38 protein-coding genes, 2 tRNA genes and 4 pseudogenes are annotated in these 45,228 nt (G+C 36.8%); 35 read left to right on the plus strand and 9 right to left on the minus strand.

All coding sequences use genetic code 11. The annotated features are described in order from the left end of the window. From Q0X59_RS04410 to Q0X59_RS04435, 6 genes and pseudogenes are all read left to right on the plus strand, one after another. Positions 1 to 308: pseudogene (locus Q0X59_RS04410) on the plus strand (hypothetical protein); the annotation flags it as partial. A 353-nt stretch (positions 309 to 661) separates the two neighbouring features. Further along, on the plus strand, positions 662 to 2,338 hold the full coding sequence (gene ettA / locus Q0X59_RS04415) for an energy-dependent translational throttle protein EttA (protein ID WP_297643422.1): 1,677 nt from the start codon (positions 662 to 664) through the stop codon (positions 2,336 to 2,338). Positions 2,339 to 2,492: 154 nt separating this feature from the next. After that, complete coding sequence (locus Q0X59_RS04420; RefSeq protein ID WP_075523563.1) at positions 2,493 to 3,491, plus strand: GNAT family N-acetyltransferase; 999 nt, start codon at positions 2,493 to 2,495, stop codon at positions 3,489 to 3,491. Between the two features lie 812 nt (positions 3,492 to 4,303). Continuing rightward, complete coding sequence (locus Q0X59_RS04425) at positions 4,304 to 5,176, plus strand: thymidylate synthase (RefSeq protein WP_075523998.1); 873 nt, start codon at positions 4,304 to 4,306, stop codon at positions 5,174 to 5,176. Between the two features lie 48 nt (positions 5,177 to 5,224). Further along, positions 5,225 to 5,833 carry a dihydrofolate reductase gene (locus tag Q0X59_RS04430; RefSeq protein ID WP_297643424.1) on the plus strand — a complete coding sequence of 203 codons (609 nt, stop codon included), beginning with the start codon at positions 5,225 to 5,227 and terminating at the stop codon, positions 5,831 to 5,833. A 12-nt stretch (positions 5,834 to 5,845) separates the two neighbouring features. Next, the gene (locus tag Q0X59_RS04435) at positions 5,846 to 6,391 is read left to right on the plus strand and encodes a low molecular weight protein-tyrosine-phosphatase (protein ID WP_103043500.1); all 546 of its coding nucleotides are present in this window, start codon (positions 5,846 to 5,848) and stop codon (positions 6,389 to 6,391) included. 177 nt (positions 6,392 to 6,568) lie between these two features. On the opposite strand, the gene Q0X59_RS04440 is transcribed toward Q0X59_RS04435, so the two are convergent. Then, a tRNA-Pro gene (locus tag Q0X59_RS04440) sits at positions 6,569 to 6,642 on the minus strand. Between the two features lie 113 nt (positions 6,643 to 6,755). On the opposite strand from Q0X59_RS04440, the gene lysS reads away from it, so the two are divergent. Together lysS and Q0X59_RS04450 are read left to right on the plus strand one after the other, a co-directional pair. Beyond that, entirely contained in the window at positions 6,756 to 8,429 is a 1,674-nt protein-coding gene (gene lysS, locus Q0X59_RS04445) for a lysine--tRNA ligase (protein ID WP_296158044.1), read from the plus strand. Positions 8,430 to 8,482: 53 nt separating this feature from the next. Continuing rightward, a complete protein-coding gene (locus Q0X59_RS04450; protein ID WP_297643427.1) occupies positions 8,483 to 9,223 on the plus strand; it encodes a phosphoglyceromutase in 741 nt (246 codons plus the stop codon). A gap of 97 nt (positions 9,224 to 9,320) precedes the next feature. Here Q0X59_RS04450 and phoU read toward each other — a convergent pair whose 3' ends face one another. After that, positions 9,321 to 10,001 carry a phosphate signaling complex protein PhoU gene (gene phoU, locus Q0X59_RS04455; protein WP_297643429.1) on the minus strand — a complete coding sequence of 227 codons (681 nt, stop codon included), beginning with the start codon at positions 9,999 to 10,001 and terminating at the stop codon, positions 9,321 to 9,323. A 202-nt stretch (positions 10,002 to 10,203) separates the two neighbouring features. Here phoU and Q0X59_RS04460 point away from each other — a divergent pair, with 202 nt between their 5' ends. The 3 genes from Q0X59_RS04460 (at position 10,204) to Q0X59_RS04470 (ending at position 15,216) form a co-directional block, all read left to right on the plus strand. Beyond that, positions 10,204 to 11,553: an ATP-binding protein gene (locus Q0X59_RS04460; protein ID WP_296158004.1), complete on the plus strand. Its 1,350-nt coding sequence runs from the start codon at positions 10,204 to 10,206 to the stop codon at positions 11,551 to 11,553. A gap of 65 nt (positions 11,554 to 11,618) precedes the next feature. Further along, complete coding sequence (locus Q0X59_RS04465) at positions 11,619 to 14,291, plus strand: prolyl oligopeptidase family serine peptidase (RefSeq protein WP_366517017.1); 2,673 nt, start codon at positions 11,619 to 11,621, stop codon at positions 14,289 to 14,291. A 202-nt stretch (positions 14,292 to 14,493) separates the two neighbouring features. Then, complete coding sequence (locus tag Q0X59_RS04470) at positions 14,494 to 15,216, plus strand: Crp/Fnr family transcriptional regulator (RefSeq protein WP_075523991.1); 723 nt, start codon at positions 14,494 to 14,496, stop codon at positions 15,214 to 15,216. A 209-nt stretch (positions 15,217 to 15,425) separates the two neighbouring features. Here Q0X59_RS04470 and Q0X59_RS04475 read toward each other — a convergent pair. Beyond that, a tRNA-Val gene (locus Q0X59_RS04475) sits at positions 15,426 to 15,499 on the minus strand. A 90-nt stretch (positions 15,500 to 15,589) separates the two neighbouring features. Further along, positions 15,590 to 16,426, minus strand: coding sequence for a S16 family serine protease (locus Q0X59_RS04480; protein ID WP_297643434.1), 837 nt, complete (start codon positions 16,424 to 16,426; stop codon positions 15,590 to 15,592). 150 nt (positions 16,427 to 16,576) lie between these two features. Here Q0X59_RS04480 and Q0X59_RS04485 point away from each other — a divergent pair, with 150 nt between their 5' ends. The 17 genes and pseudogenes from Q0X59_RS04485 to Q0X59_RS04565 all read left to right on the plus strand — a co-directional run bounded on the left by Q0X59_RS04485 (position 16,577) and on the right by Q0X59_RS04565 (position 33,875). Continuing rightward, on the plus strand, positions 16,577 to 17,878 hold the full coding sequence (locus tag Q0X59_RS04485; protein WP_297643436.1) for a DivIVA domain-containing protein: 1,302 nt from the start codon (positions 16,577 to 16,579) through the stop codon (positions 17,876 to 17,878). A 53-nt stretch (positions 17,879 to 17,931) separates the two neighbouring features. After that, positions 17,932 to 18,657, plus strand: coding sequence for a DNA repair protein RecO (gene recO / locus Q0X59_RS04490; protein ID WP_075523989.1), 726 nt, complete (start codon positions 17,932 to 17,934; stop codon positions 18,655 to 18,657). Between the two features lie 228 nt (positions 18,658 to 18,885). Continuing rightward, positions 18,886 to 20,229: a Yip1 family protein gene (locus tag Q0X59_RS04495; protein ID WP_297643439.1), complete on the plus strand. Its 1,344-nt coding sequence runs from the start codon at positions 18,886 to 18,888 to the stop codon at positions 20,227 to 20,229. Between the two features lie 139 nt (positions 20,230 to 20,368). Further along, positions 20,369 to 21,160: an isoprenyl transferase gene (locus Q0X59_RS04500; protein WP_075523987.1), complete on the plus strand. Its 792-nt coding sequence runs from the start codon at positions 20,369 to 20,371 to the stop codon at positions 21,158 to 21,160. Positions 21,161 to 21,193: 33 nt separating this feature from the next. Next, entirely contained in the window at positions 21,194 to 22,363 is a 1,170-nt protein-coding gene (locus Q0X59_RS04505) for a prephenate dehydrogenase/arogenate dehydrogenase family protein (RefSeq protein ID WP_297643441.1), read from the plus strand. 10 nt (positions 22,364 to 22,373) lie between these two features. After that, positions 22,374 to 22,679 (plus strand): DUF6725 family protein, encoded by a 306-nt coding sequence (locus Q0X59_RS04510; RefSeq protein WP_199172747.1) that lies wholly within the window; start codon positions 22,374 to 22,376, stop codon positions 22,677 to 22,679. Between the two features lie 65 nt (positions 22,680 to 22,744). Further along, positions 22,745 to 23,998, plus strand: a complete 1,254-nt coding sequence (locus Q0X59_RS04515; RefSeq protein ID WP_297643443.1) for a tyrosine recombinase XerC — start codon at positions 22,745 to 22,747, stop codon at positions 23,996 to 23,998. A gap of 160 nt (positions 23,999 to 24,158) precedes the next feature. Next, a complete protein-coding gene (locus tag Q0X59_RS04520; protein WP_297643445.1) occupies positions 24,159 to 25,034 on the plus strand; it encodes an exodeoxyribonuclease III in 876 nt (291 codons plus the stop codon). A 248-nt stretch (positions 25,035 to 25,282) separates the two neighbouring features. Continuing rightward, a complete protein-coding gene (locus Q0X59_RS04525; protein ID WP_297643484.1) occupies positions 25,283 to 26,266 on the plus strand; it encodes a DUF3710 domain-containing protein in 984 nt (327 codons plus the stop codon). Between the two features lie 283 nt (positions 26,267 to 26,549). Further along, positions 26,550 to 27,395 (plus strand): DUF3159 domain-containing protein, encoded by an 846-nt coding sequence (locus tag Q0X59_RS04530; protein ID WP_297643446.1) that lies wholly within the window; start codon positions 26,550 to 26,552, stop codon positions 27,393 to 27,395. 46 nt (positions 27,396 to 27,441) lie between these two features. Continuing rightward, complete coding sequence (locus Q0X59_RS04535) at positions 27,442 to 28,923, plus strand: TRAM domain-containing protein (protein WP_297643448.1); 1,482 nt, start codon at positions 27,442 to 27,444, stop codon at positions 28,921 to 28,923. Between the two features lie 401 nt (positions 28,924 to 29,324). Beyond that, entirely contained in the window at positions 29,325 to 29,795 is a 471-nt protein-coding gene (locus Q0X59_RS04540; RefSeq protein WP_004111719.1) for a GNAT family N-acetyltransferase, read from the plus strand. A gap of 195 nt (positions 29,796 to 29,990) precedes the next feature. Then, on the plus strand, positions 29,991 to 30,608 hold the full coding sequence (locus Q0X59_RS04545) for an SAP domain-containing protein (protein ID WP_004574894.1): 618 nt from the start codon (positions 29,991 to 29,993) through the stop codon (positions 30,606 to 30,608). Positions 30,609 to 30,786: 178 nt separating this feature from the next. Further along, positions 30,787 to 31,293 (plus strand): annotated as a pseudogene (locus tag Q0X59_RS04550) (conjugal transfer protein); the annotation flags it as partial. Between the two features lie 244 nt (positions 31,294 to 31,537). After that, positions 31,538 to 31,654, plus strand: a complete 117-nt coding sequence (locus Q0X59_RS04555; protein ID WP_001791010.1) for a tetracycline resistance determinant leader peptide — start codon at positions 31,538 to 31,540, stop codon at positions 31,652 to 31,654. Between the two features lie 15 nt (positions 31,655 to 31,669). Continuing rightward, on the plus strand, positions 31,670 to 33,589 hold the full coding sequence (tet(M), locus tag Q0X59_RS04560; RefSeq protein WP_000691736.1) for a tetracycline resistance ribosomal protection protein Tet(M): 1,920 nt from the start codon (positions 31,670 to 31,672) through the stop codon (positions 33,587 to 33,589). A 118-nt stretch (positions 33,590 to 33,707) separates the two neighbouring features. Next, positions 33,708 to 33,875 (plus strand): cysteine-rich KTR domain-containing protein, encoded by a 168-nt coding sequence (locus tag Q0X59_RS04565; protein WP_000336323.1) that lies wholly within the window; start codon positions 33,708 to 33,710, stop codon positions 33,873 to 33,875. Between the two features lie 59 nt (positions 33,876 to 33,934). On the opposite strand, the pseudogene Q0X59_RS04570 reads toward Q0X59_RS04565, so the two are convergent. Then, a pseudogene (locus Q0X59_RS04570) lies at positions 33,935 to 34,093 on the minus strand (XRE family transcriptional regulator); the annotation flags it as partial. Between the two features lie 76 nt (positions 34,094 to 34,169). Further along, positions 34,170 to 35,354, minus strand: a complete 1,185-nt coding sequence (locus tag Q0X59_RS04575; protein ID WP_297643463.1) for an IS256 family transposase — start codon at positions 35,352 to 35,354, stop codon at positions 34,170 to 34,172. Between the two features lie 51 nt (positions 35,355 to 35,405). Between Q0X59_RS04575 and Q0X59_RS04580 the strand changes: the two genes are divergently transcribed. Next, on the plus strand, positions 35,406 to 36,110 hold the full coding sequence (locus Q0X59_RS04580) for a hypothetical protein (protein ID WP_297643465.1): 705 nt from the start codon (positions 35,406 to 35,408) through the stop codon (positions 36,108 to 36,110). Between the two features lie 103 nt (positions 36,111 to 36,213). On the opposite strand, the pseudogene Q0X59_RS04585 reads toward Q0X59_RS04580, so the two are convergent. After that, positions 36,214 to 36,382 (minus strand): annotated as a pseudogene (locus Q0X59_RS04585) (helix-turn-helix transcriptional regulator). Positions 36,383 to 37,397: 1,015 nt separating this feature from the next. Between Q0X59_RS04585 and Q0X59_RS04590 the strand changes: the two are divergent. The 5 genes from Q0X59_RS04590 (at position 37,398) to Q0X59_RS04610 (ending at position 41,953) form a co-directional block, all read left to right on the plus strand. Next, positions 37,398 to 38,219, plus strand: coding sequence for a nucleotidyltransferase domain-containing protein (locus Q0X59_RS04590; protein ID WP_297643470.1), 822 nt, complete (start codon positions 37,398 to 37,400; stop codon positions 38,217 to 38,219). Between the two features lies 1 nt (position 38,220). Continuing rightward, complete coding sequence (locus Q0X59_RS04595) at positions 38,221 to 38,775, plus strand: SLATT domain-containing protein (RefSeq protein WP_297643472.1); 555 nt, start codon at positions 38,221 to 38,223, stop codon at positions 38,773 to 38,775. Positions 38,776 to 38,797: 22 nt separating this feature from the next. Next, on the plus strand, positions 38,798 to 40,240 hold the full coding sequence (locus Q0X59_RS04600; protein ID WP_297643475.1) for an RNA-binding domain-containing protein: 1,443 nt from the start codon (positions 38,798 to 38,800) through the stop codon (positions 40,238 to 40,240). A gap of 61 nt (positions 40,241 to 40,301) precedes the next feature. After that, a complete protein-coding gene (locus tag Q0X59_RS04605) occupies positions 40,302 to 40,529 on the plus strand; it encodes a winged helix-turn-helix transcriptional regulator (RefSeq protein ID WP_297643477.1) in 228 nt (75 codons plus the stop codon). Positions 40,530 to 40,819: 290 nt separating this feature from the next. Then, positions 40,820 to 41,953 (plus strand): zinc ribbon domain-containing protein, encoded by a 1,134-nt coding sequence (locus tag Q0X59_RS04610; RefSeq protein WP_297643479.1) that lies wholly within the window; start codon positions 40,820 to 40,822, stop codon positions 41,951 to 41,953. A 739-nt stretch (positions 41,954 to 42,692) separates the two neighbouring features. Here Q0X59_RS04610 and Q0X59_RS04615 read toward each other — a convergent pair. Further along, positions 42,693 to 43,142, minus strand: a complete 450-nt coding sequence (locus tag Q0X59_RS04615; protein WP_075523999.1) for a hypothetical protein — start codon at positions 43,140 to 43,142, stop codon at positions 42,693 to 42,695. Between the two features lies 1 nt (position 43,143). Further along, positions 43,144 to 43,344 carry a helix-turn-helix transcriptional regulator gene (locus Q0X59_RS04620; RefSeq protein WP_101889313.1) on the minus strand — a complete coding sequence of 67 codons (201 nt, stop codon included), beginning with the start codon at positions 43,342 to 43,344 and terminating at the stop codon, positions 43,144 to 43,146. 278 nt (positions 43,345 to 43,622) lie between these two features. Here Q0X59_RS04620 and Q0X59_RS04625 point away from each other — a divergent pair, with 278 nt between their 5' ends. After that, positions 43,623 to 44,609, plus strand: coding sequence for a recombinase family protein (locus Q0X59_RS04625; protein ID WP_366517018.1), 987 nt, complete (start codon positions 43,623 to 43,625; stop codon positions 44,607 to 44,609). The last annotated feature ends 619 nt before the right edge of the window (positions 44,610 to 45,228 follow it).

Below are 45,228 nucleotides of genomic sequence, written 5' to 3' on the forward strand. Positions count from 1 at the left end.
GCATAGCAATGTACCCTGTAGCATCAATCGAAAAGCCATTTTCTAGGCCGCAAGGAAGTGCTGGCGCTAGATCTTTTGCTCCAATAGGTTTTGCGCTTCTTGCTGCAGTATGCATGATTCCATCTATTGCTGCAGCAATGGCGTTTTTGGCTATTAACACGAATCTTTTGTGGATTGCAAGCATTATGTTCGTAGTGAACGGTGCAATCGTACTGGTTGTTGGCGTAATTCTTGGTGGCAAAGTAATGGATAAGCGCATGATTCGCATTGTAGAAAACTTACACAGATTCGACTCGATTACTGCGTAGGTTTATATAACTTGCTAAAAGCTAATAGATATCGCTTTGATTACAATCAGCTTTTAATAAGTATTGTTGATTTTGTTGATTGTTGATAGTTAATGCTTTTATGTACTAAATATTTGTGAGTGTTAATGTATCTATCGCATGAGATAATAGCCAACGGTACTTTTGTTGCTGCTTCTTGCGATTTTACTTATTTGCACGTAATTTACTTGTAAATTGTGGTGTTTGTTAGCGTAGATTTTGTAGTAGTTTGCGAACAATCAACCGTGAAGTTAGTACGCTTTCTTCAAAGCGATATTTTTCGTAAAGCTGTAGCAAACGCTGGAATTCCAACGTTTTAAGGATGGTATATTACTTTGGCTGAGTTTATTTATCAAATGATTAAAGCGCGTAAGTCTTATGGAGATCGCGTAATTCTTGACGATGTTACTTTAAGCTTCCTCCCAGGTGCAAAAATTGGTGTAGTTGGACCTAATGGCATGGGTAAATCTACTCTGCTTAAAATTATGGCTGGCTTAGAGAATGTTTCTAATGGTGAGGCTTATATTACTCCAGGTTACACTGTTGGAATTTTGCAACAGGAGCCGCCGCTGGATGAAACTAAAACAGTTGGCGAAAACATTAAAATGGCGTTTGGTGAGATTGCGCAAAAAGTGGCGCGCTTTAATCAAATTGGCGAAGAAATGGCTAATCCGGATGCTGATTTCGATGCTTTGATGGAAGAAATGGGAAAGTTGCAAACGGATATTGATGCTGCTAACGGTTGGGATTTGGATTCCCAGCTTGAGCAGGCAATGGATGCTTTGCAATGCCCTGATCCAGATTCTCCAGTATCTGTATGCTCTGGTGGCGAAAGACGTCGAGTTGCATTGTGTAAGCTTCTTCTTGAAGCTCCTGATTTATTGCTTTTAGATGAGCCTACGAATCACTTAGATGCTGAGTCTATTTTGTGGCTTGAACAGTTCTTGCATAACTATAAAGGTGCTGTTATTGCAGTTACGCACGATCGTTACTTTATGGATAACGTAGCAGAATGGATTTGCGAGGTGGATCGCGGTCAGCTTTACCCATACAAAGGTAACTACACTACTTATTTGGAAACAAAAGCTAAGCGTATGGAAATACAAGGCGCTAAGGATGCTAAGCTTGCTAAACGTTTGAAGAATGAGTTGGATTGGGTTCGTAGCTCGCCTAAGGCACGCCAAGCTAAGAACAAGGCTCGTTTGGAACGTTACGATCAGATGGAGCAAGAGGCACGTAATTCCAAGAAGCTTGACTTCTCTGAGATTCAGATTCCGGCAGGTCCACGTTTGGGTTCACAAGTTTTGGAAGCAAAGCATATTCACAAAGCTTTCGGCGAGAGAGTGCTTATTGACGACTTGTCATTTACTTTACCTCGTAACGGTATTGTTGGAGTGATTGGTCCAAACGGCGTTGGAAAGTCTACGCTTTTCAAAACGATTGTTGGCTTAGAACCACTTTCTGGAGGTGAGCTTACAGTTGGAGATACTGTGAAGATTTCTTACGTTGATCAGAATCGTGCAGGATTGGATCCTAATAAGAACTTGTGGGAAGCTGTTTCAGGCGGACTTGATTTTATTGAAGTTGCAGGCGTTGAAATTCCTACTCGTGCATACGTTGCAAGCTTTGGATTTAAAGGTTCGGATCAACAGAAGCTTACAGGTGTGCTTTCTGGTGGTGAACGTAATCGTTTGAACTTGGCTTTAACGCTTAAGCAGGGTGGAAACTTACTTCTTCTCGATGAGCCTACTAACGATTTGGATGTTGAAACTTTGGAAAGCTTAGAAAATGCTTTACTTGATTTCCCTGGTTGTGCAGTTGTTGTTTCTCACGATCGTTGGTTCTTAGACCGTGTTGCAACGCATATTCTTGCTTGGGAAGGCGATGACGATAATCCAGCTAAGTGGTATTGGTTTGAAGGTAACTTCCAAGCTTACGAAGAAAATAAGATTGCACGTTTGGGTGAGGAAGCTGCTCGTCCGCATCGCTTGCATAGGAAGCTTACTAGATAACTTTTTTGATTTTCAATCGTTATAATTTGTTTGATTTTTTCGTAAAATCTTAAGTTTTATGCGCTAGGCATTGTGAAATTAAATCATATTGCTTAGCGCTTAATTGATTCGATGTGTGTATTAAAATCACGTATTGAACTAAAAAGGAGAATAAATGCCAATACTTGATAAAAACGATTCTGCTAAAGTTCAAGAATATGAGGATTTTGTAAAAAACTCTCCATTTGGATATGCTACTCAAGATATGCAGTGGGCAAAAGTTAAAAGCAATTGGATTAGTGAGTATGTTTATCTTGAAGAGAATGGGAAAATTACAGCAGCTATGTCTGTTCTTGGCATTAAAGCTGTAGATAATAAAGTGTTTCTTTATGCTCCTAGAGGTCCGGTATCTGATTTTTATAATATTGAAACTACTAAAAAGCTTATTGATGAAGCAAAACCTCTGTTTGCAAAATATAATGCATTTCTTCTAAGAATGGATCCTTGTGTAAAAGACGATCAAGATCTTGTTAAAAAGTATAGGGATGAAGGTTTTACTTTTAGAAGTGAAGGTGAAAATCCTCATTCTTTCTCTAATCCTCGTTGCGATATGATTCTTAATATGGAAGGCAAGTCTGAAGAAGACTTAATGGCTGGCTTTAGCGCTATGACTAGAAGACATATACGTGCTTCAATAAAAGCTGGTGTTACTTCCAGGTGGGGAAGATCTCAAGAAGATATCGATACTTTTTATAAGCTTACAGAAATTATGGCAGATAGGCATGGTATTACGCACAGACCTAAAGAGTACTTTGAAAGGCTATTAGCTGCATATCCAGATATTAGAATTTATACTTCTGAGTATGAAGGAGAACCTATTTCTTGCATGATTGGTTTTCCTTACAAAGATATGATGTGGTATATTTACGGTGCCACTGAGAGTGTGAAGGGCAAAGTTAGCCCAGGGTATCTTTCTATTTGGGATTTAATTCTATGGGGTAAAGAACTCGGCATGAAGTATTTCAATATGGGTGCAGTTTACTCTTTTGATATTAGTGATGGGCTTTATTTCTTTAAGTATGGATTCTGCAAGTCTAATGAGCCTTCTATGTGGATCGGTGAATTGGATGTTGTGCTAGATGATGATGCTTACAGTAAATTCATAAGTAGATAGCAGAACTTGTTATTTATTTTATAGTTTGTTTTATAGAATTCTCTTATTTGTTGTGGCTGAGCTCTCGGAGTTTCTCTCATCGCAAGATTTTTACATTGCTCTAAGAGAAACTCCGAGAGCTCTTTGCATGTTTAGTCTTTTAATCTTCGGTTAATCACTGAGATTTTTCGATTTTTCTTCTTCATTCGATGAATCACCATCGGGCTGCGAATCGACCGAGATTAAAGCAGCATAGTGCGCTTTAAGCTCCCTCGATGAGTGAGCTGGCACAGAGAGGAAGTCCAGTGGACTTCCTCGCCAGCGAAGTGTCGAACTGTTAGTGCGTGCGCGATAAAAAATTGCACTAAAGATCTCATTCAGGGCGAAAAATCTTAAATCTCTGCCTAACTAATGGCAAAGCATACTTTGTAAATAATCCTATACAATTGTTGATAAAATTTACTGTTTTTTGACTGTGTTTGTGAGGTGTGGGAATTACTTACCTCACAGGAGCTTCAACTTTTTACGCATGTTTAAATGTTGTTGCTTGTAGTAGTAAAAGGTAGATTTTAGCTTACTTTAGTTTTGTGAAGAGTTTGGATTAGGTGTAACTTTTTTAAATACCGTTTCGCTTTTTATTGTTCGTTAAGTATTTTCCGCACCTCACTAGTACACAATCTATACTTAACTTTCTTTGTAAATAATCCTATACAATTGTTTACAATAAAATTTTTATGTTTATTAGAAATATTTTAGTAAATTTGATAGTGTCTTATTAAAATTTTGACAATTTTATCTTCTAAAATTTATTAGCATTTTGTTAAAATGGCATTATGGCTTTAACAAAAGATGAACTTGCAGCAATTCGTGCGCGTGTACCGCAAAAACCAATATCAGATGTACCTACTCCATATGAAGATTTAGTGCGAAAAATCTTGATGGAAGGGACGTTAAAATCAGATCGTACTGGTACAGGTACAATTTCGCTTTTTGGACAGCAAATTCGTTTTGATATAAGTGAATATTTTCCGCTTATTACTACGAAAACTGTGTTTTTCAAAGGTCTTGCTTACGAATTACTTTGGTTTCTTAAAGGCTCAAGTAATGTGCGATGGCTTCAAGAAAATGGAGTTCATATTTGGGATGAGTGGGCTGATGAAAATGGTGATTTAGGCCCTGTTTACGGTGTGCAGTGGAGGAGTTGGCCAGCTGCGACTAAAGAAAATCCTAATCGCACGATTGATCAGATTGCTAATGTTTTAGATCTTATGAAAAATCATCCTGATTCTCGTAGAATGATTGTTAGCGCTTGGAATCCTGCTGAAGTTGAGAATATGGCGTTGCCTCCGTGCCACTCGCTTTTCCAATTTTATGTTGCAGATGGAAAGCTTTCATGTCAGTTGTATCAACGTTCTTGTGACATGTTCCTTGGCGTTCCTTTTAATATAGCTTCATATTCTCTTTTAACTATGATGATGGCTCAGCAAGCAGGTTTGAAGCCTGGAGAATTTGTGTGGACTGGCGGTGATTGTCATATTTACGATAATCATGTTGAACAGGTTTTAGAACAACTTTCTCGCGTTCCATATCAATATCCGCATCTTGAAATTCATAAGGCTTCTTCGATTTTTGACTACGAATACAGTGATTTTAAGGTTGTTGATTATAAGCATCATCCTACTATTAAAGCGCCAGTTGCTGTTTGATTATTATTTTGTTGATTTTTAGCGAATTTGAGTCGCCTAGGAGTTTTTATGCTAAATGGTATTCCAGTACGTTTAATTTGGGGACAAGCTCTAGATTTAGAAGGCAACATTGGTGCAATGGGAGTAAATGGTGGTATGCCTTGGAGACTTTCTCCGGATTTGCGCTATTTTAAGGAGATGACAATTGGTTGCCCTGTGATTATGGGTCGTGGAACATGGGATTCTACGCCAGAAAAATTCCGTCCTCTTCCGGGACGTGAAAATATTATTGTGTCTAGAAATCCTGATTTTATGCCTGATGGAGCAAAAAGTTTTACGAGTATAAATGACGCTATTTCTTATGCTTATCAATGGATTGAAGATAAGAATCATCCAAATTGCATTGATTTACCTAAAGACGGTGTAGCGATTTGGATTATTGGAGGAGGGTCAATATTTAAGGAGATAATTAACTCTAATATTGTTGATGCTGCTTATGTAACACAAATTGATTTTAGAGTGAATGCTGATACTTTTGCTCCAAATATTATGCATCTCGTAGATGAAGGTTTGTGGAAGGTTGATCGCGAAGGCGAGTGGATTACTTCTGAAATGAAAGTCGATGGAAAGAAAGTTTTCGCAAAATATAAATTTATGGTTTATAAACCAGTTAGATAATGGGGCAGAATTATGAATTGTGATAATAAAATTCACGTAGATGCTAAGAATCCTTATGTTGTTATGACTGTTTGTACAGGTAATATTTGTCGTTCTCCTATGGCGGAGATTGTTTTGCGAAACGAGTTTCAGCTAAGAGGTTTGGGTGATGTTGTAGCTGTTAAATCGAGTGGTGTTAGCGATGAAGAATATGGTAATCCTATTGACAATCGCGCTAAAAGAGAGTTAATTAAGCGTGGTTACAATTTGCCTAGAACTCATTTTGCTCACCGTATTGATGCAAGTGAGATCGCGGAAACAAACCTATTCTTGCCAATGACAGCTTCGCATATGCGCTCGCTGATTAGATTATTGCCAGTTGAAAAGCGTTCTCTTGTGCATATGTATCGTTCTTTTGATCCATCTATTCAAAAGCCTGCCCCAGGGCGTGAAATGCTTCTTGATTTAGCTGATCCGTGGTACGGAGGTCCTCTAGAGTTTGAAGTAGCTATGAATCAAGTTGAACAATGCGCTCCTTATATTGTCGATTGGGTGGAGAGTCAAATTACTCGTCAATAAGTTTCGTAGTTAAATCGCTAGTTTTAAGTGTTGATTTGTTTTAGTTTATTTACATAAAGCAGAGTTCATTTATTTGTTGTGTAAATGTGAGTTATTTGCACATTAGTTGCATATTCGACCTATTTTTGAACGATAAAACAAGCCAAAAACGTTGATATACCAACTTTATGACAAAAGTCGGGCTGGCGGGATTTGAACCCGCGGCCTCTTCGTCCCGAACGAAGCGCGCTACCAAACTGCGCTACAGCCCGATGTTGAAAAATCATATGAATGTTTCAACAACGTCCGCAATGTTACAGGTTGGCACATACAATTTATTTCTATATTTTCATGCTGTATTCCCTTTTGACTACACTTAACGATTATGATTGACACGAATACTGCAATGCCTGCCGCACAAAACGCTGCAGAAGACGAAGAAACAGATAACACAAATGAAATGGGCACCGTTGAGCGCGCTGAGATGCTGCTTGCACAAGATGAAGCAATTGCTAAGCGAGTTGATGAAGGTGCAACGCTTGATGAAGCAATAGACCCAAGTAACAAGGAATTTGGTCCACTTGCTCATCCTGAGCAAGTGCAAATGCGTGTTGCTAAGCGTGCGATGATGCTTAAGGAAGGTGTGCAGCCTTATCCAGTTCATCTTAATGTTACGGACACTATTGATGATGTTCGTAAGCAGTTTGACGGTAAGCTTCAAGCTGGCGAAGAAACTGATACCGAGGTTGGTATTGCAGGTCGTGTTCTTTTCTTGCGTAATGCAGGTGGATTGTGTTTCGTGAAACTTTCTGCTGGAGATGGAACTACGATTCAGGCTATGGTTTCTAAGAAGGAAATTGGCGATGAATCCATTAAAAGCTTCAAGCAGATAGTTGATTTAGGCGATCACTTGTATGTGCGTGGTCGTGTGATTTCTTCAAAAACAGGCGAGTTGTCAGTATTTGTAACCGAATGGGCGATTGCTGCTAAGGCTTTACAACCTCTTCCTGCTTTGCATAAGGAATTGAGTGATGATACTCGCACGCGTAAGCCTTATATTGGCATGATTGCAGATGAGAAGATTCGCGATATGGTTCGCAAGCGTTCTCGCGCTGTTGCTTCTCTTCGCCGAACCTTCGACAGTCATGACTTCTTGGAAGTTGAAACTCCAATGTTGCAAACTGTTCATGGTGGCGCTGCAGCTCGACCATTTACTACTCATATGAACGCTTTTGATATTGATCTTTATTTGAGAATTGCTCCTGAGCTTTTCTTGAAGCGTTGCTTGGTTGGTGGCATTGAGCGAGTGTTCGAAATCAATCGTGATTTTAGAAATGAAGGTGTGGATGCAACTCACGCTCCAGAGTTTACAATGCTTGAGGCTTATCAAGCTTATGGAACATACGATACGATTGCAGATCTTACTAAAGAATTGATTCAAAAATCTGCAATTGACGCTTTCGGATCTACTAAAGTTACTTTGCTTAACGGCGAAGAATATGATTTCGGTGGCGAGTGGAAGCAAATTACAATGTATGGTTCGCTTAGCGAGGCTTTGGGTGAAGAGATTACTCCTGAAACTTCTGTTGAGCATTTAGGCATACTAGCAGATAAACTCGGCGTTGAGCGCGATGAAGTTGAGAATCACGGCAAGTTGGTTGAGCACTTGTGGGAGCATTTCTACGAGGATAAGCTTTATGAGCCAACATTTGTGCGCGACTTCCCAGTTGAAACAAGCCCGCTTGTTAAGGGTCATCGTACGAAGCCTGGAATGGTTGAGAAGTGGGATTTGTATGTTCGTGGATTCGAACTTGCAACCGGCTATTCAGAGCTTAATGATCCTGTTGTTCAGCGAGAACGTTTTGTTGCTCAAGCTAAGGATGCTTTGGCTGGAGATGTTGAAGCAATGGATATTGACGAGGACTTCATTGAAGCTCTTGGTGTTGGTATGCCTCCTGCAGGCGGAATGGGCATGGGTATTGATCGTTTGCTTATTGCGCTTACTGGTGCAACTATTCGCGAAACTATTACATTCCCACTTGTAAAGCCATTGCGCTAGTTGATGCAAAATTTAATGCAAGTAGTCGTACGAAACGAATAGACTAGGTAATTATGACATATAAATTAGTATTGCTCCGACATGGTCAGAGCGCATGGAATAAAACCAATCAGTTTACTGGTTGGGTTGATGTACCGCTGACTGAGCAAGGTGTTGAGGAAGCTAAGCATGGTGGCGAGCTTCTTAAAGAGAAGAATGTTCTTCCAGACATCGTGTTCACTTCTTTGCTTCGTAGAGCTATCAATACAGCAAATTATGCTCTTGATGCAGCAGATCGCCTTTGGATTCCAGTTCGCAGGAGCTGGCGTTTGAATGAGCGTCACTATGGTGCTTTGCAAGGTAAGAACAAGTCTGCAATTCGTCAAGAATATGGCGATGAGAAGTTTATGATTTGGCGTCGTTCTTACGCAACTCCACCTCCTGAGATTGATCCAAACGATCAATATTCTCAATCTAATGATCCTCGTTATGCAGGGGAGCCAGTCCCAGAAACTGAGGCTTTGGCAAATGTTGTAACTCGAGTGACACCTTATTGGGAGTCCGATATTATTCCAGAACTTAAGTCAGGCAAGACTGTAATGATTGCAGCTCATGGCAATAGCTTGCGCGCTATTGTTAAGATGCTTGATGGCTTGAGCGAGGAAGAGATTTCAAAGGTTAATATTCCTACAGCTATTCCTTTGCTTTACGAGTTGGATGAAAACTTTAAGCCAATTAAGCCTCGTGGCGAATACTTGGATCCAGAAGCTGCTGCTGCTGGCGCTGCTGCTGTTGCTGCTCAAGGTCAAAAGTAATAGTCTGTTATTATTTTAAAAAAGTAGGTCTGTAACTTGATTGCAGACCTACTTTTTTGTATTTTGCTTGTATTTTAGTTATTTAGTAATTAACTCTTTATTCAACAATCGTGTCTTTATCTGGCTCTGGCTTCTTAGACGGATCGAAACCTGAAACAATAAACACTACTTGCCTTGCTGCAGCTACGCAATGATCTCCAATACGCTCAATAAACCTGCTTAGTAAAACTAAATCAATAAGTTGTTTACGTGTTCCATGCCAAGAATCACTTTCAACAGTTGAGAAAATCTTCTCGTGCAACTTATCAAGTGTATCGTCACTATCTATTATTGCATTTGCAATTTCGACATCATGCTTTGAAAGCATATCTATTAGTCGTCCAGAAAGCACTTGTAGAAAATCGATCATCGAAGTGATAGTATCTTTAGCTTCTTCAGGTATTGCTGAATCAGGCCAAGTTCGTCTTGTAATTTGTGCTACGTGGCTTGTTAGATCTCCCATGCGTTCGAATGTAGTTGCTAGTCGCATTGTTGCTACAACTTCTCGCAAATCTGTTGCAACTGGATTTTGTCTTGCAAGCAAAGTTAAGCATTGGTCAATTACTCTATCTTCTAGTGCATCAAGTTTTATATCTTGGTCTATGACTTCTTGTGCAAGATCTATATCTGCTTTAACTAACGCGTTTCCAGAATCGTTCATGGCTTTTGCTACAAGCTCAGCCATGCGTTCTAAGTCTTTAGCCACGGCTTTCATCTCTTCGTTGAAAATCACTCTCATGGTGTGTCCTTTCTTGTTCGCGTAATTGTTTGCAAGCGCTCTATCTAATTATAAGTGACGCTTACAACTAAGATTGTGATTTTTTAGAGTGAATTGTTAAAATTTTCTAATTTGTCTTAGGATTTTATTAACTGAGATACAAGAATTACAATATATTTTATTTAGTGTTACTAAAACGTGAGAAATATGAGATTATAAAAATATGCCTCAAGATTCTTCAACTGTTGTGTTTATAGTATTTGGCGTTGTTGTTGTATGCGTCTTGTTAGCTTTGTTTATGCTTATATCGGATTGGTTTTTGCCACTCTCTAATTGCATTATTCAATTTTTTTCTAGATTTAAGTGTTTTATATTAAAATCTTTTAGATTTTCTAAAGCAAATCTAAATAATATTCCTTATGATTCTTCATCGAACGCAGATGATATTAGCGAAGATGCTTCTAAAGTTTTGGCTATGCTCAATTCTCCAACTATTGTAATTGATTCTGAAAATGATGTGATTCGTGCAAGCTTTGAAGCTTATATGCTTGGAGTTGTTGCTGATGATGATTCGATTGTTCAGCCAAAAGTAATACGTGCAGTTAATAATGTTCGTTCTTCTGGAACATGTGAGCGTTTTAATTTAGTTACTTCTACTCCTGACAGATATATTGATGTTCAAGATGATGTTTTTAGCTTAGATCACGATTCTTATGAGTCTAGAGATAATTGTGAGAATTGTAAAACATCTGCTTTATCAACAGTAACTAGACCTAATTGGCTTAATGTTACGGTTGGAAGTATTGGAAATGGCTTGATTGTTGTAATTATTGAAGATACTAGTGCTGCTCATCGTTTTGCTCAAACTCGTGAAGATTTTATATCTAATGTTTCTGATCAGCTTATAAGTTCTACTCGCATGATTTCAAATTTGACTAAAGTTTTGCAATTTGAGCGTGTAAGTGATGTAAGCGAAGAGAAAATAAAAAATGTAGCTGCGCTCGCAAATAAATCGTCTAAGCGTCTTGAACATATGTTAGAAGATTTGTTGCTTTTAATCAGCGCTCAAGATCCTATAAATCCTAATGATTCAAGTATTTTATCTGTTAAAGATATTATTGATGAAGTTAAAAATCAGGTTGTTTCTTTAGCTGCAAATTGTTGTGTGAAAATTAGAGTCCAATCTGAGTCTTCTTTGAAAGTTTTAGGTTATGAAAATCAGATTTGTACTGCTATTCGTAAATTAGTCGAAAATGCTATTGTTTATTCTCATAAGAATGGCGTTGTTTCTATCAAAGCAGCCGCGTCAGGGAGTGGAAAATATGCTCTTATTAAAGTAGTAGATTGCGGTGTTGGAATTCCGCTATGCGATCAATCGCGTATTTTTGAACGTTTTTATCGTTCTAGTAATCAAAACGATAATAGTCAAGACGGTGTTGGTCTAGGGTTGGCAATTGCGAAGCATGTTGCATTAACACATAATGGTTGGATTACTTTGTGGAGTAAGCCTAATCAAGGTACAACTGTAAATTTTGTTTTGCCTATAGCTCCGATTGGTGCTGATTTATTGTAAAATGCTCTTTTATAGGTCAAAATATTGAAAGTTTAAGTTGTTGGGGATTAAGAGTGGAAGAAAATATGGATATTTTTAATACTTGCGATTGTGACTCTAGTGTCAAATGTGATGAAAATAATTCTGTTAATCCTCCTGTGGCTGAAAAAATTCCAGAAAAACGTGAATATTATGGTGATATTTTTATAGATAATTATGCTTGGATGAAGGATTGTAATAATCCTATTGTTCGTAAATATATTGATGCTCAAAATAAGTACACTTCGTCTAAAGTCGCGCATTTAAGTGGATTGCGTAAAAAATTATTTCAAGAATTGAAGTCAAGAGTACAAGAAACAGATATGTCTGTACCAACTCGAATGAATGGATATTGGTATTATGTGCGAACTTGTGAAGGGAGTCAGTATGCAATTCAGTGCAGAATTCCAGTTATTAAAGATGATGATTGGGTTGCGCCTGTAATTGATGAAAAAGCAGAACCTGGAACTACAGATTATGAAGAAGTTATTTTTGATGCAAATTTAGAAGCCAATATTACTAATTCATCGTTCTTTAGACTAGGTGGGATGGATGTAAGTTTAGACGGTATGCGCATGCTCTATGGAATAGATGTTCATGGAGACGAGCGATATGACTACTATATTCGCGATCTTCACATTGAAGAATCTGCATCCTCAAAGCGTAGAACTGTCACTTATACTCAATTAGATGATTCTTGGAAAGGTATTTCTTCTGCATCTCTTTCTCCTGATGGAAAATGGGTGTGGTATGTGCGATTAGATGATGCATGGCGTCCATATCAAGTTTTCAGGCATAAAGTAGGAGAACCAACAAGTAGTGATGTAAAAGTTTATGAGGAATTAGACGAGCGATTTTGGGTAAATGCATCTATTAGTTTTGATGATAGGTATGTAGTAATTTGTAGTGATTCCAAGACTACTTCTAAAGTGCTTATAACTCCTTTAAGTTCTCCAGAAGACGATTTTCGCATGGTTGTTAATCCTATTGATGGAGTTGAGTACGATGTATCTTTTGCTTGTTTTGAGCATGGTGGCGAAGATGGTGAAGATATTCCTTTAGTTATTATTAACCATAATGCGCGTAATCCTAATTTTGAGATTGATGTTATTGATATGCGCAATCCTGTAAATAATTCTTACTCAAATAATTTTGACATTATTTGTAAGAATATGCCATACAATATTGGAGATGGAGTTTGTATTGCTTCTGGATCTCCTTACGGATGCGAAAAAGGTGATGAAGTCATTCATGATGCTTCTAATATGCCAATTAGCACTCCTTATTTTGTTGCTGAAAATCCAAGTATTATGCAAGGATGCGTAGGTTTAAGTATTGATGGATTATCTATGTATAAAAATTATGCATTGATAACTTATCGTGCAAATGGCTTGCCTCATTTGGCTGTTGTGTCTAAAAGTGAAGCTGTTAAAGATTTTCTTGACGCAAGACCGTGGAATTTTAGAGAAATTTGTGTAAATAATATTTTAGATTCTGCTGAGTGTTCTGACTTTGCTGAGTGTTCTTCATTTGACGCTGAATGCTTTGATTTCAATAAATCTTCAACTGAAAGTTATGCTAATTCTTCTGTTAAAGATTCTTCTGCTAATTCTTCTGATAAAGATTCTTCTAGTTTTCAAACAAGAGTAAAACTTCAAACAATCTCGCAAAAAGATGTAAATGCTAATAGGTTGTATTCTATTTACCCTGTTGGAAACCCATCTTACGAAGCTCCATGTTTACGTTATGCTTTTTCTAGTTATGCTACTTTAGGTCAATTGCGTGAATTAAATCCAATAACAGGTGAAGATAGACTTTTAAAAAAAGGTAAAATTCTTGGCGATTTTGATGAGAATCGCTATGCTGAACGCAGAGTTTGGATTATTGCTAGAGATGGTGAGCGTGTTCCTGTTTCGTTGGTGTGGAATCGCGATACTGTAGCTAATACAAACGCTATGTTTATAACTGCTTATGGTGCTTATGAAATAAGTTCAGATCCAGCGTTTTGTGTTTCTAGATTAAGTTTATTGGATCGCGGAGTCTTGTATGCGCAAGTACATGTGCGTGGCGGTGGAGAAATGGGTCGAGCTTGGTATGAACAAGGTAGACGACGTAATAAAAAGCATACTTTTGAAGATTTTATTGATGCAACTTATTCATTACAAGAACAAGGATATGCGTCTTGTGAACAAACTGTTGCAAATGGAGGTTCTGCTGGCGGTCTTCTTATGGGAGCTGTGGCAAATATGGCTCCTAATCTTTATTCTGGAATAGAAGCCGATGTGCCTTTTGTTGATTCTCTTACAACTATGTTGGATACTTCATTGCCTTTGACTGTAACTGAATGGGATGAATGGGGAGATCCTTTAGACAATGTTGAAGATTATAAATATATGAAATCTTATTCTCCTTACGAAAATATTCCTGAATTTTCAAGTAATTCTAAGAGTGAGAATTGTGGAAATGTTAAGAGTGAGAATTGTGGAAATACTTTGAATCATTTTCCAAAAATATTGATTACTACTTCTATGAACGATACTAGAGTTCTTGTTACAGAGCCAATTAAATGGTTAGCTCGTTTACAGGAGTCTGGAATTGACGCTATAGCGTATATACAAACAGACGGTGGTCATGGAGGAACTTCTGGAAGATACAATAGTTGGAAAGAAGTATCTTATGAAAATGCTTGGTGTCTTGATGCTATGAAAGTAAGTTTATAAATATATAAATTATTTGTTTGAATAATAAAATGCATTATAATGTTATATCCATTATCCTGTATCATGTGTAGATGTTTTATGTCGAATCTGTCAATAAGTGATTGAAAAATGTATTAAAATAGATGGTGGTTATATATAATTGTTTATGGAGTTGTCAAAGTAGCCCAATGAAGATAGCTGCTTACGAATATTGGAGGTAAAAGTGGTATTAAAGAAGAGTAATTTTAATATCGCAACGGAAGATTTGCCTCTTTCTCACACTACTTTGTTTAAGCATGTTCCTTTAGATGAAGCTCGTGAGCTATTTGAGAGTTTAAGGCAATCTGTGTTTTCTAAAGGTGATGTGATTTTTAATGAGGGAGATAAAGATCACAGAATGTATCTTCTCGAGCGTGGTCGCGTTAAGCTTGTAAGACATTCTCGTGATAATCGTATTCAACTTTTAAGTATTCACACACATGGTGAAATTCTTGGTGAAATACCAGTTTTTGATCCTGCAGGTGGTCCGCGTACTGCATCTGCAATTGCGCTAACAGATAATACGTCTGTGTTGTGGGTGGATCACGATGTGCTTTTTGCTTGGATTGGTAAGCATCCTACGGTTGCTGTGAGCATGTTGCAAGTTTTAGCTGCACGACTTCGTGCAAATAATGAACATATTTCCGACTTAGTGTTTATGGATGTTCCAGCGCGTTTAGCTAAGACTATATTGAATTTAGCTTCTAGATTTGGCGAGCCTATTCGTGAAGGGCTATTAGTTCAGCATGATTTAACACAAGAGGAATTAGCTCAATTAGTTGGATCTTCTCGTGAAACAGTTAATAAAGCTTTGATGGATTTTTCTAACCGAGGATGGATTAAACGCCGTGGAAGGTCAATTATTATTTTCGAACCCGGAATGTTGATTCGTAGAGCAGAACGTTAAATAGTTTAATAGTTCAAGTAGCTTGAATAGTTCAAATAGCTTGAATAGTTTGAATAGCTTGAATAGCTTGAATAAATGTTAAGAATAAGAATTATAAAAATAGATAATAATTCCTAAAAATAGTTGCGAAAATAATTTAAATAAAAAATTTCAGAATAAATGATTTCAGAATAAAAAATTTTGTGACCAATAATCAATAGCGGAAATTGTGGGCGATGAGGGACTCGAACCCCCGACATCCACCGTGTAAAGGTGGCGCTCTAGCCAGCTGAGCTAATCGCCCGCTTGAAACAAGATACATTATGGTATGTACTAGAGTCAAGTTGTGTCGTAATATTTTTTACTTTTGCTTATTTTTCACTTTTATTACATTTTATTTTCTTAATCTACAAGCCGGAAGATTGTTCACGTCTTTTCCAGATCTAATAACTTCTAAAGCTTTCAATGCTTCGTCAATCGTTGCGACTTTTACAACTCTCATTCCATTTGGTATATGTCCAACTACTTCATCGCAATTAGATTCTGGCGCTAAAAACCAAGTTGCTCCGTCACGTTTTGCTCCTATCATTTTTAGGCGTATTCCGCCTATTTCTCCAACGTTTCCTTTCTCGTCAATAGTGCCTGTTCCTGCAATTACTTTTCCGCCTGTTATATCGTATTTAGATAGCTTATTTAGTATTCCGAGAGTGTATATCATTCCTGCAGAAGGTCCGCCTATATCTTCTACATGTAGAGATATTTTTTTGCCTTCAGCAGATAATCCAAGTTCTTTAGCTTTATTTTTTGCAGCTTTTATTGCGCTATCTTGAGATGAATTCATCTCATTTTCTGATTCTTCTTCGTATTGATTTGCTGTTTGACCAATAGGAACTATCAATTCGCGTGGAAGAACATCGCGATTTGGGTTAAGCCAAGATGTAATAGCGTTCAATGTTGATGTTTCATATCCTGGTACGCCTGAAATTCCAACTGTAAGTAATAGTAATTTTCCAGATTTTTTTGATGTATCTGTTTTTATATTTATAACTTCTAATCCATCGATTTTACCCATTACGTCTTGTGTCGGCCCTGGTTCTTCAATTACGTAAGCGCTCGGAAGAATCAGTGCAAAGATTGCAAGTATTACAGCTGCTATTCCAATAAAATACCTAATCGAGTGGTATGAAAAGTAACAATAAACTGATTTCGAGCACGATTTAATAATCGTCACGAATTTTTCAAAATTGTCTTTTATAATGTGCGTAATACAAGGAAATTTAAGCATGCTAATAATAATACTCGAGCATGTGTTGTGGCGCGAGTCGAAACAGTCGCGTAAAGTATAGCAAATAGGATTATTCGCTCAGGAGGTCAATCGTCGATGGCTCAGAACACCAATACTTCTCGTAATACTTCCAGTATGGAACGAGTTGGAAAGCGTAAGTTCGGTTATAATGTATCGCAAGTAAATGAATTTCTTGAGCGTGCTCACAAATCGTATGTGAGCAACGATATGGAATTGACTCAGAAAGATATTCAAGAAGTATCTTTTGATTTGGAACGCAATGGATATGTTATTTCTCAAGTTGATGCTGCGTTATCTCGTTTAGAAAATGCTGTAGTAGATAAAATCACGGAGTATGATATTTCTCATCGCGGTCGAGTTGTTTGGAAAGCAGAACTTGAAGATATTTATCGCACTTTATTAAAGCATGCTAAGCGCGCTGAGCGTCAACGTTTTGCTCCAGGCGAAGATAAGCGTCCTTCATATGATCGTACTCAAGTAGATGAGTTGGTTAATCAGATTTTAGATAAAATAGCTGTTTCTTTGGGTCGTGCTCCTTCATGGGATACTGAAGAAGATATTCTTAATGAAATTGAGTCTGAATTTGTGTCTGATATTGTTTTTACACAACGTAAAGGTAAGCGCGGATATGATGAGCGTCAAGTTGATTATTATTTGAATGCTTGTGTTCGCGTATTAAGTAAGCTTGAGTCTTATGACCGTATTTCTAATGATTTAGATGTGAACGCTGCTGATTCTTATGAGGATTCTAATTCAGAAGAGAAATCTGATTCTGAGTTTGGTTTGTCTTCTTTAGTAAAAAATAGTGAGGATAATTCAGCTGAATCTAGTGAAAAAAATGTATCTAGTTTGCCATCATTTGCTCCTACTTCCTCTAGTGCTAATGCTGAAGGAACTGTTGAAGCTGCACTAAGCGCATCTAATCTTTTTGGTGATTCTAATGCTGAGTTAGATAAAGAAAATCCTGTAGTATCTTCTTCGTTAAGTGATTTGGCTAATGGAGCTGTTCCTGAAAAGCAAAGTATTTTTGCTCCAGTTGAACATGATTCAGATGATGATAATTCTGATACAGATGACGATATGGTCCAAAGCGCAACTGTATTGTCTAATGTTAATAAGTCATCTGCTCCACTTCCTCCAGCTTTTCCTCCTGCTCCTAAGAAAAGCAGTTCTGAGCCTTTAGTTTCTGAGCCTTTAGTTTCTGATTCCTCAAATTCGGATTTGAATTCTAATAGTGAGGATCATTCTTCGCTTAATTTTGAGCAAAGTCGAAGCCTTAATTTAGATATACCTGACTTATCTTTCCCAATAATGAATAAGTTAGGCTCTTTCGACAGCTCTTCGGATAGTGATACTTCAGATAGCGAGAATAATTAGATTCGATCCTAAATTATATACGGCAATTTAGGAAGTGTTTTTAGTAAGAAAATATGCCTGTATATAGTGATGAAGCGGTAGTGCTTAGAACTTTTCCACTTGGTGAAGCAGATCGTATAGTTATTATGCTTACTCGTAACCATGGGAAAGTTAAGGCTGTTGCAAAAGGTGTGCGGAAATTAAAATCGCGTTTTGGCGGAAGACTAGAACCGTTTATGCGCGTTAGCACGTTGATTGCTAAAGGCAAATCTCTTGATGTTATTTCGCAAGCTGTTTCGCTGTATGCCTATGCAGCATCTATATGCGCAGACTATGATTTGTATAAATATGCAAATCTAATGGTTGAAGTTGTAGACGATATTGTTGGTGATTCATATCAAGATTCTTCTTCACAATACGCATTGCTTATTGCTGCTTTATCTGCACTTTCTCGTAATGCACATTCTCCTGAAACAATAGGAATGTCGTATGTTATGCGTGCATTATGTATTGCAGGCTGGTTGCCACGTATTGATTCTTGTGCTGTGTGCGGAACGAATGAAAATCTTTGCTATTTTAGTCCATCTTCTGGTGGTATTACCTGTGCTTCTGATTGTTCTAGTGAATCTTTACGTTGTAATGATGAAGTTCGCCAGAAAATTCGTGCATTGATACAAGGAGATTGGAATAATCTTGATGGAAGTGCTTTAGATGATGTTGTTGTTGCTTGTGTGAAATCTTGGTGTGAATATTATTTAGAACGTCCGATTCGTTCTATGAATTTTTCGGATAGTTTTTAGTTTAAGAAGTAAGTAATAAGTAGTATTTTTACGTTTTAATTCTTTCTTTATGTTCTGATTTTTTAAGTCAGTTTTAAGTAAATTTATGTTTTACTAATGTATACTTGTTTAATAGTTTTGCGTAATAATTTGCATATTTATGTAATAATTTGCGCTAGCTGATTGATTTATGAGCAGAAAGTGATGACAATATTTTATAACTGTGATCATTGAGTTTGGAGGTTTTAAATGAGCGATGTCAATAATAGTATTGATGATTTTAGTAGCAAAAATCAAGTGAATAATACTCCTGAAAATAGTAATTATTCTAATGAAGATAACAATAATAGTTTCAAACAACAACAAGATTCTAGTGCTTATGAATCATCTATGAATTCAGATGCTAGTATTTCGTTCGATCCTAAATCTTCTTCGCCTTCTTCAGATTCTTCAAATCTTCACGGTCAATCTTCGCAGTATCCACAAGCTCAGTATCCTCAGGCTCAGTATCCTCAAGCGCAGTATCCTCAAGCGCAGCCTCAGCAATCTCAGTATTCTCAGATGCAATTCAATCAGCAGAATGCGCAATTTAACCAGCCTTCTCAGCCTTATGCACCTCAAAATTATAACCAGTCTTCTCAAGCTTATAATCAATTTAATCAGCCGCAGTTTGCTCAAGCGCAAGCTCAGTATGCTCAGACGCAACAACAGTATCCACAAGCTCAATATAATCAAGCTCAATATAATCAAGCTCAATATAATCAAGCTCAATATCCACAATCTCAGTATTCTCAGATGCAATTTAATTGTCAGTCTAGTTATAAGAAGCCTGATTATTCGCATTCTATGACTTATAATCAAAACAGCTCTCAATATGGATATAGGCAAAATGCTGAAACTGAACGCTTAGAAACATACTATACTTCTACATGGAATAAAAGAGAAAAAATATTATTAGCTATTATTTGCGTAGTTTCTATTGGCTTTACATATTTGTCTAATAAAGTTTTATATGATACGTTTAATTCTTATTATCTTTATCGTCATTATTATCACACTCTGCCGAAAATTATGTTTTTATTTATAGATAACCTTTTATGGGCTTCTTATTCATTGTTACCGTTTACGCTAATATTCTCATTTGCAATAGTGCTTCGTAAAAAGTATTCAGTTATTTTACCTTCTATTTGTTCTATAGCAACTACTTTTTTGGTTCAAGCATTTCTCGACTTTATAATTTACAAAAATCATGATTTTAGCTCGTATTTGAAATTCATTGCTTATGCTATAGTGCCGACAGTTATTTTTGCTATTGTTTTAGAAATTTTGCAATGTAAGTTTATGATTCGTAAAAGATCAAATATTTTAAGTTCTATAATTTTAACGTTTGTATCTTCATTTATTTACGTATTTACTCATTTTGTTTTTTTGATTATATTATTCAAATCTAGCTATGATGTTTCTGACTACATGTATTCGATGATAAGCTCAGTTATATTATTGGTTGTTATTCCAGTGCTTGTATCTTTAATTATGAAACTACTTGGTCTTCCGAAGTTTCTTAATCCTCAAAGAGAGGAAATGAATCTGTAGCATAAGTAATTTTTCTTGAAAATAGTATTGATAATTTATTTCGCTCATTTAATGGTGTTTATAATTTATTTTGATTATTATGAATTATTGTTTTAGATGAGTGTTGTGTTCGTTTAATGGAGTTGTTAGATTCATAATTATGCTTAGCGAAAATGTTGATTATACATCTTTAGATATTCCTGCTGCTCCTTTTAGCGACCCTTCGCGCATACCTGATTTTTCTAAAAATGCAGTTCCTCGTCACATTGGCGTAATTATGGATGGGAATGGTAGATGGGCGCAAGAGCGTGGAATGATTCGCACAGAAGGTCATAGAGCTGCTGAGCCAGTTGTATTCGATATCATTGCTGGAGCTATAGAAGCTGGAGTTAGATACTTGAGTTTGTATACGTTTTCAACTGAAAACTGGAAGCGTTCTCCGCAAGAAGTACATTTTTTGATGGGATTTTCTAGGGATATTATTCGTAGACGCGTAAAACAGATGAACGATTGGGGAGTAAGAGTCAGGTGGTCTGGTAGACGTCCTCGATTATGGAAGTCTGTAATTGATGAATTAGAGCGTGCACAAGAATATACGAAGAATAATTCTACTATTGATGTAATTTTTTGCATTAACTACGGCGGTCGTGCAGAAATTGCTGATGCTTGCGCATCTATTCTTAAAGAAGTTCGAGAAGGTAAAATCAAAGGTGATCGTGTCACGGAGAAAATGATTTCAGATCATTTATATAATCCTGATGTTCCTGATTGTGATTTAGTTATTCGTACATCTGGTGAACAGCGCACGAGTAATTTTTTGCCGTGGGAAGCATCTTATGCTGAACTTGATTTTGTTCCTGAATTATTCCCAGACTACACTAGAGAAGCTTTGTGGCGTTCTATAGAGCGTTATGAGCATCGAAATCGTCGTTTTGGTGGAGTTAAAAAGTAGTAAATAAACATTATTAAACATTATAGAGTGAATATGTTAAACACTAATAGTGAAACATTCAGCGTAGGAATTTTGGGATTAGGTCTTATAGGTGGATCTTTAGCAAAACGATTAGCTAAAGAAAACTGTACTGTGTATGCATATAATCGACATTCTCAAATGTATAATCAAGCAAAAGAATTAGGAATTATATGTGTGGATAGTGTTAAAGAACTTGCACTGAAGAAGCCTAATGTATTATTCCTTTGCAATTCTTTATCTTCTATGCCAATTGTTCTTTCGCAATTAGAACATAATATAGATAAATCTATTACTACACTTAGTGATGTTGGTAGTGTAAAAAGTTTAGTTAGACAGCAAGTAAAAGAAGCTAATCTTGCAGATTGTTATGTTGGTGCACATCCAATGGCTGGAAGTGAGTTTACTGGTTGGGAAGCATCTTGCAACGAACTTTTAGATAGTGCATTATGGGCATTGACTGTAGACTCTTGTACGCAATTATGGCGTGTAGCAAATGTTTTACATGTTATTACTAACGTATGTAAAAATAGAGCAATAGTAATTAACGATAGTGTTCACGACAAATCAGCTGCTTTAATATCTCACATGCCTCATGTTGTTGCTACTGCGCTAGCAAACGTATTATGTAATAATCCTAATCGCAATATTGCAATACAGCTCGCTGCTGGATCTTGGAGAGATATGACGCGTGTATCTTTAACTGATCCACAGCGCACTCGTGCTATGGTTAGCGAAGATAGAGATAATGTGTCAATACTTTTGCGCTCGCTTATTGCGCAGTTAGATAAAGCTGCAAGTATGTTAGAAGATTCTGCACAAAATTCGGATGATGCTGAGCGAGAATTTTTTGATGAAGCTAAAGCTTGGCGTGAATATAAGTATGCTATGCGTTTAAGTAAAAGTAAAAATATTTCAAAAAAGCATTTAGAGCACGGTTGTGAGTGTGGTTCTTGTGAGTGTGATTCTTGTGAGTGTGGTTCTTGTGAGTGTGATTCGTCATCTTCTTGGCGCGAGAATCTTTTGAATTCTGCTAAAAAAGGTGAAGAAATTATTGGAATTTCAAATAATAAAGACTTTTTTGATGGAAAGTTTTATGCTGCTAACAAGCTTTCTGTTGATAGTAAATATTCATATGAATTTCTTGTAAGAAAAAACGCAAATATGTTGAAATTTATGTGTTAAGTGGTGATCTATGCAATCGCAAAATAAATCTTGTTCTATAGATAGTTTTAATCTTCCGGATGTAATTCCTATGGGTGCTCGAATTGTTGTTAGAACTTGTAAAATCAGAAATATTCCAGGTGAATCTGAGTGTAAGCATCGTGAATATTATGACGTTATTGGTCATGTGATTGATTGGGATGGTGTAACTCTTCATATAATGCGAGATCCTGCTGCTAATGGTTCTCGTCCTGCTCAAGAAATGTATATAGACTCATCGGAAATAGTTCGGTGGAAACCTATTTTAGAAAGACGATTTCAAAAACCCTTAAAATAAGATATTCTTTCAATTAAAGTGCTGAGTTAAATATTAAAAATTAGATTTAATCAATGGTGAAAGCTATGAAGAATATGCGATTTTGTAAGCTTCTTGAAGATTATTGTTCGTATATTACAAACAATAAAGGTTTAAGTAAGCATACTGTTAAAGCGTATGGTTCAGATGTCGAGCGATTTCTTAAATGGTGTGAAGATTGCGGTGAAGAAGAACTAAATAGACTTTCAACTAACGATATTAGATTATGGATGGCTTATGAGTCTTCACAGGTTGTTCGTTCTAGTTTAGCGAGGAAAGTAGTAGCTATTCGCGGATTTTTAGATTGGTGTGTGCATTCAAATAACATAAAATCTAATCCTGCACAAATTATTTGTACTCCTAAAATAGCAAATGTTCTTCCAAATGTATTAGATGAATCCCTTGCAAAAAGACTTATGGACTATGCGGATTCGCAAAGTGATTCTGTTTCTTTCAAGTCTTTTTCTGTGAATGAAAGTTTATGTAATAATTCAAATTTAAGTGAGCAGAATAAATCTTCTGATATTTCTTATAATTCTGATAATTCTGATAATTCTAATAATTTTGATAATTCGGATAGTTCTGTTAATGAATCTTCAAGTGGTTCTGACGGGTCTGATAGTGAGTATTCTGATATCTCTGATAGTGAATCTTCTAGTAACTTTGTTAAACCAGCTAATAAATCTTCTCATGATAGGGCATTGCGTTTGCGTGATACTGCAATGTTAGAGCTTCTATATGCTACAGGTATGCGTGTTGGGGAACTTGTACTTTTAAGCTTGAATGATGTTAATTTTGAAAATAATACAGTTAAGGTTACAGGTAAAGGAAATAAGCAGAGAGTAATACCATTTGGTATACCAGCTGCGCGTGCTTTGCAAGAATGGCTTTCTACTTATGGGCGAGGAGAGCTTGTAAAAGTAGATTGTTTTGATAATTTTTCAAATAAAGGTTACGGTGATGTTATAGAGCTTAATAAGAAAAATCGTAATCATGAATCGAGTCGTGAAATAAATGATACTGCTGAAAAAGCTTTATTTGTTGGAGCTCGTGGAAAGAGGATAGATCAAAGGGTAGTTAGAGAAGTAGTTCATAGAATGGCTGCTCTAGCTCATGTTCCAGATATTTCTCCTCACTCTTTGCGACATAGTGCTGCAACTCATATGCTTAATGGTGGAGCTGATTTGCGTGAAGTGCAAGAATTATTAGGTCATTCTTCGCTTACAACTACTCAAAGATATACTCATGTTTCAATTGAAGCTCTAAAAAAACGTTATTCTCAAGCATTTCCTAGAGCGTAGCTTATAAGTAATTCTTATTAGTTATATTTTTGTGTTGTTGTGTTTGTTTTCTTGGTGTTTTTCTGCTGTTGTCTTTCTTGTTGTTTTTCTGTTTATTAGTGTTTTCGTATTTTTTGTGTTTAGACTAGACTCTTATATATACGTAAAACAAAGGTTTAATATGATTGCAATTACAACTTCAAACTTAAATGGTATTCGTGCAGCTTCTAAAAAGGGTATGCTTGATTGGTCTGATTCGCACACTTCTGATGTGTGGTGTATACAAGAAGTGCGTGCTCCTCAAGATGCAATCGATGCAATTATGTCGAAAATTAAAATTGGATATATCGAATCTGAAAATAATGAGATTAAAGAAAATTCTCATGAAAACGACAATTTTACGTATATCAACGAAGTTTGCAAAGTAAAAGGTCGTGCTGGCGTAGCGCTAGTTACATCACTTCCTGTAGTTGGAAAGCGCTATGGATTGCCTGGTTTAAGTGAGGATGTGGATTCTGGACGTTGGATTGAAACAGATGTGCTCACTCCGCAAGGTTATGAGATTACTGTTGTAAGTGTCTACGTTCATGCTGGCAATGTTGATGACGTTGAAAAAATGCATCAAAAATTCCGATTTTTAGACACAATGCTCACTCGTTTAGGTGAACTTCGTGATATCGCTGCAAGCGGTGGGAATCAGGCGATTTTATGCGGTGATTTTAATATTGCGCACACTGCTTTAGATATAAAAAATGCTAAAGCTAATGAAAAAAATGCTGGATTCTTGCCTGAAGAGCGTGCTTATATTGACCGTTGGATTAACGAGTATGAGTTTGTTGATGTTATGCGAATGCTTGCAGGAGATATTCAAGGTCCATACACATGGTGGAGTCAGCGCGGTAAGGCGTTTGATAATAACGTTGGATGGAGGTTAGATTATCAATTTGCTACTCCAGAGCTTGCTGAAACAGCTTGCGGATTTGTTATCGATCGAGCACAAAGTTACGATACTAGATGGTCGGATCATGCTCCTTTAACGATCCGATATAATTTGTGATAGTAGTTTCATTGTTTCGTTGTGCGTTTGTATTGTTGTGACTTTTTTAAATTTAGTATTGTTTTGCTTTTAATTTTATATTGTTTTGCTTTTAATTTTATATTGTTTTGCTTTTAATTTAGAAAATAGTTTCAATACACGCATAAATATGGTGCTTTGCTTGTGGTAGTCTTAGTGAGTCGAGCAATCTTAAATAATTTATATAATGCTGATTGTTTTTAAGTTGTAATTATAAGAAACGAGGAATGATGGGCTGGTTTGGTTTTAAGCGCGGATCTCATGCTGCTAATGCAAAGTCCACTAAGGAAGTGGAAGAATCGCGTGAAAAACAACAAGATTTAGATAATAAAGAAGATAACAATTATATCAGCGCTTCAAAAACGTCTGATAATTATGATGATTCTGCTGATTCTGCTAATTCTTCTGATTATGATGGTGAAATACAGCATGGTCCTTGGGATGTCAATGATGATAATGTTCCAGACTATAGTGATTATTTGGATTTGGGTTCTTTTTATCTACCGTTCCTTCAAGGAATTTCGTTGCGTTTGAAGAAGCATCGTGAAACAAATCATATAATGGGAGTTATTGCTACATATGGTTCATCAAGCGTGTCAATCGAGGCATTTGCAGCACCTAAGTCTAGTGGGATTTGGGATGATATTCGTAAAGAGCTTATTGAGAGTAATGACAAAATAACTGAAATAGATGGAGCTTTTGGTAAAGAATTGCTTCTTCCAGTAAGCGTTGAAGGTAAAACTGTACAAACTAGATTTGTTGGTGTAGATGGTTCGCGTTGGATGCTTCGTGGCATATTCTCTGGGCAGGCTGCTGAACAATCTATGAAAAATAGTGATGAAACTTTAGCACTTAATGGCTGGTTCTCAAATATTGTTGTGAATCGAGGAGATGAACCTATGGCTCCTCGTGATTTAATTCCTATGCATGAACCAATAACTGCTAAGCAGCGCGCTGAAGCGTTGAGAGATGCACTAGGGCTTTCTGAAGCTACTGTTGAAGTGGAAGATGCTACTGGTGAAAGCTCTGGTGAGAACTCTGGTGAAAACTCTGGTGAAAACTCTGGTGAAAACTCTGGTGAAAACTCTGGTGAAAGCGGTGATAGTTCTCAAGATTCTATTCTAAAGCGTGATGATAGGCCTTTAGGTAAAGATCAGCAAGTTGAAGTTAAGACTACTCTTACTCGTGGCCCTATGTTCTCAGAAATTAGATAGAAGTAATCTAGATTTCTATAAGTTAGATATCGATAATCTTTCGGTTTCAAGCTAGATATTTGCGATTGAAGTAATCGTAAGTAGTCGTGGATACTTGTAAGTAGTAAGTAATCGTAAGTGTCGTAAGTAGTTGCGAGTAGTTGTAAGTAGTAGGTTTCGTAATAATCATATTAGGCTTATTTAAGTCTAGTGAATGCGTTTAGCTGTAAGTCTATTTAGAAGTACTTGTGAATAAGCCTAGTTAATATGATTTGTATAAGTTCGATAGTAAAAGGATACGCTGTTGGATAATAACGGTTTAAGCCAGAATGCATCAAATAAGAAACGCTCAGGGTTGGCATCTTTGGCTTTTATTGGATCTAAAGGAAACAATTTTTCTGTAGTTGATTCAATTGGTGGAGTTCGAGGAATAGTTGAATCCATGCTACCTGGCTTATTGTTCGTTATTTGCTATGTTGTAACACGAAACGTGCAGACAACTGTTATTGCATCCGCTGTTCTTGCTGTTTTGCAAGTTGTGATTCGTCTGATTCAGAGGCAGCCGCTTATGGGAGTAATTAGCGGACTTGTTTCCATTGCAATATGCCTTATTTGGGTTTGGACAAGTCGTCAAGCTCGCGACTATTACGTGTTGGGATTTATTACCAATGCTGTTTACGGTGTTTTTCTTGCTATATCGCTAATCGTGCGAGTGCCTGCTTTAGGGCTTGTGATTGAGTCGATTCGTAAAATGCCTACTGAAAATTTTGGCGCTTGGCTTCATGAGTGGCTTGACTATAAGCCGCTTAAGCGAGCTTACATGTATGTTACAGGATTGTGGATTTGCGTTTTTGCGTTAAGACTTATTTTGCAAGTGCCATTATATTTGAAGAATCACATTGTGTGGCTTGGACCTGTTCGATTGATTATGGGATTGCCGTTCTGGGCGCTCGCGATTTGGGTTTCCTACTTGATTATTGCAACTCCGTTTATGAGATTGCATCATAAAAATCGTGAAGATAAAGATAATAAGGATGAAACTAATCTTCCATTACCTAATGAGAGTGAAGGAAATTATAGCGGAGAAAATCAGTGTGAAACTAATCATCGTGGAGAAAATCAAAGCTCGAGCGCTGTAGCTGTAAATTAGAGTGGTGAAAATCAGTTCATCCAAACGTAAAATTAAGGGGTAGTCTATGCAAGTTACGATGCGTATTGAGCGTTATGCAGATCAAGGAAGATGTGTAGGTCATCTTGACGGACGCGTTGTGTTTGTGCGATTTGCGCTGCCTGGAGAGCTGGTCGTTGTACGCATGGATGAACCGATGCGTGCAAAAGCTCACTTTTTTACTGGTGAAGTGGTAGAAGTTTTAGAACCTAGCGCGGATCGTGTGAATCCGAAATGGAAACTTGCTGGTCCTTTGGCTCAGGGTGGAGGAGTTGGAGGTGCTGATTTAATTCACGTTTCTTTGCCTGGACAGATTCGTTGGAAATCTTCCGTAATTGCCAATCAATTCCAGCGTTTAGCGCATATGGATGTTTTGGATAACGATGTTAGAGTTGAGCGAATGCCAGGCGATGAGGAGCTTAACGGATTTAATTGGCGTACGCGCATGGAGTTGGTTGCTGATAATGAAGGGCGATTGTCTATGCGAAAGCGCGAGTCGCATGATCGCATTGCGATTGATACTATGCCGCTTGCATCGCGTGCTGTTTTAGCTGTTGCGGATTCTTTGGATTTGTGGAATCGTAAATTTGAGCCGAATTCGCAAATTCGCCTTGCTGTTCCAGAGCCTAGGGTTGATGGTTTGGATTTTGGTGTTGATTCTAGTGTTGATCCTAGTGTTGATTCTAGTGATAAGGCTGGTGATAAGGCTGCGCTTCTTAGTGCGATTGGCGAAAATTATGCGCTTATAGTAAACGATGAGCTTGTCGCAGGCTCTGATTTGTTGCGAGAGCGTGTGAGCGTTGCTGTTGATGGCGATTCATCGCATATGTGTACTTTTGATTACGATGTTGATGCGCGCGGTTTTTGGCAGATTCATCGCGAAGCTCCAGAGCATTTAGTGAGTTACGTTTTGGGATTAGTTCGTTCTGTGCTTGGTGGGCGTAGTAAAAATACGGTTTTGTGGGATTTGTATTCTGGTTCGGGTTTGTTTACTATTCCGCTTGCGACTTTGGCTAATGTGAGCGGAGGTTCTGCGGGTGCTGGTGTTGCTGGTTCTCTTGGTTCTGATAGTTCTGCTAGTTTTGCAGCGCCTGCTCGCGTTCTTAGTATTGAGGGTGCGCCGATTGCTGTAAAGAATGCAAGAAGAAATATTGGGCGTGCTGGTCTTAGTAGAGATGTTGTTGAAGCTCTTGAAGGTGATGTTGCGCAAACGCTTGAGTCACAGGTGTTTAAGGCGAGTGAGTCATCTAAGATTGTTCATCGATTTGCGCATCCAGATGTTGTTGTGCTAGATCCTCCTCGCGCTGGTGCTAAAGCTCAAGTTTGTAAGCAGATTGCGAAGTCTGGAGTAAGAAGCGTTGTGTATGTTGCTTGCGATCCGACTAGTCTTGCTCGTGATGTCGGCACTTTTAAAGAACTTGGTTACAGAGTTCAGTCCTTGCGCGCGTTTGATTTGTATCCAAATACTCACCACGTGGAGACTGTCGTATTGATGACAAGGGCTGATTAGGTGGGTGCATTTTTGCCCTTGTATAGCAAGGGTTTGCGAGGGCTATCGTTAAAAGGTTTAATGCGCGTGGTGGCTTTAAGCTGGGTTCTCGCGGTTTTTGAGTGCAGTTTGGCTGTTTGAGGGAACATATCAACGCTCTGGGGTCGAGTGCACAGGATGTTAACGTTAAAAAGTGCACCCACTTTGCACCCAGCTGGTGAAGTGGGGAATGTCAATCAACGTTGAAGCTCTAACCCTGCTATCGCGCGATTAGCAAAGCTAATCGATGCGAAGCAGAGGTAGGTCTCATGTCAAGAATCTCCAAGAGAAGCGACCGAATAGGAAGCTTCGATTGGAAAGATTCGACGGCGGAGGCTCTAGTATTGATGACAAGAATAAATTAGAGTTTGTGGAGGACTGGATTGAATATAAAAGTAAAAGAAATTGAGAATAAACTAGAAAAGGAATCTGTATCGAGAGAAGTATTGTATGATCTTCAAGAATGGTTTGGAATGCCAGAAAGTACAGAAGAATATATTCAAGATTCACAGGAAAAGCCTTTTCTTGCTTGTTATATTAATGATAAACTTGTTGGGTTTATTGTGTTAAACGCAACCAGCAAGGATTGTGCAGAGATTTTTGTGATGGGTATAAAAAAGAAATTCCATAGAATGGGAGTTGGCTCGGTACTTAACAAAGCATACGAAGCTATGGCAAGGAAGATGGGTTACACATACTCACAGGTAAAAACTGTTCAGATGGGACACTACAAAGAATATGATATTACAAATCATTTTTATATCGCGATGGGATATAAAGAATTGGAATGTTTTCCAACTTTATGGGATGAGTGGAATCCGTGTCAAATATATATTAAATATCTAGGAGTGTGAGAACTCTAAGTTTATTTGCTTGAAACCTTTTAACGATAGGCAGAGATAATTGTTAAAAGGTTCATGGATATGTTTCTGCATACGAACATGTCGATAAGACATACCTAGTGTTTACTCGTTTAATGTGAAAGCTGCGGCGGAGGCTCTAGTATTGATGACAAACGAATAGAAAAAAAGAGAATTGAGGGAAAGTGTATGTTAGAAAGTAGACCTGAATTTAAAGATATAAAATCATTTGAAGAATTCAACAAATATTATTGGTATCGAGAGGAGTTATCAAAAGTTTGTAAGTCTCTTGGATTAGAATATAGAGGAACAAAAAAGGAACTGAATTATATTATAGAAGAATATTTTAAGGGAAATAAAATAAAAAAATCTTCAAGGAATAAAAATAAAAAGATAACTGATAATATAACATTAAATACTCCATTACTAGAATGTGGATTTTCATTCAATCAAAAATTTAGAGACTATTTTTCAGAGCAAACTGGAATTAAGCCATTTAAATTTAATGCGAATATGGCAGAAGCTTGGCGAAAAGTAAAAAGAAAGAACGACAAAAATTTTACAATTAAAAATATGCTTGATGTATATAATGGAGACTCTGATTACGCAAAATATGATAATACTACTAACCAATGGAACCAGTTTGTAAAAGATTTTAACTTAGATGAACGTAGTGATAAATTTTCTAATAAGATGAAAGTTGCTGCAATTCTTTGGAACGAAGTGAGAGAATCTAACCAAAGTAAAGTATATTCAAAAGAGCTTTTAAGCAAATATGCAGATAAAATAAAAGGATATTGTAAATGAGTAAATTCTACATTATATAATGTGCATTATATATCAAAAATATAAAACTAGATATGTTTCCAAATACGTACTAGTATAAAAAACCTATGATATGTTTACCAATACGAGGAAAACATTAAAAAAAGTCAATGATATGTTCGCGAAAACGAAAAAATGAACTTTTTATCCATAGTGTTGACTCCAGGCAACTGGCGACAATGAGTTTAATGTAACCTACAGTGTAGACCAGCTCATTACAGAGGGAGAAAATACAAAGACCGTCCACTCTGCTTATATAGTGAGTGTCTATGTAGATGGTTCTGGAAATATGGTACTGGTTAAGAATCCGACCATTACCAACATACCTAAGAAATCAAGTTATAAACCAAAAGCCATTGAAAGTGAGGGGACGGTTGATTCCATTACAACCAATGAAATCAATGAGTTTTTAACGACGTTCTTCAAGCTCTATCCTACAGCGACAGCCAGTGAACTTTCCTACTATGTGAATGACGGGATATTAAAACCAATCGGAAAAGAGTACATCTTTCAAGAACTGGTAAATCCTATTCACAATCGTAAGGATAATCAAGTCACGGTATCGCTGACAGTGGAGTATATCGACCAGCAGACCAAAGCAACGCAGGTATCTCAATTTGATTTGGTACTTGAAAAGAACGGGAGTAATTGGAAGATTATAGAATAACAAATATTGGTACATTATTACAGCTATTTTGTAATCACGTACTCTCTTTGATAAAAAATTGGAGATTCCTTTACAAATATGCTCTTACGTGCTATTATTTAAGTATCTATTTAAAAGGAGTTAATAAATATGCGGCAAGGTATTCTTAAATAAACTGTCAATTTGATAGTGGGAACAAATAATTGGATGTCCTTTTTTAGGAGGGCTTAGTTTTTTGTACCCAGTTTAAGAATACCTTTATCATGTGATTCTAAAGTATCCAGAGAATATCTGTATGCTTTGTATACCTATGGTTATGCATAAAAATCCCAGTGATAAAAGTATTTATCACTGGGATTTTTATGCCCTTTTGGGTTTTTGAATGGAGGAAAATCACATGAAAATTATTAATATTGGAGTTTTAGCTCATGTTGATGCAGGAAAAACTACCTTAACAGAAAGCTTATTATATAACAGTGGAGCGATTACAGAATTAGGAAGCGTGGACAAAGGTACAACGAGGACGGATAATACGCTTTTAGAACGTCAGAGAGGAATTACAATTCAGACAGGAATAACCTCTTTTCAGTGGGAAAATACGAAGGTGAACATCATAGACACGCCAGGACATATGGATTTCTTAGCAGAAGTATATCGTTCATTATCAGTTTTAGATGGGGCAATTCTACTGATTTCTGCAAAAGATGGCGTACAAGCACAAACTCGTATATTATTTCATGCACTTAGGAAAATGGGGATTCCCACAATCTTTTTTATCAATAAGATTGACCAAAATGGAATTGATTTATCAACGGTTTATCAGGATATTAAAGAGAAACTTTCTGCCGAAATTGTAATCAAACAGAAGGTAGAACTGTATCCTAATATGTGTGTGACGAACTTTACCGAATCTGAACAATGGGATACGGTAATAGAGGGAAACGATGACCTTTTAGAGAAATATATGTCCGGTAAATCATTAGAAGCATTGGAACTCGAACAAGAGGAAAGCATAAGATTTCAGAATTGTTCTCTGTTCCCTCTTTATCATGGAAGTGCAAAAAGTAATATAGGGATTGATAACCTTATAGAAGTGATTACGAATAAATTTTATTCATCAACACATCGAGGTCCGTCTGAACTTTGCGGAAATGTTTTCAAAATTGAATATACAAAAAAAAGACAACGTCTTGCATATATACGCCTTTATAGTGGAGTACTACATTTACGAGATTCGGTTAGAGTATCAGAAAAAGAAAAAATAAAAGTTACAGAAATGTATACTTCAATAAATGGTGAATTATGTAAGATTGATAGAGCTTATTCTGGAGAAATTGTTATTTTGCAAAATGAGTTTTTGAAGTTAAATAGTGTTCTTGGAGATACAAAACTATTGCCACAGAGAAAAAAGATTGAAAATCCGCACCCTCTACTACAAACAACTGTTGAACCGAGTAAACCTGAACAGAGAGAAATGTTGCTTGATGCCCTTTTGGAAATCTCAGATAGTGATCCGCTTCTACGATATTACGTGGATTCTACGACACATGAAATTATACTTTCTTTCTTAGGGAAAGTACAAATGGAAGTGATTAGTGCACTGTTGCAAGAAAAGTATCATGTGGAGATAGAACTAAAAGAGCCTACAGTCATTTATATGGAGAGACCGTTAAAAAATGCAGAATATACCATTCACATCGAAGTGCCGCCAAATCCTTTCTGGGCTTCCATTGGTTTATCTGTATCACCGCTTCCGTTGGGAAGTGGAATGCAGTATGAGAGCTCGGTTTCTCTTGGATACTTAAATCAATCATTTCAAAATGCAGTTATGGAAGGGATACGCTATGGTTGCGAACAAGGATTATATGGTTGGAATGTGACGGACTGTAAAATCTGTTTTAAGTATGGCTTATACTATAGCCCTGTTAGTACCCCAGCAGATTTTCGGATGCTTGCTCCTATTGTATTGGAACAAGTCTTAAAAAAAGCTGGAACAGAATTGTTAGAGCCATATCTTAGTTTTAAAATTTATGCGCCACAGGAATATCTTTCACGAGCATACAACGATGCTCCTAAATATTGTGCGAACATCGTAGACACTCAATTGAAAAATAATGAGGTCATTCTTAGTGGAGAAATCCCTGCTCGGTGTATTCAAGAATATCGTAGTGATTTAACTTTCTTTACAAATGGACGTAGTGTTTGTTTAACAGAGTTAAAAGGGTACCATGTTACTACCGGTGAACCTGTTTGCCAGCCCCGTCGTCCAAATAGTCGGATAGATAAAGTACGATATATGTTCAATAAAATAACTTAGTGTATTTTATGTTGTTATATAAATATGGTTTCTTGTTAAATAAGATGAAATATTTTTTAATAAAGATTTGAATTAAAGTGTAAAGGAGGAGATAGTTATTATAAACTACAAGTGGATATTGTGTCCTGTATGTGGAAATAAAACACGATTAAAGATAAGGGAAGATACTGAATTAAAAAAATTCCCCCTCTATTGTCCGAAATGCAGACAAGAAAATTTAATTGAAATAAAGCAGTTCAAAGTAACTGTGATTACAGAGCCAGACGCAAAGACGCAGAGCCGATAAAATGAGATTAATACAATCTCATTTTATCGGCTCTTTCCGTTATGTATGGATTCTTTTAATTAGTCTTCGATGTTTCTTGCTTCGTTGATACCGCTGGCTAAAGATTCCATTAAGGATAGTTCTTTGTCTGTAAAGCTATCCATGTATTTCTCTATCTGTAATCGTCGGGTGCTTTTTACCAAGTTATTAGCAGGTAAGAAAAATTCGGCAGTGTCAAGAATTTTGTGTAAACTCCACTAGTTGTCAATCAAGCTATCAATCCAATAATATTTGCTTTTCTACGAAAAGCAAATATTATTGGATTTCGAATTTTTCGTGCAGGTCATAAGACGCTAATCCAAATCCTCTATGAATTCTTTCTTTAGATAATTCATTTTGTTCAATACAAAATACTCCTAGATAACGATTTAAACTATCCTCTGCTGGAAACTGTTCCTTTGCTTTTAATCGTTTTTTTTTTAGTTGCTTATTGAGACTTTCAATTAAATTAGTCGTATAAATACTTTGACGAATTTGTTTAGGGAAGTCAAAAAAGACTAATAAATCGTCATAAACTGAATCAATACTTGCACAGACTTTAGGATAACGTTTGTGTATGTTTTCTAGAAATTCGTTTAATTTTTTCTCTGCATCTTCTTTATTGTTTGATTGATAAACTTTCTTAAGTGAATCTACTAATTCTCTTTTATCTTCAACTCTTACCTTCTTTTGTAATTGTCGGATTAAATGAACCCAACAAGTTTGATATTTTGCGTTAGGAAACACGCTTAAAAGAGCAGTCTTAACCCCACTAAGTCCATCTGTAATAAATAGTAAAACTTCTTGTAATCCTCTTTGTTTCAATGATTCCAACATTTCTTTATAGTGTTCAGCAGATTCAGTAGGATAGATTGCATAATCAAGAATTTCTTTACTGCCTTCTGGAGTAATTCCTACTAAAAAGTGAACAGCTTCCTTTTGAACAGTAGCTCTTCTTAAATGAACATACGTTGCATCAGCATAAATCACTGCATAACGAGATTGAACTTTTCTTTGATGAAATTCTTTAACAGAGTCTTCAACTTGTTTTGTAATATTTGTTACGGTAGTAGGGCTATAGTGATGACCGTAAACATCTTCGATACACTCTGCAATTTCACGGTTAGTAAAGCCTTTAGAATAAAGTTTAATAATAACCTCTTCTAATTTTTCGGAATTTCTTTTATAAGCTTTAATAATTTTTTGCTCGAATTCTCCGTTACGATCTCGTGGAATATGGATATTTAAAATACCATATTCTGAATAAATTTTACGATTATAGCCACCATTTCTTGAATTTCCGGTGTTATATCCCTCTACAGAATGTTTAGGGTAGTTTAAATGCTCTGTTAATTCAACTTGAAGTAATTGATTAATCCCATTTTCAATCGCTTCTTTTAATAAGTGATTAATATTGTCACCTTGTAATAGTCTTTTTGTCAATTCTGTGTTAAAATCCATTTAGAAGTCACTCCTTTGTTAATTTGTTTTGGTAGATTAATTATACAACTAGTGGCTTCTTTTTTTATACTCTTTTTTGTGTTTAAAAATATCAGCTTTTCAATCGGAATGCGTAATGCTAAATTGGATACAATAGATATTGGAACAGGAGATAACTATTTTCTGGATATTTCCAATAACTCTGACCAGGTCATAGATGCAATTATTGACACATATAACAAATTACCTGAAAGAAAAGGCAAACAGCAGCGTGGGAGAAAAACAAAGCAGGAATGGAAGAAGATATTAGCCAAAGAGAGCAAAGGAGAATTTGGCGCAAATTCTGTATTGATTCCAAGGGGCATCAGAGCAACGGGGAAAATTTATCTATCAAAAAATCCTGTATTTGTGTCTACAAATTTTGTTGTTTGTACGTTGCCTTCATTGAGCGAAGCAATCATGCTATCCACTTGGATGAGCACAATTTTTTATCAATTAATATGTGAAGTATCATCTAAAGATCAAGAGGGAATGAGAAAAATGGAGATTTGCGATATAGAAAAAACATTCATTCCAGTTTTTGACAACATTAAAAAAGAAACGAAAGATGCGTTGTTTAAAGAGTATTCTTCAATAAGATTTTTAAAATTGATTGACCCACAAATACGACAAGTAGATAGAATATGGGCAAATGAATTGTTTGGAGAAAACTCAGACACTATGTTAGATAATGCACGAAGAATGCTTGAATATCTCGCAAAGAGAAGGAACGCTTGATTTTTTATTCATTTAATGAATTAACTATTATACTGCCCCATTTATTAGAATGGGGCAGTAATACTGAGTGTTATAAACAATTAATAATAAATTTTGGCAGTATTTATTCTTCTACGTTTTCCATGATGTCTTCCAGTTTACAGTCCAATGCTTCGCAAATTTTGATGAGAACTTCAGTGGTGACGTTTTCACCTTTGCCAAGTTTTGCAATAGTTGATGAGCTTATTTTTGCAGCATTTTGCAAATCAGCCCTGTTCATGTTTTTTATCTATTAGTAGTTTCCATAGTCGGTTAAGAAAATAAAAGTTTACGAGGACAGGTTCAGCGTAACTTTTAAATCAGAGATTAGTGTGGATATTGAAAGGGCATCGTAAATTGAAATGGCATCGTAAAAGTCAAAAGAATGTGAGCATTTGAAATGTTACAAAAGTCAACCTAGTGGGAATACTCTCTAGGCTGTTTTTTGTTTTTATGCTCAAAAACCAAGTTATTAAGCCAATCTTAAACTTTTAACGATAGCTTTTTCTATCGTTAAAAGGTGCACCCAATATCCATAGTGTGCACTCAAAAAAGTGTAGCTATACTTGGAGTTCTCTCAATCCACGTCGAGAGTGTTGTCTTGATGTCACGGGCTGATTAGGTGGGTGCAAATTTGCCTTTGTGTAGCAGGGGTTAGCGAGGGTTATCGTTAAAAGGTTTAGCGTATGGCGGCTTTAGGCTGGCTTGGCGTGGTTTTTGAGTGCGATTTTGCTGTATGAGGGAACATGTCGACGCTCTGGGGTCGAGTGCACAAGATGGATAACGTTAAAAAGTGCACCCACTTTGCACCCACCTTGTGGAGTGGGAAAATAAGGTTTAGGCTAATTATCGAAGTGGTTCAATTATGATAATTATGCAAAACTATAGATCTGTTATATCAGTCCACAGCTCACACTGAGTCATTACTGTTTGAACAGCATCTTCCATACCTTCAAGAGGATAGTGGTGCTCCTTAAGAAACATAAATACCCGCCGGAGGGCATGGATGACGCTGTTGCTACTGTAATGCTTCAGTTTGACCTCTGGGTGGACAACAATGATATGGAGCATCGGGTAGTTAACTATAGTGAGGTACTGAAAGAGAGTAATAATCAGGAATTGATTATGGTTGCCGAAGACAGAGGAGTTTATGATAATAATGAGTGCTGGTACAGCTGATATAACGAAAAGAAGATGTTGTGGTTTCTGGCGGCTTTCGAATAGAGTTTCCTGATAATCAAAAGGCAAAAATGAAATGGAGAAATAATTATGAGTTCAAACGTAATAAGACATGATAACATTATCCCTTTAGTAACGCGTCAAAGCATAGCAAGCAGATATCATACGGTTACGAAAGCTATAAATCAAGAGTTTTGGAATTCAACGAGTGAAACCACACATAGTCTCTATGTTGGTTCTTATGGAAGAAACACAGCAATAAATACAAGTGACATAGATATACTTGTTGAAATTCCGGAAGATGAATATAATCGGTACTCATATTCTAAAGGGAATGGGCAATCTCGACTTTTACAGACTGTGAAGAATGCGATTGAAACTTCCTATTCAAGAAGCGATATTAGGGCAGATGGTCAGGTTGTTAAAATTGCCTTTTCTGATGGTATGAAATTTGAAGTGTTACCAGCGTTTCCGCAGACAAGTTGGGGTGGTAGTGTTTCATACAAATATCCAGATACGAATATGGGAGGAAACTGGAGAACAACAGATCCTAAGTCTGAGCAAAAAGCAATGAAGGGAAAGAACAGCTCATCTAATGGGTTATTGTGTGCTACTTGTAAGCACATAAGAACGATCAGAGATGATTCTTATTCGAGCTATCATCTGTCAGGAATTTTAATTGATTCCTTTGTATATGTTGCGATGGGAGGATGGCATTTTACGGATGGAGATAGCAATTCCTCAAGCCAACCAATATCGTATGAACAGGCATTACTTAATTATTATAATCATATTTCATGCAACGGAATATCTGCGCCAAGTCTATATGCTCCCGGAAGCGGAATGTCGATTGATACTACAAAGGGATGGGATGTCCTCGGCAAGATCCTAAATAAAATGGTATCGGAGTAAAATGGAAAGTGATAAAAGCTATAGGGCACGATTAAAAAATCAAATAAAGGATGCTTGTGGAAAAGTTATATACACATATACTGCGCATCACAAATTAGCTGATCGACTTGAGGAAGAAAATAAGTATGTGAAGAATGCACAGATTATATTGACCGCACTTTCTTCTTGCGGATTTTTTGCCAGCATTATAACAAACAAGGTCATATCGACATGGGTAGGCGGAATTACTGCTGTATTGTCTTTGTGCCTAAATCTATATGCCAAGGAATATAAGATTCAAAATGAAGTAAGCCAGCATCGAAATGCAGCAAATGTGTTGTGGGGTATTCGAGAAGAGTATGTTTCCTTATTAGTTGATTTTGAAGTGCTTGACGATAGTGAGATACAAAAAAAGAGAGATGTTCTTTGTAATAAAGTTTCAGAAGTCAATAATAATTATCCTGCAACTGATGAGAGAAGCTACAGGGCTGCGCAGAAGGCTTTGCAAAAGGAAGAAGAACAGACTTTTAATGAGAACGAGGTTGATTCCATTTTGCCTAATGGAATTGATAAGTGAATAATCGAAAGGGGTGAGTTATATGATACTCCCTGAAAATTTGATGAATTTGATTCGTCAGGGCGAGGGGCTGACGGTCGAATTCAAAAAATCAACAACAGATATTACGAAGGATGTCTACGATACTGTTTGTTCTTTTTCTAATCGGGATGGCGGTCATATTTTCTTTGGTGTGAAGGATAACGGGACAATTCTCGGTGTTGATAAAGACTGCGTTGAGCAGATGAAGAAAAATTTTGTTACGACGATCAACAATGAGAGAAAAATGTATCCTCCACTCTATTTGACTACAGAGGAATATGAGATCGATGGGCGTATTGTTCTTTATGTCTATGTCCCGGTTGGAAAAACCGTTTATCGCAATGTGGGCAGAATATTTGATCGCAATAATGAGTCTGACATCGATATTACAGATAATGCGGATATGGTTTTCAACCTTTATGCCCGTAAGCAAAGCACCTATTTTGTGAATAAGGTTTACCCTGCTATCCCGGTTTCAAGCCTTCGCCATGATCTTATGGATCGGGCAAGGAGAATGACGAGAGTGAATACTGAGCACCATCCGTGGATTGACATGACGGATGAGGAGATGCTCAGAAGCTGTGGGCTTATACTTGAGGATCCGGAAACGAACAAAGAAGGTATAACACTTGCGGCGATTTTGCTCTTTGGTACGGATAACCGTATCATGTCCGTGTTACCTCAGCATAAGACAGACGCTATTTTCAGAGTGTTTAATGTTGATCGTTATGATGACAGGGATGTGGTGATCACAAACCTGATTGAAAGTTATGATCGTCTGATGGAATTTGGAAAGAAGCATCTGAATGATGTTTTTACATTGGATGGTGTCCAGCGGATAAGCGCCAGAGATAAAATCCTTCGTGAGATTATTTCCAACCTGCTCATGCACCGTGATTTTTCCAGTGGATATGTACCGAAGCTTGTCATTGAACGGAATAAGATTACAACAGAGAATGCGAACCTTGCGCATGAACACGGCAACCTGAATCTGAAAACATTCAAGCCATTTGCAAAGAATCCGCCGATAGCAAAAGTGTTCCGTGAGATCGGTCTTGCTGATGAGCTTGGAAGCGGTATGCGCAACAGCTATAAATACACGAAGATGTATTCGGGTGTAGAGCCTGTCTTTACAGAGGCAGATGTTTTTACGACAGTGATTCCCCTTTCTGAGGTTGCAACTGCCACGGTCGGTCCGACTACCCAAGGTACTACCCAAGGTACTACCCAAGGTGCTATGCAAACTGAACTGAGCGAAAGAGATAAAACGTTAGTTAATCTCTTACTGAAGCATCCGGACCATACGCAAGCAAAGATTGCGAATGAATTAAACTGGGATGTTAATACTGTGAAATATTATATGAATAAGCTAAAGAAGAATTCCGTAATTCTACGCCACGGGACAAGTCAGAACGGCTATTGGGAAGTTATTTATAAGAATTGAGATTTAATATATTCGTCTGCATTTTAGGGCACTCCAAAGCGTACTTATAGATCAAGCCAAAGTGGCAAAACGCCAAGATGGCGTTTTAAGTGGCGTTTTGAATGATGTTTCGGTGGATAAGATAATAGAAGTCATTCAAAATGATCCTAAGATTACGCAGGTAGAACTTGTAAAGATACTTAATATTCCATATCGTTCTTTACAAAGAAAAATGGATGAGATGAAAGACTCTGGCCGCATAGAACGCATTGGTGGCAAGCGTTATGGTCACTGGAAGATTAATGAGTGATGTAGATGTGTGAAGGATTGACTTTATGTATGGGCAGAAAATAACGGAGAGATTATATTTGATGAATCAAGATCCTTATAAGGAATATATCAAAAAGTCCGATCCTGATAAGCGATAAGGGAACAAGATAAGGAGCAAGCCACGATACAAGATTTAATTCAATTTTGCTCTGTTCCTCGCAGCCGTAAAGAAATGCAAGAATTTATGGGGCTGACCGGTAGAGGAAACTTTTCGCAAAAATTACAAGTCCTCTTATGAAACATCAAATAAAAAGAAAAGGTCGTGAATAAATGAGCAGAATACTATGCCCGGAATGCGGGGCAAAAATATCAGATAAAGCTACGAATTGCCCGCATTGTGGATTTCAAAGTGCCGATTCAAAGAGGCCAATCAGTGAGCAGGACAAATACGAGATGGTTCCGATCTTCGAATATGATATTGAAGAGTGGCAGCCGAATCGAGGAGAACTAAGCATTATCTCATATGAAGATAATAGAAGTCTTATTCAGCATTTTGGTAAGTGGGAAAATATCAAGGTGAAGCTTCCTGCAATTGCAGAAGTAATAGGAGCTATGGCAAACAAGGATCACATCATGGTTGCTAAGTTAGATTCATATGTGAAGGATTTAATAGATAAGGGAATCTATCGATTCACCATTGATAAACAGGGAGAAATACTACCAACAATTCGTGACGAAGATGGATTTGTTAAACAGGTGAGACTTGAGGACATGGCCTTGACGCCTGATCTTATACAGTCATTAAACAATTTATCGACGCACGCGGTAATGGCTCAGATTCTTGATGAAATAGAATATGTCGGTTATGCAATAAGAGAAATCCATGTAGAGCTTCAGAATGATCGTCTTGCTATGGCAGAAGGAGCAAGGGATAAACTAATGCAGGCAAGGCTGATTCAGGATGCAAAGCTGAGAGAAGCGGCTATGCTGGATGTTATACATAGTGCGACAGATGCAAAGCGAGTATTGATGCGGAACTTTTCTCAGAATATGTATCATATCACCGAACATTCCCAGAAGTCTGATTTTCAAATGATGCTTGAATTCAAAGGAGAAAAAGACGTCAGCAGGAAGGCAATTGACGCATTTCAGGCACTTGTTTACATTACTAACTCTGTGCAGACCGAGTGTGAAGGATACGCAATGTTGGGAGAATACGAACCGTGCAAGGAATGCTTAGAGGAATTCAAATCCTTCATAGTGGAAAATAAACTTAATGAGCGAGATGCATTATTGTTGCTCAATGAGAATTCTTCTCAGAAGCGGAGCGAAGTAGTTGATCAGTTTACCGATATTGCAGCGAGGATTACAGCCTTTGATCCGAAGGCACAAATTGAGTATTCAGTACATAATCTGTTGACAGTAGAAACAGAACATACCGGAAGTGATTATGATGAGCAATAATAAAGGTCCAGAAATTCGTTATTGCAAGAAGTGCGGATGCGAACTTGTAAGCACGAATAAGTACAAGTTATGTGATAATTGCAGACGCGAAAGGAATGCAAATATTAGAAAGGCCGTATTAGGTGCGGTGGGTACGGTTGGCAGTATCGCACTTATTGTTGCCAAGGGAAAGCGTGGTGGTGGAGGAAATAAAGCCTGATCCGAGTTGAGGTGATGGGATTTCAGACATATTCCCTCAGAGCGAAGTCTTGAGGCGGTTGGTAAATCTGTGCATTTGCATATTATTAGGCAGGAACATGGTCTTTGACCTGTTTCCGAGAGCGGACAAGGGTAAAATCGGTGTGTTTTCCTCAAAAAATGAGCTTTGACCAATTCCCGCGAACAAACGTGAATTTGGCTACACGCTCGACATTAATATGAAGCAGTCGTGCCAACGCGAAAATAGAGCTTTGATAGCTCTCCGAGATTGGCTGCTCCCTATGGCTCATGAACGGGCGAGTGACAATCGAAGATTAGGCAGCTAAATTATCATTTCCCTATCCATTAATTTCTTCTACTTAATCTATAAATTTCAATTAAAAAAGCGACTGAACTTATATTTCAATCGCTGAATGTCTTATATATTAAATTGTTTTAAGTGAGGCTTCTTATACTTACCATTTTTACCTCCTAATTTTGAGTATAAAAAAGACGATAGAGTTTTAACTGTCTATCGTCTAATACCTTTACTATGATATTTTTAAATCTTTTTTGACCAATATACTTTTAATAATTTAGAAAATATTATTTGTACAAATGCAACTATTATTAACGCTAAAAAGGCTTCATAACTTACATATGCTACAATTAAAGAAACTATTACAATAACCATTGAAAATATAGGTATTATATTTGATCCTGACTTCATCTTTATTAATATCATTCTTTCATCTGTTTCTTTAGTATGCATCTTCTCCAATATATCTCTATTTCTATATGCTCTACCAAGCATTGACATGTAGAATACAGATACAAGTTCAAGTCCAATAAAAAATACTGCTACATAATATGTCACATCTTCTTTTAATGGAAATTTATATTTTAAGTAAAAATTTCCAATAATAACTGCGAGTAAGGCAACCATACATAATAAGACTAAAATACTAATTCTAAATCCTATTTCTTTTTTATATTTTTCTAATTTGTTCATATTAATCATCCTCTTCTATACTAAATATTTCTTCAATACTCATATCAAAAAACTTAGCAATTTTAAAAGCCAACGGCAGTGACGCTATATATTTCCCGGTTTCAATGGAAGTTATGGTCTGTCTTGTTACTCCAACTTCATTTGCCAATTCTTCTTGAGTTATTTTATGCTGTTTTCTTAATTGAGAAATTGCATTTTTCATTTTCCTCCTCCAACAGCAAGCTCACTTTACATATAAAGTAAAGCTCGCTTTGCTTTTTTTGTCAAGCGTACTTTGCTTTTTTATAATTTCTTAAACTAAAAAGACGATAGATTTTTACTATCTATCATTTGTTGCTATATTCAATCCTATAATTAGTTTTTTTATATTTTTATTTTTAATACCTTAGATTTTGAAGTTAATTTAGCTTTATCCCTATTTTTCAAAAAATCTTCACGATCAAACAAATTCTTTTTATCATAATCTTCAAGTAATTTGTAATTCTTGAACAGGAAGCAAAAGTCGTAAGAAGAATTTATAGAGAATATTTAGAAGGAGCAAGCCTTAGAGATATAGCGGAGGGTCTTGAAAAAGATGGCATTAAAAACGGTGCGGGACATTTAAAATGGCACTTGTCTAATATTAAAACCATTTTGCAAAACGAAAAATATATTGGTGATGCTCTTTTACAAAAAACCATCACGACAGATTTTATTAACCATGTTCGTATAAAAAATGATGGAACAGAACCACAGTATTATGTAAAAGATAGCCACGCGTCTATTATTCCAAGAGATATTTTCTTTAAAGTTCAAGAAGAAATGGTAAGACGAGCCAACATGTTTAGTGGTGAGGAGAATAAAAAAAGGAGAGTTTATTCCAGTAAGTACGCTTTATCCAGTTTATGTGTTTGTTCTAAGTGTGGGGATGTTTACAGAAGAATTGCTTGGAACAACCGAGGAGTGCATTCTGTTGTTTGGCGTTGTTGTACCAGATGGGAAAATGGTCCTAGTGCTTGCGATGCTCCGACAGTACAAGAGAACGAACTGCAGTCTGCCATAGTGAAAGCCATAAACAAGGTGTTTAGTATATCGGATGAAGTATTAGACATGTTGAAGAATAATATTAGAGAAATTATCGCGGGCAATAACTTAAGCGAGATTGAAATGGTTGATAAAAGAATTGCAGATAAACAAGCGATACTACTAACCTTGCTTAAAGCTAAAAAAGACTACACGAAAACTGCCAACGAGATTGATGAGCTTAAAGTTAAGAAACAGCAGCTTCTTATAGAAAAAGCAGGTCAAGAAGATGCTAAAAGACGAATCAGAGAAATGGAAGATTTTCTGAAAAGTGAGCGTCACGATATTAGTGAGTATGATGAGAAGCTGGTAAGAAAGTACATCAAGAAAATAAAAGTTTACGAGGACAGGTTCAGCGTAACTTTTAAATCAGAGATTAGTGTGGATATTGAAAGGGCATCGTAAAAGCCAAAAGAATGTGAGCGTTTGAAATGTTACAAAAGTCAGCCTAGGGGTAATCCTCTCTAGGCTGTTTTTTATGCTTAATAATCAAGCTATTAAGCCAATCTTAAACCTTTTAACGATAGCTTTTTCTATCGTTAAAAAGTGTAGATATACTAGGAGTTCTCTCAATCCATACAGAATCAGTGGTGCTCCTTTACAAATCGCACTGAATCAAGATATCGTTTTGATGATTTCTACTGTGTCTGCAGTCTGTTGTAGCGTTTTCGTACATTTTGTAGTAAGTCTTAGCGTGGTTAAATGTTAAAAGGTTTAATGCGAAGCGGATTTAAGCTGATTCATAGCGATTTTTGAGTGTGATTTTGCTGTATGAGGGAAGATATCAACGCTCTGTGGTCGAGTGCACAGGATGTTAACGTACTTCGCTTGCGTTGAAAGCACACTGTGCTTTCAACTTTGAGCAAGCTCAGCGAATCGAAGTGCATTCGCGAATTATGTTATTCCTCGCGGCTATTAGTAGCCGTTCGGCTGATTTGGCATGTAAAGTCCACTGGACTTTACATTTGAGCCAAATCACGCTTTGAAGGAGCTTGAAATGCGTTATGCAATTTCAAGCTCTGTC

Origin of the sequence: uncultured Gardnerella sp. (assembly GCF_947280595.1) — a bacterium.
In the GTDB taxonomy this organism is placed as follows: Bacteria; Actinomycetota; Actinomycetes; order Actinomycetales; family Bifidobacteriaceae; genus Bifidobacterium; species Bifidobacterium vaginale_A.

Bases quoted from the DNA above. Each gene is read 5' to 3' on its own strand.
- Q0X59_RS04420 (WP_075523563.1), top strand. From the start codon at position 2,493: ATGCCAATACTTGATAAAAACGATTCTGCTAAAGTTCAAGAATATGAG.
- Q0X59_RS04425 (WP_075523998.1), top strand. From the start codon at position 4,304: ATGGCTTTAACAAAAGATGAACTTGCAGCAATTCGTGCGCGTGTACCG.
- Q0X59_RS04430 (WP_297643424.1), top strand. From the start codon at position 5,225: ATGCTAAATGGTATTCCAGTACGTTTAATTTGGGGACAAGCTCTAGAT.
- Q0X59_RS04435 (WP_103043500.1), top strand. From the start codon at position 5,846: ATGAATTGTGATAATAAAATTCACGTAGATGCTAAGAATCCTTATGTT.
- lysS (WP_296158044.1), top strand. From the start codon at position 6,756: ATGATTGACACGAATACTGCAATGCCTGCCGCACAAAACGCTGCAGAA.
- Q0X59_RS04450 (WP_297643427.1), top strand. From the start codon at position 8,483: ATGACATATAAATTAGTATTGCTCCGACATGGTCAGAGCGCATGGAAT.
- phoU (WP_297643429.1), bottom strand. From the start codon at position 10,001: ATGAGAGTGATTTTCAACGAAGAGATGAAAGCCGTGGCTAAAGACTTA.
- Q0X59_RS04460 (WP_296158004.1), top strand. From the start codon at position 10,204: ATGCCTCAAGATTCTTCAACTGTTGTGTTTATAGTATTTGGCGTTGTT.
- Q0X59_RS04465 (WP_366517017.1), top strand. From the start codon at position 11,619: ATGGATATTTTTAATACTTGCGATTGTGACTCTAGTGTCAAATGTGAT.
- Q0X59_RS04485 (WP_297643436.1), top strand. From the start codon at position 16,577: ATGGCTCAGAACACCAATACTTCTCGTAATACTTCCAGTATGGAACGA.
- recO (WP_075523989.1), top strand. From the start codon at position 17,932: ATGCCTGTATATAGTGATGAAGCGGTAGTGCTTAGAACTTTTCCACTT.
- Q0X59_RS04495 (WP_297643439.1), top strand. From the start codon at position 18,886: ATGAGCGATGTCAATAATAGTATTGATGATTTTAGTAGCAAAAATCAA.
- Q0X59_RS04500 (WP_075523987.1), top strand. From the start codon at position 20,369: ATGCTTAGCGAAAATGTTGATTATACATCTTTAGATATTCCTGCTGCT.
- Q0X59_RS04505 (WP_297643441.1), top strand. From the start codon at position 21,194: ATGTTAAACACTAATAGTGAAACATTCAGCGTAGGAATTTTGGGATTA.
- Q0X59_RS04510 (WP_199172747.1), top strand. From the start codon at position 22,374: ATGCAATCGCAAAATAAATCTTGTTCTATAGATAGTTTTAATCTTCCG.
- Q0X59_RS04515 (WP_297643443.1), top strand. From the start codon at position 22,745: ATGAAGAATATGCGATTTTGTAAGCTTCTTGAAGATTATTGTTCGTAT.
- Q0X59_RS04520 (WP_297643445.1), top strand. From the start codon at position 24,159: ATGATTGCAATTACAACTTCAAACTTAAATGGTATTCGTGCAGCTTCT.
- Q0X59_RS04525 (WP_297643484.1), top strand. From the start codon at position 25,283: ATGGGCTGGTTTGGTTTTAAGCGCGGATCTCATGCTGCTAATGCAAAG.
- Q0X59_RS04535 (WP_297643448.1), top strand. From the start codon at position 27,442: ATGCAAGTTACGATGCGTATTGAGCGTTATGCAGATCAAGGAAGATGT.
- Q0X59_RS04545 (WP_004574894.1), top strand. From the start codon at position 29,991: ATGTTAGAAAGTAGACCTGAATTTAAAGATATAAAATCATTTGAAGAA.
- Q0X59_RS04575 (WP_297643463.1), bottom strand. From the start codon at position 35,354: ATGGATTTTAACACAGAATTGACAAAAAGACTATTACAAGGTGACAAT.
- Q0X59_RS04590 (WP_297643470.1), top strand. From the start codon at position 37,398: ATGAGTTCAAACGTAATAAGACATGATAACATTATCCCTTTAGTAACG.
- Q0X59_RS04595 (WP_297643472.1), top strand. From the start codon at position 38,221: ATGGAAAGTGATAAAAGCTATAGGGCACGATTAAAAAATCAAATAAAG.
- Q0X59_RS04600 (WP_297643475.1), top strand. From the start codon at position 38,798: ATGATACTCCCTGAAAATTTGATGAATTTGATTCGTCAGGGCGAGGGG.
- Q0X59_RS04610 (WP_297643479.1), top strand. From the start codon at position 40,820: ATGAGCAGAATACTATGCCCGGAATGCGGGGCAAAAATATCAGATAAA.
- Q0X59_RS04615 (WP_075523999.1), bottom strand. From the start codon at position 43,142: ATGAACAAATTAGAAAAATATAAAAAAGAAATAGGATTTAGAATTAGT.
- Q0X59_RS04620 (WP_101889313.1), bottom strand. From the start codon at position 43,344: ATGAAAAATGCAATTTCTCAATTAAGAAAACAGCATAAAATAACTCAA.